At 57.5% G+C, this 56,569-nt stretch carries 49 protein-coding genes and 2 pseudogenes (1 of these 51 running past the window's edge); 16 read left to right on the top strand and 35 right to left on the bottom strand.

Annotated features, from left to right (window positions below):
* Nucleotides 1-422: 422 nt before the first annotated feature.
* From IDH41_RS18875 to IDH41_RS18860, 4 genes are all read right to left on the bottom strand, one after another.
* A complete protein-coding gene (locus IDH41_RS18875) occupies nucleotides 423-1,088 on the bottom strand; it encodes a PDDEXK family nuclease (protein WP_190863758.1) in 666 nt (221 codons plus the stop codon).
* Between the two features lie 195 nt (nucleotides 1,089-1,283).
* Complete coding sequence (locus IDH41_RS18870; RefSeq protein ID WP_190863756.1) at nucleotides 1,284-3,392, bottom strand: methyl-accepting chemotaxis protein; 2,109 nt, start codon at nucleotides 3,390-3,392, stop codon at nucleotides 1,284-1,286.
* Between the two features lie 125 nt (nucleotides 3,393-3,517).
* The gene (locus IDH41_RS18865; protein WP_190863754.1) at nucleotides 3,518-3,943 is read right to left on the bottom strand and encodes a DUF6157 family protein; all 426 of its coding nucleotides are present in this window, start codon (nucleotides 3,941-3,943) and stop codon (nucleotides 3,518-3,520) included.
* Between the two features lie 72 nt (nucleotides 3,944-4,015).
* The gene (locus tag IDH41_RS18860) at nucleotides 4,016-4,942 is read right to left on the bottom strand and encodes a phosphotransferase family protein (RefSeq protein ID WP_190863752.1); all 927 of its coding nucleotides are present in this window, start codon (nucleotides 4,940-4,942) and stop codon (nucleotides 4,016-4,018) included.
* A gap of 205 nt (nucleotides 4,943-5,147) precedes the next feature.
* On the opposite strand from IDH41_RS18860, the gene IDH41_RS18855 reads away from it, so the two are divergent.
* The 6 genes and pseudogenes from IDH41_RS18855 to IDH41_RS18830 all read left to right on the top strand — a co-directional run bounded on the left by IDH41_RS18855 (nucleotide 5,148) and on the right by IDH41_RS18830 (nucleotide 8,705).
* Nucleotides 5,148-5,642, top strand: a complete 495-nt coding sequence (locus IDH41_RS18855; RefSeq protein WP_190863749.1) for an NUDIX domain-containing protein — start codon at nucleotides 5,148-5,150, stop codon at nucleotides 5,640-5,642.
* Nucleotides 5,643-5,997: 355 nt separating this feature from the next.
* Nucleotides 5,998-6,777 (top strand): class I SAM-dependent methyltransferase, encoded by a 780-nt coding sequence (locus IDH41_RS18850; protein ID WP_190863748.1) that lies wholly within the window; start codon nucleotides 5,998-6,000, stop codon nucleotides 6,775-6,777.
* A 61-nt stretch (nucleotides 6,778-6,838) separates the two neighbouring features.
* Nucleotides 6,839-7,237 carry a nucleoside 2-deoxyribosyltransferase gene (locus IDH41_RS18845; protein WP_190863746.1) on the top strand — a complete coding sequence of 133 codons (399 nt, stop codon included), beginning with the start codon at nucleotides 6,839-6,841 and terminating at the stop codon, nucleotides 7,235-7,237.
* Nucleotides 7,218-7,445: pseudogene (locus tag IDH41_RS18840) on the top strand (shikimate kinase); the annotation flags it as partial. The gene IDH41_RS18845 and the pseudogene IDH41_RS18840, both read left to right, overlap by 20 nt.
* 58 nt (nucleotides 7,446-7,503) lie before the next feature.
* Nucleotides 7,504-8,220, top strand: a complete 717-nt coding sequence (locus tag IDH41_RS18835; RefSeq protein WP_190863744.1) for a M24 family metallopeptidase — start codon at nucleotides 7,504-7,506, stop codon at nucleotides 8,218-8,220.
* Between the two features lie 59 nt (nucleotides 8,221-8,279).
* Nucleotides 8,280-8,705, top strand: coding sequence for an HIT family protein (locus tag IDH41_RS18830; protein WP_190863742.1), 426 nt, complete (start codon nucleotides 8,280-8,282; stop codon nucleotides 8,703-8,705).
* 103 nt (nucleotides 8,706-8,808) lie between these two features.
* On the opposite strand, the gene IDH41_RS18825 is transcribed toward IDH41_RS18830, so the two are convergent.
* From IDH41_RS18825 to IDH41_RS18810, 4 genes are all read right to left on the bottom strand, one after another.
* Nucleotides 8,809-11,283, bottom strand: coding sequence for a putative bifunctional diguanylate cyclase/phosphodiesterase (locus IDH41_RS18825; protein WP_190863740.1), 2,475 nt, complete (start codon nucleotides 11,281-11,283; stop codon nucleotides 8,809-8,811).
* Between the two features lie 84 nt (nucleotides 11,284-11,367).
* On the bottom strand, nucleotides 11,368-12,741 hold the full coding sequence (locus IDH41_RS18820; protein ID WP_190863732.1) for a sugar ABC transporter substrate-binding protein: 1,374 nt from the start codon (nucleotides 12,739-12,741) through the stop codon (nucleotides 11,368-11,370).
* Between the two features lie 380 nt (nucleotides 12,742-13,121).
* Nucleotides 13,122-13,778 carry an SGNH/GDSL hydrolase family protein gene (locus tag IDH41_RS18815; protein WP_190863730.1) on the bottom strand — a complete coding sequence of 219 codons (657 nt, stop codon included), beginning with the start codon at nucleotides 13,776-13,778 and terminating at the stop codon, nucleotides 13,122-13,124.
* A gap of 132 nt (nucleotides 13,779-13,910) precedes the next feature.
* Nucleotides 13,911-14,312 (bottom strand): c-type cytochrome, encoded by a 402-nt coding sequence (locus tag IDH41_RS18810; protein WP_190863728.1) that lies wholly within the window; start codon nucleotides 14,310-14,312, stop codon nucleotides 13,911-13,913.
* A 174-nt stretch (nucleotides 14,313-14,486) separates the two neighbouring features.
* On the opposite strand from IDH41_RS18810, the gene tatC reads away from it, so the two are divergent.
* On the top strand, nucleotides 14,487-15,218 hold the full coding sequence (gene tatC / locus IDH41_RS18805) for a twin-arginine translocase subunit TatC (RefSeq protein ID WP_397328204.1): 732 nt from the start codon (nucleotides 14,487-14,489) through the stop codon (nucleotides 15,216-15,218).
* A 20-nt stretch (nucleotides 15,219-15,238) separates the two neighbouring features.
* Nucleotides 15,239-15,442: a twin-arginine translocase TatA/TatE family subunit gene (gene tatA, locus IDH41_RS18800; RefSeq protein WP_190863726.1), complete on the top strand. Its 204-nt coding sequence runs from the start codon at nucleotides 15,239-15,241 to the stop codon at nucleotides 15,440-15,442.
* Nucleotides 15,443-15,520: 78 nt separating this feature from the next.
* On the opposite strand, the gene IDH41_RS18795 is transcribed toward tatA, so the two are convergent.
* Both IDH41_RS18795 and IDH41_RS18790 read right to left on the bottom strand, forming a co-directional pair.
* Nucleotides 15,521-17,236: a GMC family oxidoreductase gene (locus IDH41_RS18795; RefSeq protein ID WP_190863724.1), complete on the bottom strand. Its 1,716-nt coding sequence runs from the start codon at nucleotides 17,234-17,236 to the stop codon at nucleotides 15,521-15,523.
* Nucleotides 17,237-17,253: 17 nt separating this feature from the next.
* Nucleotides 17,254-18,030, bottom strand: coding sequence for a gluconate 2-dehydrogenase subunit 3 family protein (locus tag IDH41_RS18790; protein WP_190863722.1), 777 nt, complete (start codon nucleotides 18,028-18,030; stop codon nucleotides 17,254-17,256).
* A 122-nt stretch (nucleotides 18,031-18,152) separates the two neighbouring features.
* Here IDH41_RS18790 and IDH41_RS18785 point away from each other — a divergent pair, with 122 nt between their 5' ends.
* Nucleotides 18,153-18,845 carry a hypothetical protein gene (locus IDH41_RS18785; protein ID WP_190863721.1) on the top strand — a complete coding sequence of 231 codons (693 nt, stop codon included), beginning with the start codon at nucleotides 18,153-18,155 and terminating at the stop codon, nucleotides 18,843-18,845.
* Nucleotides 18,846-18,861: 16 nt separating this feature from the next.
* Here IDH41_RS18785 and IDH41_RS18780 read toward each other — a convergent pair whose 3' ends face one another.
* The 5 genes from IDH41_RS18780 to IDH41_RS18760 all read right to left on the bottom strand — a co-directional run bounded on the left by IDH41_RS18780 (nucleotide 18,862) and on the right by IDH41_RS18760 (nucleotide 26,267).
* On the bottom strand, nucleotides 18,862-19,746 hold the full coding sequence (locus tag IDH41_RS18780) for an NAD-dependent epimerase/dehydratase family protein (RefSeq protein ID WP_190863719.1): 885 nt from the start codon (nucleotides 19,744-19,746) through the stop codon (nucleotides 18,862-18,864).
* Nucleotides 19,747-19,790: 44 nt separating this feature from the next.
* Nucleotides 19,791-20,651, bottom strand: a complete 861-nt coding sequence (locus tag IDH41_RS18775; RefSeq protein WP_190863717.1) for an aminoglycoside phosphotransferase family protein — start codon at nucleotides 20,649-20,651, stop codon at nucleotides 19,791-19,793.
* Nucleotides 20,652-20,779: 128 nt separating this feature from the next.
* Entirely contained in the window at nucleotides 20,780-22,669 is a 1,890-nt protein-coding gene (locus IDH41_RS18770; protein WP_190863715.1) for an LTA synthase family protein, read from the bottom strand.
* An 83-nt stretch (nucleotides 22,670-22,752) separates the two neighbouring features.
* The gene (locus tag IDH41_RS18765) at nucleotides 22,753-24,513 is read right to left on the bottom strand and encodes an ABC transporter ATP-binding protein (RefSeq protein ID WP_190863713.1); all 1,761 of its coding nucleotides are present in this window, start codon (nucleotides 24,511-24,513) and stop codon (nucleotides 22,753-22,755) included.
* The gene (locus IDH41_RS18760; RefSeq protein WP_190863711.1) at nucleotides 24,510-26,267 is read right to left on the bottom strand and encodes an ABC transporter ATP-binding protein; all 1,758 of its coding nucleotides are present in this window, start codon (nucleotides 26,265-26,267) and stop codon (nucleotides 24,510-24,512) included. The genes IDH41_RS18765 and IDH41_RS18760 overlap by 4 nt, the downstream gene beginning before the upstream one ends.
* A gap of 155 nt (nucleotides 26,268-26,422) precedes the next feature.
* Here IDH41_RS18760 and IDH41_RS18755 point away from each other — a divergent pair, with 155 nt between their 5' ends.
* On the top strand, nucleotides 26,423-27,199 hold the full coding sequence (locus IDH41_RS18755) for an exodeoxyribonuclease III (protein WP_190863709.1): 777 nt from the start codon (nucleotides 26,423-26,425) through the stop codon (nucleotides 27,197-27,199).
* A 330-nt stretch (nucleotides 27,200-27,529) separates the two neighbouring features.
* Here IDH41_RS18755 and IDH41_RS18750 read toward each other — a convergent pair whose 3' ends face one another.
* The 3 genes from IDH41_RS18750 to IDH41_RS18740 form a co-directional block, all read right to left on the bottom strand.
* The gene (locus IDH41_RS18750; RefSeq protein WP_190863707.1) at nucleotides 27,530-28,000 is read right to left on the bottom strand and encodes a GNAT family N-acetyltransferase; all 471 of its coding nucleotides are present in this window, start codon (nucleotides 27,998-28,000) and stop codon (nucleotides 27,530-27,532) included.
* Between the two features lie 138 nt (nucleotides 28,001-28,138).
* Nucleotides 28,139-28,699: an ATP-binding protein gene (locus IDH41_RS18745; protein ID WP_190863705.1), complete on the bottom strand. Its 561-nt coding sequence runs from the start codon at nucleotides 28,697-28,699 to the stop codon at nucleotides 28,139-28,141.
* Nucleotides 28,700-28,944: 245 nt separating this feature from the next.
* The gene (locus IDH41_RS18740; protein ID WP_190863703.1) at nucleotides 28,945-29,412 is read right to left on the bottom strand and encodes a GNAT family N-acetyltransferase; all 468 of its coding nucleotides are present in this window, start codon (nucleotides 29,410-29,412) and stop codon (nucleotides 28,945-28,947) included.
* 89 nt (nucleotides 29,413-29,501) lie between these two features.
* Here IDH41_RS18740 and IDH41_RS18735 point away from each other — a divergent pair.
* Nucleotides 29,502-30,351, top strand: a pseudogene (locus tag IDH41_RS18735) (MerR family transcriptional regulator).
* Nucleotides 30,352-30,370: 19 nt separating this feature from the next.
* Here IDH41_RS18735 and murI read toward each other — a convergent pair.
* The gene (gene murI, locus IDH41_RS18730) at nucleotides 30,371-31,156 is read right to left on the bottom strand and encodes a glutamate racemase (RefSeq protein ID WP_190863700.1); all 786 of its coding nucleotides are present in this window, start codon (nucleotides 31,154-31,156) and stop codon (nucleotides 30,371-30,373) included.
* Nucleotides 31,157-31,399: 243 nt separating this feature from the next.
* On the opposite strand from murI, the gene IDH41_RS18725 reads away from it, so the two are divergent.
* Nucleotides 31,400-31,687, top strand: coding sequence for a hypothetical protein (locus tag IDH41_RS18725; RefSeq protein WP_190863698.1), 288 nt, complete (start codon nucleotides 31,400-31,402; stop codon nucleotides 31,685-31,687).
* A gap of 9 nt (nucleotides 31,688-31,696) precedes the next feature.
* Here IDH41_RS18725 and IDH41_RS18720 read toward each other — a convergent pair whose 3' ends face one another.
* The 7 genes from IDH41_RS18720 to IDH41_RS18690 all read right to left on the bottom strand — a co-directional run bounded on the left by IDH41_RS18720 (nucleotide 31,697) and on the right by IDH41_RS18690 (nucleotide 40,308).
* Nucleotides 31,697-31,834, bottom strand: a complete 138-nt coding sequence (locus tag IDH41_RS18720; protein ID WP_190863696.1) for a hypothetical protein — start codon at nucleotides 31,832-31,834, stop codon at nucleotides 31,697-31,699.
* A 405-nt stretch (nucleotides 31,835-32,239) separates the two neighbouring features.
* Nucleotides 32,240-34,453, bottom strand: a complete 2,214-nt coding sequence (locus IDH41_RS18715) for a serine hydrolase (RefSeq protein WP_223829854.1) — start codon at nucleotides 34,451-34,453, stop codon at nucleotides 32,240-32,242.
* Between the two features lie 170 nt (nucleotides 34,454-34,623).
* A complete protein-coding gene (locus IDH41_RS18710; RefSeq protein WP_397328198.1) occupies nucleotides 34,624-36,468 on the bottom strand; it encodes an oligopeptide ABC transporter substrate-binding protein in 1,845 nt (614 codons plus the stop codon).
* A gap of 9 nt (nucleotides 36,469-36,477) precedes the next feature.
* Nucleotides 36,478-37,374, bottom strand: a complete 897-nt coding sequence (locus IDH41_RS18705; protein WP_190863690.1) for an ABC transporter permease — start codon at nucleotides 37,372-37,374, stop codon at nucleotides 36,478-36,480.
* A 26-nt stretch (nucleotides 37,375-37,400) separates the two neighbouring features.
* Nucleotides 37,401-38,363 (bottom strand): oligopeptide ABC transporter permease, encoded by a 963-nt coding sequence (opp4B, locus tag IDH41_RS18700; RefSeq protein WP_190863689.1) that lies wholly within the window; start codon nucleotides 38,361-38,363, stop codon nucleotides 37,401-37,403.
* A 15-nt stretch (nucleotides 38,364-38,378) separates the two neighbouring features.
* Nucleotides 38,379-39,305 (bottom strand): ABC transporter ATP-binding protein, encoded by a 927-nt coding sequence (locus IDH41_RS18695; protein WP_223829853.1) that lies wholly within the window; start codon nucleotides 39,303-39,305, stop codon nucleotides 38,379-38,381.
* A complete protein-coding gene (locus IDH41_RS18690; RefSeq protein ID WP_317890778.1) occupies nucleotides 39,292-40,308 on the bottom strand; it encodes an ABC transporter ATP-binding protein in 1,017 nt (338 codons plus the stop codon). The genes IDH41_RS18695 and IDH41_RS18690 overlap by 14 nt, the downstream gene beginning before the upstream one ends.
* A 483-nt stretch (nucleotides 40,309-40,791) precedes the next feature.
* On the opposite strand from IDH41_RS18690, the gene IDH41_RS18685 reads away from it, so the two are divergent.
* From IDH41_RS18685 to IDH41_RS18675, 3 genes are all read left to right on the top strand, one after another.
* Nucleotides 40,792-41,766 carry an aldo/keto reductase gene (locus IDH41_RS18685; protein ID WP_190863686.1) on the top strand — a complete coding sequence of 325 codons (975 nt, stop codon included), beginning with the start codon at nucleotides 40,792-40,794 and terminating at the stop codon, nucleotides 41,764-41,766.
* 54 nt (nucleotides 41,767-41,820) lie between these two features.
* Nucleotides 41,821-42,111 carry a hypothetical protein gene (locus IDH41_RS18680; RefSeq protein WP_190863684.1) on the top strand — a complete coding sequence of 97 codons (291 nt, stop codon included), beginning with the start codon at nucleotides 41,821-41,823 and terminating at the stop codon, nucleotides 42,109-42,111.
* 73 nt (nucleotides 42,112-42,184) lie between these two features.
* Complete coding sequence (locus IDH41_RS18675; RefSeq protein ID WP_190863681.1) at nucleotides 42,185-43,066, top strand: MBL fold metallo-hydrolase; 882 nt, start codon at nucleotides 42,185-42,187, stop codon at nucleotides 43,064-43,066.
* 206 nt (nucleotides 43,067-43,272) lie between these two features.
* On the opposite strand, the gene trpS is transcribed toward IDH41_RS18675, so the two are convergent.
* On the bottom strand, nucleotides 43,273-44,265 hold the full coding sequence (gene trpS / locus IDH41_RS18670; RefSeq protein WP_190863679.1) for a tryptophan--tRNA ligase: 993 nt from the start codon (nucleotides 44,263-44,265) through the stop codon (nucleotides 43,273-43,275).
* A 501-nt stretch (nucleotides 44,266-44,766) separates the two neighbouring features.
* On the opposite strand from trpS, the gene IDH41_RS18665 reads away from it, so the two are divergent.
* Nucleotides 44,767-45,183, top strand: a complete 417-nt coding sequence (locus IDH41_RS18665; protein ID WP_190863677.1) for a DUF488 domain-containing protein — start codon at nucleotides 44,767-44,769, stop codon at nucleotides 45,181-45,183.
* Here IDH41_RS18665 and IDH41_RS18660 read toward each other — a convergent pair.
* The 8 genes from IDH41_RS18660 to IDH41_RS18625 all read right to left on the bottom strand — a co-directional run.
* The gene (locus IDH41_RS18660) at nucleotides 45,147-47,591 is read right to left on the bottom strand and encodes a GH116 family glycosyl-hydrolase (RefSeq protein WP_223829852.1); all 2,445 of its coding nucleotides are present in this window, start codon (nucleotides 47,589-47,591) and stop codon (nucleotides 45,147-45,149) included. The two genes, IDH41_RS18665 and IDH41_RS18660, sit on opposite strands and share 37 nt — an antisense overlap.
* A gap of 38 nt (nucleotides 47,592-47,629) precedes the next feature.
* Entirely contained in the window at nucleotides 47,630-48,367 is a 738-nt protein-coding gene (locus IDH41_RS18655) for a cyclase family protein (protein WP_190863676.1), read from the bottom strand.
* A gap of 400 nt (nucleotides 48,368-48,767) precedes the next feature.
* Nucleotides 48,768-50,357, bottom strand: a complete 1,590-nt coding sequence (locus IDH41_RS18650; protein ID WP_190863674.1) for an extracellular solute-binding protein — start codon at nucleotides 50,355-50,357, stop codon at nucleotides 48,768-48,770.
* A 196-nt stretch (nucleotides 50,358-50,553) separates the two neighbouring features.
* The gene (locus IDH41_RS18645) at nucleotides 50,554-51,435 is read right to left on the bottom strand and encodes a carbohydrate ABC transporter permease (RefSeq protein ID WP_190863672.1); all 882 of its coding nucleotides are present in this window, start codon (nucleotides 51,433-51,435) and stop codon (nucleotides 50,554-50,556) included.
* 35 nt (nucleotides 51,436-51,470) lie between these two features.
* Complete coding sequence (locus tag IDH41_RS18640) at nucleotides 51,471-52,427, bottom strand: ABC transporter permease (protein WP_190863670.1); 957 nt, start codon at nucleotides 52,425-52,427, stop codon at nucleotides 51,471-51,473.
* A gap of 287 nt (nucleotides 52,428-52,714) precedes the next feature.
* Nucleotides 52,715-54,307: a response regulator gene (locus IDH41_RS18635; RefSeq protein ID WP_190863668.1), complete on the bottom strand. Its 1,593-nt coding sequence runs from the start codon at nucleotides 54,305-54,307 to the stop codon at nucleotides 52,715-52,717.
* Nucleotides 54,282-56,186 carry a sensor histidine kinase gene (locus IDH41_RS18630; RefSeq protein WP_190863666.1) on the bottom strand — a complete coding sequence of 635 codons (1,905 nt, stop codon included), beginning with the start codon at nucleotides 56,184-56,186 and terminating at the stop codon, nucleotides 54,282-54,284. Before IDH41_RS18630 ends, IDH41_RS18635 begins: the two co-directional genes overlap by 26 nt.
* A gap of 130 nt (nucleotides 56,187-56,316) precedes the next feature.
* A protein-coding gene (locus IDH41_RS18625) for an extracellular solute-binding protein (RefSeq protein ID WP_190863664.1) crosses the window boundary here: on the bottom strand, nucleotides 56,317-56,569 show its 3' portion. Its footprint extends 1,415 nt past the window's final position; the window shows 253 of its 1,668 coding nt (coding positions 1,416-1,668); its start codon lies off the right edge, out of view — the gene reads right to left on this strand; its stop codon occupies nucleotides 56,317-56,319.

Below are 56,569 nucleotides of genomic sequence, written 5' to 3'. Positions count from 1 at the left end.
ATGCCGTTAAACAAATTCAGTCCCCCTCTCCCATTCACATCCTTTAGTTACTTTAAACGATTACACCACCTCATTCAGCCGAGTATATATACATCTTTTGACTGTAGTTCATACAGTCAAAACGCCTCGCACCGTGCCGCTTCCCCGTTTGATTGGATTTTATCCAATCAAATCGGCCATTTCCCAGCCTTTTGGCCGGAAATGGCTATTTTGATTGGATTTTTTCCACCCAAACCTGCTCCTACCTCGACTAGCCAGCCATTTGACTGGATGAAATCCATTCAAACGGCGTTCTCCCGTCACGATCTCCCGTCTCCCTCCTCCGTCATATTAAACGGCAGGACCGACCAAGCCGCGAAGTCGCGTCAATGAGCATGAGCCGGTCCAGTTACACCAATGCCAGCCCGATCCCCTCCGAACCGCTACAACAAATAATCCAGCGTGCCCTCCTTCAGCTCGTAATACAGAACGCCCCTTCCGCTTGGTACAGGCTGAAGCCACCCTTTGCCGACCATAGCCTGCAGCCGTTTGCGGGCCGTGCGGAAGTCCATTCCGAGTCGCGCCGTCACATCGATGGGTCTGACCCTTCTGCCCAGCGACCAAGCCAGCCGCAGCACCTCCTTCTCCCCGGCCGATGCATCCGCGGCACCGGCGTTCTTCATCAGATGCGGACCGACGATCAGTTGCAGCATGGAGCGGCATATTTCCGGCCTGTTCTGCACGTCGTCGAACGAAAAATGCACCATCCGCCAGCCCATGCCCGTCAAAAAATTTTCCCGATTGAGCGAATAGCTGAACCGCTCCCTGTCCATATCCTTCACGTGGCTCTGATAGCCGTCGCATTCGATGCCGAATTTTCCGTATGCCGGCAGGAACGCGAAATCCAAAAACTGCGACTTCCGGTTCCAGTCGAAAATCTCGTATTCCGGGTGCAAATGGTCGAAGCTGCCGAACAGCGGCCACCATACGTTTCGCAAAAGCAGCTTCTCCGCGTATTGATGCCCTCTCAGCAGCCTGCCCTTCCGCTCGCCGCTCCTCCTGTCCGCATGCCGCCGAATAAACTCCTCGTGCGCGATCTCAAAGTCCAATCTCTCCAGCCTCCTTACCGTAAATGTAATGGTGTAATGTCTAACCTTCCGCCCGAGGCGTCGGCTACACAATTCGCAGCCCGTTCCCGTCAGTATGCGGCTACGCAAGCTTGTTTCGCGTTCCGCGATAAACAAAAAAACGCCCTTCGGCCGCATGGGCCAAAGGACGTTCTTCGTCATACCGATTATACCGTTTTACACTTTAAAATGCGACAGCCGCTCCAGCAGCTCCTGCACCATCTCGCTCAGCGCTTCGGCCGAGGAGGTGATCTCCTCCATGGAAGCGAGCTGCTCCTCCGAAGCCGCGGCGACGCTCTGAGCATCGGCGGATGCCTCCGACGCCAGCCCCGCGAGCTGCGCGACGCTCGCGGATATTTGCTCCGTGCCGGCCGTCATTTGCTGCGCGGCTGCGGACACCTCCTGGATCTGCCCGTTCACCTGCGTCATCTCCGTCAGGATCGCGGCGAACAAGAGCCCGCTGTCCGTCACGCTCTTCACGCCCTGCTCCACCTTCGCCTTGCCGGCAGCCATCGCCCGCGAGGCTTCACCCGTGTCGCTCTGCACGTGCTCGACAAGCTCCGTCACCTGGTCGGCGGCCTGCTTCGTCTGATCGGCCAGCTTGCGGATCTCGGCCGCGACGACGGCGAAGCCTTTGCCGTGCTCGCCGACTCTGGACGCTTCGATCGCCGCGTTCAAGGCGAGCAAATTCGTCTGCGTGCTGATGTTCGTAATCAGATCGATCATGCCGCCGATGGCGGCGGACCGCTCTCCAAGCCGGACAATCGCCGCGCCCGTCTCTTCGACCGAGCTTTGCAGCTCCTCCATCTGGCCGGCCGCCTCCCGCAGCCGGATGCCGCCCCGCTTCGTCTGTTCGGCGACTTCGTATGCCGATTCGGATACGGCGGACGAGGAGTCGGCAATTCGCTTCACGCCCGTCGCCATCTCGTTCATCGCCTGCGAGGACTCCGCCGCGTAATCGTTCTGATGCAGCGCCCCTTCGGCGACCCGGCTGATCGACTCCGCGATCGTCTCCGCCGCTTGGCCGGTCTGCTCCGCGCTTGCCGTCAACTGCCGGCTCGTCGCCCCGACCGCCGCGGAAAGCTCCGAGACGAGCTGCAGCATCGCGCGAAGCTTGACCGACATCGCGTTGAAATGCTCCGCCATTCGGCCAAATTCGTCGCCGGTCCGAACCTCGAGCCGCTGCGTGAGATCGCCTCCGGCCATCAACTGCAACTTCCCGGATAACGCGCGCAGCGGCGTTATGACCATCCGCCACACCAACAGGGCCAGTATCGCGCCCAGCACGAGAATCGCCGCGACGACCGCAAGGACCGAAGCCATTCTCGCCTCCGTATACGTTTCCATTATCGTCGCCTCTTCCACCGCCGCTTGCGTATACCACGTTTGATCGCTGCCCGGCATGCGGATCGGCTCGAACGTCCGCAGCACCTCTTGCCCCTTCGAGTTCATCGTGTAGCCCTTCAGGACGCCCTCGCTCGTCACCTGCCGCCATAACGCTTCCTTCTCCGGATTATCCCCGTACGGCTTCAGGACGGATTCCGGATCGTTCGGATTCGCCGCGTATATGCCGCTTGGGGCGATAAGCGAGACATATCCTCCGAGCGGCTCGTACTTCATTGCCTCCTCCTGCAGGTAGGTCAGCGACAGATCCACGCCGACGATGCCGAGGAAGGCGCCGGATTCATCCACGATAGGCTGGACCACGGACATCATTTCGATTTGCTGGCCGGCGGCTTCATACGTATACGGCTCCATGTAGGTCAGCTTCTTGCTCTCCTTCGCGAGCAAATAATAGTCGCCGGCGCCTTGCGTCTCGTAGTCCTTTAGCGGCTCCGCCGCAACCTTCCCGTTGTCCATGAACAGATAGGGAAGGAATCGTCCCGTACCGTCATCGTAGACGGCTTTGTTCCGGTTCGCCGCATCGTTGCCGTCGAACGCATTCGGCTCCCACAGCGTGTACAGTCCAAATGCCCCATGCCGTTTCTCCAGAACGCCCCTCAGCAGCGACACAACTTCCTCCCGGGAGAGGTCCCGCCGCTTTCTCGACTGTTCCAATACCGTACCCAGCGCCGCCAATGCGGATTCCCAGCTACGCATCTCGTCCATGAACTTCGCCGCGTACTCCTTGCCGGCCATTTCCGCCGACAGCTCCCCGTTCGCGACGCTGACCGTCTTCAATTGTCCCAGATTGACGAGCAACATCGAGCCGAACACCATCGCAATGACCAAACCGACGATCGAAATAAATTTGACCGTTAACGAAAGCTTCCGAAATACCCCCATGCCATCCACTCCACCTCATCGTGATAAGACATTAATCGACAAAATGCGACTATTTTTTCATAGTCCAAAATGCCTATAATTTCTTTCGGCGATAAAAGGATGGCATGCCGCCTATCCGGCGCCCGCTATTTTTTGCTGCTTCTCATTCCGGGCACGACCTTCAGCTTCCCTTCCTCGTTGCTCGCGAACCGGTGGTAGGCTTCCGACTCCATCGGGACGAGCGCCATTTTGCCCTCCTCGTTGAAATGGACGCCCCAGCCGTATTTCTTCGGCAGCATCGACGCCCGGAAGCACGCCTTCGGCTTCGAAAAAAATTCCGCCCGGATTTCCTCTCCCTTCTCAGCCAGAACTTCGGGCGAATAGCCTTTATGACGGACGTGAACCTCGTAGAGCATTTCCTCCTGCGTATAGCCGTACGGATGCCCGGCCGCAAGCTCGTACTCCAGTCCCGGCTTGGTCCGCCCGTCCTTCTTGTCCGGCGGCACCGTGCCGAACTCCGCCGGGCAATCCGGCGATACCGTAATGAATGTATTGTAGTAATTCCAATCCATACCGCTTACCTCCCCAGCGCTTTTTTATTACCATTATAACCCGCAGCACGTACCGTACTACACCACATAAAGCTAATTCGTCAAATACAGCAGTCGGTCGCGCGTATGCCGGTAAGCGTCCTGCCAGCCCATCTTCGCGTAGAAGCGCATCGCGTCGAGCCCTTTGTAGTAACGGGCGCCTAGCATTCTTTCCTTGAAATCGGGCACCGCGATCCCCTGCCGGTCATGGTATTCCCGAAAAGCCGCGATGACGTCATGCCCGGGCACCGCCGTCTCCGCAATCGACAGATCGATGAGAAAATCGCCGTACAGGCCGTTGGCGTCGATAATGCCGGTAATTGACCGGCCGTCCGTCAGCATATTCCAGGCATGGCAATCGTTATGGACAAAATGCCGGTGCGGCGCGTTATACGGCGCGAAAGCCATCAGCCGCGCGTAGCACTCGTCGAATACCTCCTTCTCCAGGCAGGTCGAACGGAACAGGTCCGTCCAATTTTCCCAGAAGGTTCCCGTCTGGTCTTCCTTGTAAAAGTCGGCAATATACTGCTGCCAAGTATCGTACGTTCCGTTCCCGTCGGCGTCCAGCCAGCCGAAGCCCCTCGTCCGGGCGACGTCGGCAAAGTTCATCTTCGTGACGACGCGGACCAGATCGGGCAGCAGCGAACCCTTTTGCGCATCCGGCAAATCCGCGAGCATGCCGCCCGGCAGGCGCTCCGAGACCGAATACGTCAAGCTTCCGTACCGCCCTTCTTCCAGCGCTTTCGGATACGGCACCCCTTGGGACGCCAGCAGGCGAGAAACGCAGCGTTCCCGCGCATACGCGCCTTCCAAATCGCTGAAACGAATGACGAAGGCATTACCGCCCTTTTGGAAAAAAAATACGCTGCTCAAATTGCCGCCCCCGACCGGGGATACGTCCTCTATCAGCATGCCGTACAATTCCTCCAGCAGCCGCGCTACATTTTCCTCGTTCAAGCTTGGTTTTTCGTAGGCCGTCATTGTCGTACCTCCCCGCAGGATTGTTAGGCGTACCTCTACGCTTTTCCTCCACATATTTTCCATTATTATAGACGGCTTGTGGGTTAAGGACAATCCGTTTTTACGCATTATAGCTTGCGCCTATGCCGATATTGGTTACCGATATTTCTATATTTTCCCTGATGGCGTTATAGTTGGGGAAAGTCTTGTTAAGGAGATGATGCCGATGCGTGAAAACGTATGGCAAGCGGCGGCTGGCGGAATTTATTTCGAGCATGGCCGCGTCCTGCTGGTCCGAATCGACTACGGACGGAACAAAGGCATGTGGATGCTGCCGGGAGGCTTCGTCGAAGCCGGCGAATCCATCGAGGAGGCTGCAGAGCGCGAGTTTAAGGAAGAGACCGGCCTTGCGGCGTCGGCCGGACGTTTGGCAGGCGTGCGGACCGGCGTGCAAGCAAGCGGCGACGGCGGTACCCTATCGAGCGTCTATTTCGTGTTTGAGATGCAGAACGTAAGCGGGACGCCCGCGAGGGATGAGCGCGAAATCTCCGAACTGAGGTTTTGGCCTCTCGAAGAGGTTGAAGCTTCCGATGCGGTAGTCGAGCTGAGCAATCAAATGATCACGCGGGCAGCATCGACCGCGAACGGACTTTTTCGCGGCACGCCGATTCGGACGAAGAACGCGTACAAATCGTACAGCTACTACGTGCCGAACGGGTAAAGCGGCAGGACGCGAGTGGCTGTCGCGCAACCGCGTCATTGCCAGCGCCAAGGTCCCCTATTGGCGATTTTGCAGGATAATTTAACCATTAAGCGAATACTCCATGATGTCGATCTAATACTGGGGTGTCAAAAATGAATCAAATAACAATTCGAATTTGCTCTGATAACGATTTGGACAATCTTGCTGTATTAAACAATCAACTTATTGAGGATGAACAACATGACAATCCAATGGAGCTCTTTTTCTTTTATTGAGGTATTTGGCAGTTTGACGCAATGGTCTATCCGCCAGGATTCCTAGTTTATAGTAATATGTTGTTAAACTAGCTGTAGAGAGAGGGTCTGATTCCCATATGGCGTTATACGATGTAATTGGAATAGAGTATGACACATCACGTAAAGCAGATTCAGAAATTACCCGACGGTTAATGAACCACCTGCAGGTTTTTGATGATTCAAAAATTGTTGATGTTGCTTGTGGGACCGGTAATTATACGGTCGCTCTATCAGAATTGGGGCTTAATATGACGGGGACGGATATATCGGAGGAAATGCTCAATAAAGCGCGCAGCAAATCAAATCATGTTGTTTGGGATCAAGCGGATGTTATTGATTTGCCGTATACAAACGGAGAGTTTTACGGGGCAACCTGTATTTTAGCGATACATCATTTTAAGGATTTATTGAATGCATTCCAACAAGTGCACAGAGTTTTAGATAAAGGGAGATTCGTTATTTTCACTTCTTCTCCAGACCAAATGGAACGGTATTGGTTAAAAGAATACTTTCCCAAGACGATGATTGATTCTTGCAATCAAATGCCAAGAGTTTCGGACGTAGTGGATTATCTAAAGAGAGCTGGGTTTAAAATCGAGGGGCTAGAAACATTCTTAATTCAACCGAGCTTACAGGACTTTTTCCTTTACAGCGGCAAACATGAACCAAACATGTACCTGAACCCGAAAGTACGTTCAGGAATATCAACCTTTGCTAATTTGGCATCAAAAGAAGAGATTAGCGTTGGCTGCACCCGACTAAAAAGTGATATTGAAAGTGGACGAATTCATGATATCCTAGATCGTTACAGTAGTGATCTTGGTGATTACCTTTTTGTGGTAGCTGATAAAAGGTAAATCTTTATTGAGCTACCTTGTTCTAACGGCGAACGATAGTATATCGGATTGGGGAAAGGACATGAAATTTTACATAGCATCCAGTCTCAGAAATGAAGATAATGTTCGGGTCGTTGCAGAGGTTTTGAAATCTCGTGACTTTATACAGACTTACGATTGGACAAAGCACTCAAAGGTGGATTCAATTTCGAAACTCCGCGAGATTGGCCAAGAAGAATTGGCAGGAGTCTTGGAGGCAGATATAGTAATTGTAATGATGCCTGCTGGGAAAGGCAGCCATGTGGAGTTAGGAATTGCTCTAGGAACTAAAAAGAAAATATACTTATACTCCCCAACACATGATATCAACGATTTTGGAACGACAAGTACATTTTATCATTTAGATGAAGTCGAACAGTGCATTGGTTCATTGGAGGATCTGATATCCACTGTTTCTAGAGATTTATTTCGTGGAGCTTGAGGCGGATTTAGATGTAAGACTTAACCGCAATAAAACTCCACTAAGACTGGAGCATAAGCCTACGAAGAGAAACATTGAATGGTCTGAACGGAATTTATTAACTTCGATGGAAAAACAAAGATTAAATTCAGAAGAAGGTGAGTTAACAAGGGAGAATTACATTAGAATAAACAACTCGATTTTGAGTGCAAATGAAGTTGCGGTGTGAATTAAAGAAAAGCTTCAATTATGAAAGTTACAAAGTTTAACCCAGGTGGAGGTAACTTGTGAAGCACTTCTCGGACTATCTTTATGTTCAATCGATTGCAAAAAGTTCGATGAAAGAACTAGGGACTTTCATTAAAGAGGGAATAACTGAACGTGAAATCGTAATGAAAGCGGAGGATATTTTAAGGCAAAAAGGGGTTGAGCGGTTTTGGTACTACAATATCGGGGCTTTCGTTCATGTGGGAACGAGAACAAACATTTCTGAATCAGGGAGGGATTACCGGCCGTCGGAGCAAAAAGTAGGCAAGAACGACATTGTGACGGTCGATCTGAGTCCGGAGATCAACGCATTCTGGGGAGACTATGCCCGTACCTTTATTGTGATCGAGGGTAGTGCGGTCGATGAAATTCAGCTTCAATGCCAACATAACTCTTTTGCAGACGAGTTTGGGCATGGGTTACATACAGAGAAGCAGCTTCGCCGTTTGTTTAAAGCGTATGTTGAGCCAGAAAAGACCTTTGAGGAAGTCTATCTCCATATGAACCGGGCGATCCAACAACTCGGTTACGTGAACCTCGATTTCGCTGGAAACCTCGGACATACCATTGAATTTCATAAAGAGGAAAGAAGTTATTTTGAACGAGGGAATACGAGGAAGATTGGAGAAGCGGCTTTCTTTACGTTTGAGCCGCACATTAAGCATGCGAACGGAGCGTACGGCTTCAAAAGAGAGGATATCTATTACTTCCGGAACGGCGAGTTAAAGGTCTTATAAACGAGAAACGGCAGTCCGGGCATTCGCTGCTTTAGCCGTCTTACTAAGGGGGAAGAAAGGTGCCCGAACGTACCTGTCTAGGTTGCCAGCTAGCCAATAAAGAGATTGAAACTAATATTATTTATGAAAATGATCGGGTCACTTGCATTCTTGATATCGCCCCATTAAATGAAGGTCACATACTGATCCTGCCTAAGAAGCATTTTCACGATGTCGATGACTTAGATGAGGTTACGGCAACAGTTATTATGCGTACATCTAGATTCCTCGCTAAGCTGCTAAAATCTCATTTTCAACCGGAAGGCATTACCATCCTTCAAAACAACGGAAAGTTCAATGATCTAACCCATTATCATATGCACGTCTTCCCACGCTACGAATCAGACGGTTTTGGTTGGTTAGAACCTATAGATGCAACAAATGCCAAAGGCCGCTTAAAAGAAACCGCGGCAGCTTTGGTTGCACTCATCCAGCCGTTACGCTAACGGTTACAAGAGCTCAATAAAACAGCGGCAGCTATGACTGTACTTTCTCGTTCCTGGCTGCCGCCGTGTGGATGATTGGGGTCGGTCTAAAACTTATAATACTTTATCCCACCAGCCGCCGCTTCGCCAGGATACTCCGTTCGTACGCATCCGCCGGAAGCGGCTTGCTGATGAAGTAGCCCTGCATCTCGTCGGAGCCGCGCTCCTGCAGGAAGCTGTACTCTTCCTTCGTCTCCACGCCCTCCGACACAACGGACATGCCAAGGTTGTGGGCGAGCGCGATTACCGCGGTGGCGATCGCCTGGTTGTCCTTGTTCCATAAAATGCCGTGCACGAAGGACTTGTCGAGCTTCAGCGTATCGACCTCGAATTTCATCAGGAAGGCGAGAGAGGAATACCCCGTGCCGAAATCGTCGATCGACAGATGGATGCCCTTCGCCTTCAGGCGCCTCAGCGTATCGTTAATAATCGCTTCGTTGTCGATGAGCACGCTTTCGGTAATTTCCACCTCGAGCCAGCGCTCCTCGAGCCCGGTATCGCGTATGACGCGCGACACGCATGCCATCAGCCCGCTCTCGAACTGCCGGCCGGACACGTTGACGGCCATGCGCATCGGCGGATAGCCCGCCTCCTGCCAAGCCTTGTTCTGCCTGCACGCTTCGCCGAGCACCCATTCGCCGATCGGGACGATAAGACCCGTCTCCTCCGCGATCGGAATGAACTTGTCCGGCGGGATAAGGCCCAGGGCGGCGTGATTCCAGCGCAGGAGCGCCTCGCTGCCGGCGATCCGCCCCGTCCTTGCATCGACTCTCGGCTGGTAGTGAAGCTCGAATTCGTTGTTTTCCAGCGCCCGGTGCAGGTCGTTCTCGATGCGCATCCGCTCGTGCGAGCGGGCCGTCATCTCGGGATGATAGAGCCGGTAGTTGTTTTTGCCCTTGGCCTTCGCCTCGTACATGGCCATATCCGCGCATTTGATCAACGTCTCGACATCCTCGTTGTCGTCCGGATAGTAGGCGATGCCGATGCTTGCCGAAATGTGAAGCTCTTGATCGAACACGGCAAACGGCTTGCGCAGCCCATCCAAAATACATTCCGCGACGGACGCCGACCGCTCCTTGTTCGCATTCAGCAGCAGCACGATGAATTCGTCCCCGGCGATGCGCGCTACCGTATCGTGCTCCCCGACGCAAGTCTGCAGCCGCTGCCCGACGAGCTGGATCAGCAGATCGCCCGCATGATGACCGAGCGAATCGTTGACGATTTTGAAGCGGTCCAAATCGACGAACAGGACGGCGTACTGCTGCCCGAGCAGCTGCGCCTTCGCCCGCGCCTCCTCCATCCGGTCGACGAGCAGGCGGCGGTTCGGAAGATTCGTCAAGGTGTCGTAGTACGCAAGCGTAATTTGATCCATCATCCGGTTAAACGCGCGGCCGAGCTCGCCGATTTCGTTAAACGCCTGGAAGTCGGTCCGCACCTTGAGATTGCCCTTCTCCCCTTCGAGCATAAGCTGCCGCAGCTTGCCGAGGGGCCTTCCGACGCCCCGCTGCACCAGAACGCCGACGAAGAACGCCGCCGCGACGCTGCACAGAAGCGCGATCCACGCGGAGCCCGCCAGCATGCGCCGCATCGGCGCCAGCAGCTCCTCCCGCGGATAATAGCCGATCAACGTCCAGCCCGATACGTCCGATCGCTGGTAGAAATAATTGTGCGCCACGCCGTCCCCGTCGCTTGCGACAAATTTGCCCGACGCGCCCGCCCGATCAAGCGCCGCGGCTGGCAGCGGTCCCGAATAAGCCGAACCGATCCGCTCTGCGTCTGCGGCATAAATAACGGTACGCAGCCGCTCGTCCACGATCGTATAGCCGCCTTTTTCGCCCAGCCTGAAGCTCGAGAACGCCTCGCTCATCTGCCAGGCCGGTATTTCGATCAGTATCGAACCGAGCAGCTTATCGTCGTGGAAGGGACTTCTGATCGTGTACGCAAGCGCCGCCATCGGCGCCGCGCCCAAGCTGACGAACGCGTCCTTGCGCGTATTCAGGAACACGCCGCCCGATTCCGTGGACTCAGGCCGCTTGAACCAATCCAGCGCCCGGATCCCGTCCCCGTTGCCGCTGCGGATTGCCGGAACGAGCGCCTCGCGGGGCAGCGTCGACAGCACCTTCGCCTGGTCGGGCGAGAAGAAGGTGATGGACGCGGCCGTCCGGTTGGCGTTCAAATAACCGTTCAGCATGCCGTGGACCCTGCCGGCCGCGAGCTCCCGATCCTCTCGCTCCCCGCCGAATACGAACATCATCAGCGTATTGAGCAGCTCCTGGTCGTGCGCCATCCGGACGGCCAGCTTGTCGTAATGCTGCAGCACGTTATCGAGATGACGGCTCGTCTGCACGACGGCTTGCAGCGATCCTTCCGCGGCTTCCTCCTCCAGAATGCCGACCGATTGCCGGTACGAAAAAACCGTTAACACGACGACGATCACAATAACGCTGATCAGCAAGGACACCGTCAGCCGGAAGGCCGTATATTTCGTCAGCCGCTTGATCGGCAGCGCGCTTATGCTGATTTTCGACGAACGGCGCATCGCCCAATCTCCTCCCCGCAAACGATTTGTGGCCCGAACGCCGGCAGCAGGCCCGATTCGGTTATCCGAACGGCCCGCATCCGCTTACGGGCTTTCCCGGCCTTGCGACAAGATGACATTGACTTCCCTCGCCGCCGCATCCAGCCTGCGCCGGATATCCTGCTCGCTGTTGCTGCCCGCGGCACCGGCGACCGTGTCCCATATTCCGCCAAAATGCTTGACGAGCGCCGTTTCGATCGGCCCCCACTGCGGAATGGACGGATACGACTTGCCGTGCTTGACCGATTCGGCGAAGGCGGCATACCCCGGCATTCCCGCAAGCTCCCTCGATTCGAGCCATTTCCGCTTGGCCGGAAGCATGCCCGTTCTGCTCGAATAGGCAAGCTGCGCTTCGTCGCCGGACAAGTAAACGATAAGCTCCCATGCTTCTTCCTTGTGCTTCGAAGCCCGCATGACCGCCAGATCGCTCCCGCCGACGAACGAATAGTTGCCCGACGGGCCTTTCGGCAGCGGGGACACGCCGATATCCTTCTCCCGGACGATGCCGCCGAGCCCGCCATCGTCGCGGGGGAGGATCAAGTCCTTGAACAGCCACGAGCCGGACATAATGACAGCCGTCTTGCCGTCGGCAAAATCGTTCTCGACCTGCGACGAGTTTTTGCCGAGCGAGACGCGGTCGATCAGGCCCTCGCTGGCAAGTCCCGTAAAATACGATACGCCGCGGGCCGCCTGATCGCTATGAAAGGCCGCGGATTTCCGGTCTTCCGTCAGGACGTCCGCCCCGGCTCCCCAAATCCAGGGGAAGAGGTTATGGGCCACGTTCCAATCGCCCCGGCCCGGCACTTCGAAGGCGGACAACGATTCCCCGCCGATGCGGACGCCGTCGACTTTGCTCAGCGCGTCCTTGAACGTCCCCCAGTCGCGGAAGGCCGCTTCCGGATCGACGCCGGCCGCCCGGAACGCGTCCTTGCGGTAATACAGAACGCGCGCTTCCACGAACCAGGGCACCGCGTATACTTCCGGCTCCCCTTCGATCATCGTCGAGCGCCAGCTTGCCGGCAAATAAGCCTCCGCGCCGCCGACGTCGCCGATCTTATCCGTCAGCTCATCCAGCCCGTCCATCGCTGCGACCGCAGGCACCCATGTCGTGCCGAGCTGCAAAATATCGGGCCCATCGCCGCCCGTCACCGCGCCCAGAATATCGGACCACGCGGTGTCCCAGCTTAGAACGTCAACCTCCACCGACAGATTCGGACGCTGCTCCATATACGGCTCGATCGTCGCTCGGAAATGCCGCTCCGCCAACGGCGTGTTGGCGATAATCCAAGCCCGCAGCGCAATCCGCTCCGCCGCCGGCGCTTCCGGAAGCCCCGGCGGTTCGGCCGCCTCCCGGCAGCCCGCGGAAAGCGCCAGCAGCGCAAGAACCCCGATATACGGCAGCTGCAGTGTTCTTCCCATTGTCCCGCGCCCCTCCTGATGTCTCTCTCTTTTGCAATCCCACAATATGTAAGCGCTTTAATTTTGAAAGACCGAAATGAATCTATAGAGGCCTTTCGTCGTTGAGCGACCGCGTTTAGAGGCAGGTTGTATCGCCGATAACAATTCCGGCTTCCGATACCATCGGAAATTTATCCATTCTTATGTGGTCATAAAAATATGTCGAATCCGCCAATTTACTGTAATTATATGTGCCGCTGGTAAAATGTTCAATACGCCTCGACAGTTATTTTTGCAGATTATTCAAGCTTTGCGGCCCGAACCGGCTTCCCGAGGAACGCGGAGAAGGGCCGCCTAAGCCTCGGAAGGCTCGGGCGGCCCTTCATCGCGTTCCTCGCCGATCAGCTGAAGCATGCCAATTTGCTTCTTAGCACCGTATCCAGCCATTGCTTCGCGATCAGCTCGTGGCCGGCCGCCGTCGGATGAACGCCGTCCCACAGCCAGTAACGCGCTTCGGCGCGTCCGCAAGCTTCGTCGAACGCTTCTTGGAGCGGGACGAATACGGCGCCGTATTGCTCCGCCAGCGCGCGGACGGTCCGCCGATAGGCCGCCATTTTCTCGGACCATGCCTCCCAATTCTGTCCGGGCGCGCCGGTATTCAGAACGAACGGCTCGCACAGCACGAGCGCCGCGTCCGGCAGCACCTCGCGCGTCTCTTCCAGCAGATGGCGGTAGGCGCGCTCGAACCGGTCGGTTACGCCGCTCGGATTCCCGCTCATCGTGCGCCAGGCGTCGTTGACGCCGATCAGGATGCTGATCAGGTCGGGGCTGAGGCTGATGGCATCCTCGTTCCAGCGCGCGTACAGATCCGAAGCCCGGTTCCCGCTGATGCCGCGGTTATAAAATACGGGCCGATGCTCCGCCCACTCGAAGCCGAGTCTCGCTCCGATCAAATAAGCGTAGCTGTGCCCGAGAATATGGTTCGGATCGTCCGTCCGCCCCCTCGCTCCGTCCGTAATGGAATCGCCTTGAAATAAAACAACCCGGTTTTTCTCCATGTTCGTCCTCCCTTCGTTTCCCCTATTATAGGCCAAGTCCGGTCGGAAGGTCATTCGAAAATCAACGACCCGGAAAATAAAAAACGCCGTCATCGGATGAACCGAATGACGGCGCCGCACGCTTCCTCATCGCTATTTATGACCCGCAAGCCATTCCGACAGCGCGGCGATCTGCTCCTCCGGCAGCTGTCCCTTGTACGCGGGCATGCCGTTGCCGCCGTTGCTGATTTGAGCGTGGATCTCCTCAACGGACATTTCCGCGCCGACGTGCTGCAAGTCCGGCCCCATGCCTCCCGACAGGTCCGCGGCATGGCAGCTTACGCAGTTTTGCGCATACAGGGACTCGGCTTCCGCCGCGTTGACCGCGTCTCCCCCGTCGCCCGCACCCGTATCGCCGTTCGTGCCGTTCGCCGCGCCATTCGTTCCGTTATTCGTTTCGTTCGTCTGATCATTGGCCGCATTGCCTCCGCAAGCGGTCAAGCCGATCGCGAGTACGATGACGGCGGTCCAAATGAACGTATGCTTTCTCTTCATCGTCATTACCTCCTGTATCAGGGAATATAAGGGTATCGTTCCCCAATCGGGACCCGCGTATCCGGGCGAGCCTTCTTGCGCCGTATCCGGCGGCGCCGCGCATAACGCGGCGTCTATGGGTTATTCTAAGGACAAGGTGGTTAATAGAAGCAATAATGGGAGCGAGGCGATAAGGTGGATATGCAGGAGGATCTCGTCAACCACTTGACCGAGCTGCGCAAAAGGCTTCTCATCGTCATGGGAAGCTTCATCGCCGCGATGAGCGGAGGGCTGTATTTGTCCCCGGCGATATTGCGGTATATCAAATCCGGCCCGACCACGGAAGCGGTCGAATGGAACGTTTTCTCGTTCACGGACGGCCTGTTCATCTATTTGCGCTGCGCCTTCCTGTTCGCCATTCTGTTCACGCTTCCCGTTCTTCTGTACCAGACATGGGCGTTCGTCCGCCCCGGTCTGACGGACAACGAAGCGCGAGGAACGCTGGGCTACGTCCCCGTATCCTTCCTGCTGTTTTTGTCGGGCGTATCCTTCGGCTATTTTCTCGTATTTCCGATGATGCTCGGGTTTATGATCGAGATGAACCATAACGTGGGCGCCGTCGAAACGTACGGGATCGACCGGTATTTCTCCTTCCTGTTCAGCGTCGTGTTCCCGCTCGGAGTCGCGTTCGAGATGCCGCTTATCATCCTCTTCCTGACGAAGATCGGACTGCTGACGCCCGAACGGCTGAAGGTAACGCGCAAATACGCCTATGTCGGTCTGGCCGTAGTCGGAGCGTGCATCTCTCCGCCGGACTTCGTCTCCCATCTGTCCGTCACGGTACCGCTGCTGCTGCTGTTCGAGATCAGCGTGCTCGTATCGCGGCGATATGCCAGACGGCCAGCCTCCATCCCTTCCCATACTTGAATCAAAAAGGAGACCTGCATATGTTCAACAACATCGGCGTTTCGGGGTTAATCATTATTTTGCTTATCGCGCTCATCGTGTTCGGGCCCGCCAAGCTGCCGCAGCTCGGCCGGGCGTTCGGCGATACGCTGCGCGAATTCAGAAGCTCGACCCGCGGCATCGTGGACGAGGAACAGGAGCAGCCGTCCCCGACCGCCAAGGATGACGTGAAGAAGCTGCTTTAAGCGCGTCGCCCGGGAGAGAAGAGGGCCGTATCCGAATCGTTCGGGTACGGCCCTCTTTCGCTGCTTTGCTTCCTTCGGCTAGACCAGCAGGCCGCCTTTATCCTTGTATTTCAATATGCCCTCGGCCGCGCGGTAAGCCAGCGCCCCTACCGTCGACGTCGGATTATAGCCGGCGTTCTGCGGGAAAGAGCTCGCCCCGACGACGAATACGTTATCCGCGTCCCACATCTGGCTGTAGGTATTGACCGCCGAAGCGTCCGGCTCTGATCCCATCATGACGCCTCCCGTGTTATGCGTCGACTGGTAGGTCATAATTTCGTACGGTCCGAGCTCCTTTAAATAATCGACCTTGTCCGCCCCCATCTCCTTCATGATCTCCGAGCACCGCTCCGCCAAAAATTTCGACATCTCGCGGTCCTGCTGCTCGAAATCGAACGTAATGCGCATGAGCGAATCGCCGTAGACGTCCTTGTAGACCGGGTCCAAATCGAGAAAATGGTGCTTGTACGCCATCGATGCTCCCTGCGTTCCGATCGAAAGCGCGCGATTGGCGTAATGCAGCGATTTCGTCTTGAATTCAGGCCCCCAGGCAGCCGTTCCCGAAGGAACGGGATTGTTCTGGATCGGGCGGGCGCCGGTCTGGCCCAGCGAGACGACGCCGCCGTGAATGAAATTCAGTTCGGAGTGGTCGAAATTGTCTCCGTTGTAGTCGTCGAGGGAAACGCCCAGCGCCCCCGCCCCCGCAAAGTTGTTGAACTGCTGCTTCTCGAAGAAGCCGATCGCGCTGCCTTTGATAACCTGATAGGCATAGTTTCTGCCGATGACGCCCCTTCCCGTCGCCGGGTCGTACGGCCTTCCGAGCTCCGACAACAGCAGCAGGCGCACGTTGTTGAACACGTAGCTCGTCACGACGACGATATCCGCCGGCTGAACGATTTCCTCGCCCGTCGTTACGTCCGTATACAGGACGCCGGTCGCCTTGCCGCCCTTGTGCATAATTCTCCGGACGTTCGAATGGGTGCGGATCTGAAAATTGCCCGTCTTGTTGGCGACCGGAATGACGGTCACGACCGGATCGGCCTTGGCTCCGTATTCGCAGCCGAACCGCTCGCAATAGCCGCAATACTGGCACGCCGCGCGGGAGATGCCGTCGGGGTTCGTGTAGTTTTCCGACAGGTTGGCCGATGGCACCATATACGGATTCAGCTTCAGGCGCCCGGCGGCTTCCGCGAACATCTGCATGGCGGGCGTCTTCTTCATCGGCGGGGTCGGATACGGATTGCTTCGTTTGCCGCCGAGCGGGTTCTCTTCGCCCGATATGCCGGCCATCGTCTCGAATTTGTCGTAATACGGCTCGAGCTCGTCATAAGTAATGCCCCAATCCTGTATCGTCATTTCGGCGGGAATCTTGCCCTTTCCGTACTTCTCGACCGTCTTGCTGCGGATTTCGAAGTCGTAAGGCAAGAAACGGTAGGTTTGCCCGTTCCAGTGCACGCCCGCGCCGCCGAGACCGTCTCCGATCAGAAACGAGCCGTACTGGCGCATCGGAAGCGCGCGGATCTTCTCGTTGCTCCGGAACGTGATCGTTTCCTTGGACAAATCCTGCATCAATTCGTAACGAAGCGCGTAGCGCAGCTCGTCGTGCACCATGAAGTAGTCCTCGGTCTTTCTTTCCTTGCCCCGCTCCAATCCGACGACGTTCAAGCCGCTCTTCGTCAGCTCGGAGGCGATGATGCCGCCGGCCCAGCCGACCCCTACGATGACGACGTCGGTTTTCGGTAATGTTTTGGCCATAGTATCCTCCCGCTCCGCTAATGAGAAACCAAATGATCTTGCAGGCTTGCCGGTTCGATTTCCGTGAATTCCTTATCGATGATGGCGGTGAAGCTCATCTGGTTGCCCGGATAACCGCGCATCCGCCACCCGTTCATATCGAGATTGCCCCCATACAGCGGGTCGCTGTATGCGCCTTCGAGCGTGCCGCTTCGCAGCATTTTGAAAAAACCGCCCGCGGAGATCGTCGTCAGCTTGACCTCGTCCGACTCGAAAGCCTTCAGCACCTCGTCCTGCTGCTCGCCCGTCAATTCTACGAAGCTCTTCTCGTACCGGGTCATGCTGAAATTGTCCATCTCGCGCAGCCCGATCTCGAATATTTCCCTCCGTTTCAGACGGCCCTGATAGCCTTGCTCCTTCTCGCCCGTATAGAACGGCGGCGACATATAGTCCCGTCCGTTGAAGCCCCATTCGCCGGCCAGCTGATGGTCGATGAAGAAAGCCACGCCCAGCGATTTCGCGCCCGGATTGTTCTCATCCTCGGGAAAAATGCGTTCCGTCGCGCTCTCGACGATCCGGAACTGCTCCTGGTTAAAAAACATAAGCGCGCGGTTATAGTTGGCGGGAGCGGCCTGCCCCGCTTCTCGCGGATTAGCGGGCGCGGGCTTCGCGGCCGGCTTTCTCCCGATGAGCGTGCCGAGCGCTCCCCCTACGACGATGCCGCCCAGGGCATAGCCCGTATTGACCAGAAACTTCCGCCGGGAACGATCGACCGCACGCTGCTCCGGGCTTTTCTTCTTGTCGCTCCGATCCATAGCCTGCACCTCCTGGAATGTTCAACTTTCCGTTTTATTATTTTCCAGGAAGTCATGAATATTCATTTTATGGTGCGGGTTAACCTAACAGCAAAATATAGGCTATGGAGGATGAGGAAACGATGGGATTCCGATCGAGAACACTGCTTGTATTGGCCGCGGCCGCTTGCGCGTTAACCGGCTGCGCGAACGCGCCCGCGCCCGCGCCGGAGTCGCGGCAGCAAACGGAACAACAAGTACAACAAGCGCAGGCGCTGCATGACCCGTCGGTCATTCCGAACGCGGCCGGGCCGAAGTTCCGTTCGACCAATGAGCACGGCAATACCACATACGGAATGGGCACGTCCGTCTACAGCATGATCGGCAGCTCCGGGTTGAACGCGAACGGCTTCTCGGCGCATCTGGAGTCGAGACTCAGCGGTGCCGGCATTCCCGACGTCCGCGTATTCGTCTTCGACGATACGGTCGTGCTCGCCGCGGAGAAGCGCGAGGCGTCCGCCTCGCAATACGACGACGTTCAGCGCAAGCTGCTTAATCGGAACGAAGGGCTATCGGGCAACGGGGTCTCGCCGGGCGGCGGCCTCGGCGGCATGAAGGGCGCGGATGCGGGCAGCCATGACAATTTAAGCATGGCCGCCAGCCGGATCAAAGCATTCATGGGAGGAGACGTCAAAGTTCTGACGGTTACGGGGAAGAAAGCGGTAAGAACGATCGAGCGGATTCGCGAGGACGCGCTTGCCGAGGAGATGTCCCCCGCTAAGATCGCGAGCGATATCCGGGTTTTGCTCGAGCTTGTGAAGGCCGGAGGAGGCTGAAGCTCGGGAAGCCGGCTTACGACTCCGTTTCGGCGACGATTTCCCGAATCAGCGGCGGCAGCCACTCGCCGAGCGGCCGGAACGAGTAGCCGGCGGCCTCCGCCTTGGCCGTGTCCATATGCCATGGCGCGGGGACGCCGAACGGCGACATGTCCGCGTCCTCCGTCTCCCGGAGGACGCGGGCCCGCTTGCCCGCCGCCTCTTCGATCATCGCAATGACGCGCCCCGGCGACGCCTCGCCGCCCGAGCAGGCGTTGACCGGCCCTTCGAGGCCGGACCCGCCCAGCCAGTCGAGGAACGAAGCCGCCTCCTCGGAGGAGATGAACGACATGACTGCGCCCTCGTTCGGCACGCCAATCGGCTGCCCCCGCAGGACGTGCTCGACGTGGAAATGCAGCCGGCGCGTATAATCGTCCGGACCGAGCACGATCGGGAACCGCACCGCCGCCGCGGGGAAGGCCGCCTTTTGGAACAGAACGGCTTCGACGAGCCGCTTCCCTTCCGCGTAATCGGCCTTCTCCGGATACGGTTCGGGAAGCGGATAGCGGTACGGATCGAAGTCCGCTTCCGTCAACCGGACTTCGCCGAACGGGTAGACGCTCAGCGACGAGGTGACGATATATTTGCCGACGCGCCCGTCGAACAGCCTCGCGGCCTCCTCCGCTTCCTGCGGCGTGTAGCAAATGTTGTCGTACACGACGTCGTAAGAAGAGGAGCCGATCGCGGCGCGCAGCGCGTCCGGATCGGTCCGGTCCGCGCGCAGCCGCTTCACCGCGCCGCCGAACGGATCGGGCGCATTCCCCCGCGTGACGATCGTGACGTCCTCCTGCCGTTCGACCAATCGCTCCACGAGCCTTTTGCCGAAGAAACGGGTACCGCCAAGTACGAGTATTTTTTTCATCCCGTTCAATCCCTTCTTCCGATTATTTTGCGGCAGCCTCCGGCTTACCTAACCAGCGCCTTCCAATAGCTCCAAGCTTCCTTGTACGCATCCAGGTCTTGCGGGTGATGCCGGCGGCAAATGCCGATGCGGCAATACAGCTGGAAGACGACCTCGTCGATAAGCCGCTCCTCCTCGGCTCGCCCATGCTGCAGCAAGGCGTGGGACGCGCGCAGCGTCTCGATCGTCAAATCGTCGGGCGAGGAGCAGAACGCGTACGTAAAGTCGTACAGCACCGGCCCCGCCATCGGCGAAGGGTCGATGACGCCCGCAAGCTTGTTCCCGCTATATACGAAGTTGTGAACGCCCGTATCGCCATGGAGCAAATACTTGGCTTCGGGTCCTTCGTCCTTCAATCGCTTAAACAGCGCCCTAGCGAGCCGCTGGTCCTCCTCTGACAGAAGCCCTGCCGTATCTTCCGCCGCATAGGCGAGGCTGCGCTCGTTGAATTCCCGCCAGGACGCGCACGGATACTCGATCCGCCCCCACCCGGCGGACGGCTCGGCCGGCTTGTACCGGTTAAGAAGCCGCTCGACCAGATCCGTCATCCAGTCCAGCTTGGAGCCGCGGTTGTCGTAAGTCGTGCCTTCGATATACGTGTACAGGATGAACGTTTTCGAAGGATCGGCGTACAGCAGCCTGGGCAATAGCTCGCTCTCCCGGTAGGCGGTCAGAAACATCTCGGCCAGCCTGATTTGCGTCGGGTCGTCCAGCTTCAGCACGTACTTCGTCTCCTCGCCGCAGGCGAGCGTATAGACGAGGCCGTCGGTCGTTCCCTTCCGGTTCCGAATCGTGAAGTCGGCGCTTTCGATGATCGCGCTCGCTTGGATTTGCCGCAAAATGCGGTTCACGTCAGATCGTTGCATATCCCTCTAATCCCCTTTACGGATCGGTCAAGCTCTATTCCTACTATTTCCCCGATGCCGGCGGATCTCCTTCTTTCCGGCTGACCAAGTGTAAGCGGCTGACGCCGTCCTTTGGCGGCATAAGCTCGTTACGGCTCCCGCTTCGGCAGCAGCCGGACGTAGTCGTCCGACAGCCGCATCAGCTCGAGAATATAGTCGTAATCGCCGCGATAGGCGCTGAAGTCGATAACGGGCTTCATCGACCGGATATCGATGGCCGTGCCGTCTTCGAACCCTTTGCCGGGGACGAACAAAATTTCGTTATTGAAGAACGAGCCCGTCGGCAAATAGTACCGCATCCCGATCACGTTGCGCTCGATATGAAGCAAATCCTGACCGAACGCCGCATAGCCGGCGTCCTTCAGCGAGAGGCCGAGCAAGCCGGCGACCGTCGGCATGATGTCGACCTGCCCGCCGACCTGCTCCACGACTTTGCCCGCCGTCCCGGGCACATGGATGAGCAGCGGGATGTTGAATCGGCTGACGAGCTCGTTGTACGCGATCCCGAGCTGCGCGCTTGCCCATGCCGCGTCGGTGTCCTGCGACTGCAGGCCGAAGTGGTCGCCGTATACGACGAGCAGCGTATCTTCCCACAGCCCGCTCGCTTTGAGCCCGTCGATGAATTGGCCGAGCGCGTAATCGGTATAGTTGACCGCCGTTAAATAGTCGCCCAGCTGCGTGCCCGCCAGCCGCTCCGGCACCGCGATCTTCCGGCGGTCGTGCGGCACCTTGAACGGATGGTGGCCCGAGGTCGTCACGATCTGCGTATAGAACGGCTTGCCCTGCGCCTGCAGCGCTTTCAGCTCCTCGAGGGCTACCCGGTACAGCTCCTCGTCGGACGCGCCGAAGGCGTTGAAATGATCGTTGTTGAAGCTCGGCTTGTCGTAATAACGGTCGAAGCCGAGCGCCGGGTACATCCGGTTGCGGTCCCAGAACGTCACCTCGTTAATATGGAACGTGCTCGTCTCGTACCGTTCCTGCCGAAGCAGCCGGGGCAGGCTTGGGATCTCCCGGTTTCCGTAGCCCGTCGACATCGCGATCTCGCCGGTCGGATAGATCGACGTGTTCGACATGAATTCGGCGTCCGACGTGTTGCCCTGGCCGATCTGCTGGAAGAAATGCGGGAAATAGAAGCTCTCGTCCGCCAGCTTGTTCAGCACCGGCGTCACCTCCGTTCCGTCCAGCTTCAGACGGATCGGAAAGTTCTGGAACGCCTCGAGCTGGACGACGATGACGTTCATTCCCTTAGCCGCGCCGAATAGATCCGGCTTCCCCGCAGGCGCACCGCCCTCGCCCGCGTAAGGATACGACGCCTGCAAGCTCGCCGCGGCGGCGGCGGTCTCCTCGGCGCTGCCGTCCTCCAGCGCTTTCTTCTCCTTGCCCGCCTGAAGGCCGGCCGCGATCTCGTAATTAATAAAGCCGAGGCTTTCCGCCTGCACGAGCTCGTTCGGAATGCCGCTTCCGGAGCGGATATAGAAGAACGAGACGGCCGCGCACAGTACGGCGATGCCCGCGAGAATCGCCGGTCTTGCGATCCGCTTGCGGCCTTCCTTGCGAACGCCCCTTATTCGGTTAACCGCATAAAAGATTAACCCGATGACAAGATCGAGAAAAAACAAATAGTTCGCGGCTTGGATCGTCGATCCGACGCTGTCCTTGATCTGCAGCACCTGATCGAGCCCGTGCAGCGCCGTATACGTGGGAACGGTGCCATAGTAGCTGAAGTAGAGCGTAGACGCGAACAGCAGCAGCGACAGCAGCGCGTTCAGCGCGCCGTGCGCCGCCGCCCTCCATCTGGCGGGAATAAACAGCTCGACAAGCGCCAGAGGCACAAGGACCGCGGCCGCGTCGGGCAGCAGCTTGTCCGCCTGAATGCCTTGGAACACGAAGTGGCGGAACAAGATCATTTTGAGCATAATCAATACAAAAACAAGAAGAACCGGGGACCGGCCGCCCCCGTTATCGGTGAATCGCAGCATATCTCTCTCTCCTTCCGGCGCCCCCCTCGGTGCGCCGCCAGATCGTACGGATGAATCTGTCGCGCTTCCTCGTCTACCGCTGGCTAACCTTCGTCGCCGTGCCACAGCTTGCGGAACGATTCGCTGCTTGCCAGCAGCTCCTCCGCCGTGCCTTCCGCCTCGATCCTGCCGTCTTTCAGCACGATAATGCGGTCGGCCTGCGCCAGCGCCGTCTTCCGGTGCGAGACGACCAGGCAGGTCGCGTCGCCGCGTTCGCGGAACAGGCGGGCCCACAGCTTCCGCTCCGTCTCGACGTCCAGCGCGCTCGACAGATCGTCGAACACGTACAGCTCGCTGTCGCGGACGAGCGTCCGCGCCGCCGCCGTCCGCTGCGCCTGGCCGCCGGACAGCTTGACGCCGCGCGGGCCGATGACGGTGTCGAGCCCGTCCTGCATGCGCCCGATGTCTTCCTCGAGCACCGCGGTATGAAGCGCCCTCTCCAGCCGGTCCTCCCGATCCGGGAGGCCGAGCAAAATATTTTCGCGCAGCGTGTCGCTGTACAGCCTCGGCACTTGGGCCGTATAGGCGCTTCTCGGCGGGATGAAGAACGCACCCGGGTCCTCCACCTTGCGCCCGTTCCATCGAACGGTGCCGCCGTCCTTCGGCAGCAAGCCGAGCAGCGTGCGGACGAGCGTCGTTTTGCCCGAGCCGATCGGCCCCGTCACGACGGTGAACGACCCTCGCGCGAGGCGCAGGTCGATCCCTTCGATCCCTCTTCCCGTCTCGGGGTAACGGTACGTCAGTCCCGTCGCCTCCAGCCGCTCGAGCCGCTCGTCCTTGGGCAGCGCCGCCGCTGCCGCATCCGCGTCTTCTCCGCTCAGATGCAAGGAATGGGCTTCCGTCAGCACCGCGGCCGGCGCGCCTTGCAGAATGCCGGTCAGCCGCAGAAGCGCGACCGCCATTTGCTTGAAATACGTCAGAAACTTGCCGAAGTTCGAAATGAACTGCGTCACGAACGTCAAATAGTAGACGAACAACGAGAAATCGCCGACCGTAAAGTCGCCGCCGCGCATTTTCTGCCCGGCAAGCAGCAGGATGAGACCGGTGCCCAGGTTGACCGAGTTGGAGAAGATCGAGTCCAGCGACTCGGTCATCAATTTGTCCTTCAGCATCGTTTTGCGGCGGTCGTCGTTCAGCTTTCGGAACCGGTCGATGACGCGCTTCTCCGCGCCCGCCACCTGGATCGCCTGCACGCTGCCGAACATTTCGCTGATCGCGCCGGTCACCTTCGCCGTCGATTCGCGGCTGTCGGAGCGGTATTTCTGCAGCCGGGTCGTTGCGAGCTGGGCGGCTACGACGACGATGACGAGCGGCAGGAAGACGAGCAGCGTCATCTGCGCGTCGATGCGGATCAGAATAAAGCAGGAAACCGCGGCGAAGCACGTCATGCCGAACACGTCGACGGACCAGCTGACCGCCTCCTCCGATTGATCGACGTCGTCGCGGAAGTGGCTGATCGCCTCGCCCGGCGAGCACGGAATCGCCCGCGCCCCCGGCTCCTTCAATACATGCTCCAGCAAATTCCGGCGCAGCAGCATGCCCATCCGGAACCGGAAGTTAACGTCGGTAATAAAGCCGATCACGATCGTCGCACAGCGCGCGAGCGCCGCGCCGAGCAGCAGCGCGATCAGCCCCCACGTGCCGAAGTCCGCGGCCTCGCTTGCCGTAAGCGAATCGAAGAACGCTTTCGTAATCAAGCCGGGAAAGATCGGCATCAAATAAATGACCGTCCACATGAAGGCGTTGGCGATGTACCAGCCCTGACGATAGCGGATCAGCCGCCACATATACGTGAACGTCGTCATGCCGTCACCTCCTCAAGGCCCGCCGCCAGCATCCGGCTGAAGCGCGAATCCGGATCGGAAGCGAGCTTCGTCCGCGATCCAGCCTCCACGATTCGTCCTTCTTCCATAATAACAATTTGGTCCGCCCGCTGCACCGTCGCCAGCCGATGGGCGATAATGATGCACGAGCGGTTCGTCAGCAGCTTGCCGACGGCCTGCTCGAGCCGGTATTCCGTAAGCGGATCGAGGCGCGACGACGCTTCGTCCAGGATGACGACGCCCGGATCGGTAAGAAAGACGCGCGCGAAGGCGAGCAGCTGCGCCTCGCCGGCCGACAAGCTGCCGCCGCCCGACGCGAGCGGCGTATCGAGCCCTTCCGGCAGCGACGCGTACCAGCCGCCAAGGCCGAGCTCGCGCAGGACCAAGGCGATCGCTTCGTCCGATATGCGCTCGTCGTAGAAGGTCAGATTATCCCGCACGCTTCCTTGCAAAATCTCGATGTTTTGCGTGACGAGCGCCACCTTGGAGCGAAGCTGCGGCAGCGTGCACGAGCGGATGTCGGTCCCGCCGAGCTTGATGCTGCCCTGCTGCGGATCGTAGAAGCGGAGCAGCAGGCGGGCAAGCGTCGTCTTGCCGCTGCCGGTGCGGCCGAGCAGCCCGAGCACTTTGCCCGGCTCGAGGCGAAGATCGATTTCCTTCAGCGTCGGGTCGTCGTCGTAGCCGAACGTTACGTTGTCCAGTTCGACGGACAACGGGCCTGCCGGAAGCTCCGCTCCCGGCCCGTCCTCGATGCGCGGCCGCGTGGCGAGCAGCTCCCGGATGCGAAGCAGACTGGCGTCCGCCTTTTGCAAATCCTCGATTTGGGTGCGGATCTTCTCGATCGGCTTCGCCAGCAGCTCCGTGTAGTAGAAAATCAGGTAGACCGTGCCGATGGATATGCTGCCCGCCTTCCACAAATAAGCGCTGATGGCGAACGCCATCGCGTTGCCGAGCGCGAACACGACGATCGTCGTGATCCACATCGACGAGAAGCCGAGAAACGCCTTGCGGCGGAGCGGCAGCATGCGGCGCAGCAGCGAATAGAAGCGGTTCATGACGAAGCCGGTCGCTCCGTTCGCCCGCGTATCCTCCGTGCCTTCGAGATGCTCGCCGATAAAGCCGTAGAATTCGGCGTTCACCTGCCGCCATTTGGCCCATACCGGAACCGCGAACTTGCGGATCCATTGAATGACGTATACGGCGAACGCGACGAACAGCAGCATCCCGGCGCCGACCAGGACGTTCTCGCGGAACAGCAGGATAATGATCCCGAGCATGAGCAGCAGATTGCCCGCCAGATGGATGATGAAGCTGGAGAAAAAGTTCGCAAGCGCGTTCACGTCGCCGTCCACGCGCTCGATGATCGAGCCCGACGTGTTCGATTTGTGAAACGACATATCGAGCTTCAGGCAATGCTCCGCCAAATCGCCGCGCAGCCGGTTCGTCGTGCGCCAGGCGAGATTCTCGCCGGCATAGGTCGCGATGACCGACACGAGCTGCTGGATGAGCGAGAAGCCGATGAAGACGGCGGCCGCGTAATAGAGCGGCTCGAGCGCCTTGTCCGATTGCGCCGTATCGATAAAGTAGCGAATGATTTGAGGATTAACGAGCTGCAGCCCGATGGTCGTGAACAGAAGGAGCGCGAGCCCGATCAGCGGCTTCTTCTGCGGGAGCAAATAACGGCTCAGCATCGCGTAATAGTCCCGGGTGGCGTTCAAGCCTTTCTTCTTGCCCATGTCCGTCTCCTTTCGTGAAGAGCAGCGGTAAATATAGCTACTCTATCCGAATCGGCCGTCGCCGTCAATCCATAATTGCCGTTAATATGTTACACTATCAAGTAAATTCTTATATTTTAAAAAAATGATAGAACTCATCGAGGAGATCATAAGTCATGAAGCTGGTAAGCTGGAACGTAAACGGCCTGCGGGCCTGCGTCACGAAAGGGTTTATGGATTATTTTAATGAGATGGACGCCGATATATTCTGCATCCAGGAGTCGAAGCTGCAGGAAGGTCAGATCGACCTGGCGCTCGGCGAAGGTTACTTTCAGTTTTGGAATTACGCGCTGAAGAAAGGGTACTCGGGCACGGCCGTCTTTGCGAAGAAGAAGCCGCTCTCGGTGCGGTACGGGCTCGAGGAGGATTCGGAGCCGGAGGGCCGCGTCATTACGCTGGAGTTCGACCGCTTCTATTTCGTCACCGTCTACACGCCGAACGCGAAGCGCGACCTGTCGCGCCTGGACTACCGGCTGGAGTGGGAGGACCGGTTCCGCGCCTACCTGCTTGGGCTCGACGCGGTCAAGCCCGTCATCGTGTGCGGCGATTTGAACGTGGCGCATCAGGAGATCGACCTGAAGCATCCGAAGCCGAACATGGGCAATTCCGGCTTCACGCCCGAGGAACGCGGCAAAATGACCGAGCTGCTCGGAGCGGGCTTCGTCGATACGTTCCGCCACTTCTACCCCGACCGGACGGACGTCTACTCGTGGTGGTCCTTCATGCCGAAGGTGCGCGAGCGGAACGTAGGGTGGCGCATCGACTACTTCCTCGCCTCCGAGCGGCTGCGCCCGTGGCTGACGGATACCCGCATCGATACGGAGATCATGGGCAGCGACCATTGCCCGGTCATCCTCGAGCTCGCCGACCCCGATACGATTGAGAACAGTTAGCGACGGCTTACGGGCGGGCTTTTTTAAGCCTGCCCTTCATCGCGTTCTTCGCTAGCCCGCTCCGTTGGCCGCTCTCCGACCCGCATCTGCTTTCCTGCCGCTCCGTTTCGCCTTGCTCCTGATCCATTCCGACTTGCTTTGCGCCGCCCATCACGGTTGCCGCGCGATATTCCGCGCGGATTTTCGAATTGTCGTACCGTCAGACTCCATAAGATTAGTTTTAGACTGATCCTTGAAATTGAAACAGCGACTGCCATGGACGAGAAAATAATGTCCTGGACTGTCGCTGTTTTCATTAGGCTAACGTTTCCAGTTAGTTGAGGAACGTGGTTATGAAATCACTTTCTTCATAACTACAGTCTTTACTGGGAAACCATTTGGATTAGTTACAACTTCTTCTTTTGCAACAATAAATCCAACTGATTTATATAACTGTATGTTTTGGGGTATAGACATCCGAACCCTGCATATAATCTCTGATTTTCCGTTCTTTTTAGCGTAATCTTCGAGCCAACTTAGAATGGATTTAGCAATACCTCTTCCTCTTGCTTCTGGAGAAACGGATAGGCGTGAGAAATACAGTGAATCATCTTCAGTTTTAAATCTTACAGAGCCCAAAGGGATCTCATCGCTAAAATAAAGCAAGGCATTTTCATATCCTTTTTTTATTGACGCTTCGATTGAATCAATCGTCTCATTGAGAGCACTAGAAGGAACATCAATATTTCTATATTCCTCGAAAGCAAGTAGCATTATTTTATGAACCAAGTAAGCATCTTTCGCGTCCGCCAGTCGAATCATCAATTATCCCCCAAAATTAATATTGCATAATTATTCCATTGTCACTTCCGAAATTCCTCTTTAACTCTCCTTACCCGATAGCGGAATCGCGCGTTAATCGTGGAAAGGCCGAGACAGGCCGCTCCCGAACCATTCCGCTCATAAACGTTCTGCGATGCCAATAATCTTTCCAATAACGGCCGGAACATCTTCGCTACGGCTGATCATGAAGAAATGGTCTGCTTCGTCTGCCTTCGGTGCCGCCATTTCACTCCTACACGCCGCCGACTGTTGTCGGGCAAGCACTTCCACGAATGTCGAGGCGCTCCGGAAAATCTCCTTGCTTCGTCGACTTTCTGCCACGCGGGCTTGAAGCACTTCATCCGGAATGTCGAAATAAATGAGGATGCTCATAAATCCTTTTCCGCGAACATAATCCAGCACGTCCGTACGGCCTTTCCGAGCGAGATTGGAATTACAAAGAATCAAATTAAATTCGGTCTGATTCACTGCATAATCGACAATCGTTTGAGTGACGGCATATTTGAGAGTATTCGGACCTTCTTTTGGACGCAGCGATTTGTAATGAGCGTTGATGAACGCAGCGTGGTTGTCTTGATCGATGACAACCGAGTTATGCAGTTGCGCTTCCAATGACCTCGCGAATGTGGTTTTACCGCTTTGAGTCTTACCTACCGTTACAACCACCAGTCTGTTCATAAACGCCTCCGTTTCTTGTTCGTCTCCTAACCAGACCTGCCGTGTGAAATGGTAATATAGCTCATTCTTTCGCCAAGTAAATCTTGCCACACTTCGCCCCGGCTGACTAGCGAATTCTGTCCGTTACTTCAATGAAGAACGGCAACTGTTCGTATGGCTGGCTGCCGTGATCTGTGATTGAACTATAGTCTTCATTAGCGTAATAAAAAAAAACGTTACCCGAGCAACCGTTTTTCTTCTTCGTATTACCTTGCCCTTCCAATGACATAGCACTTATCAGTACCAGTGAATCCGATTTTGGAATAAAAATCTACAGATTCTGGGGATGACAATAAAACTAAGGACACTTCCTCACCAAGCTTCTGCCTAAGAAGATCAACTATCGCCTTGCCAATCCCAAGCTTTTGATATTCTCTATCTACGGCTAGATCTGATAGGTAACAGCAGTACGAGAAGTCGGTAATAGCTCGTGCGATTCCAACCATCTTATCTCCATCCCACGCACTAAGAACAATATCTGAGTTCTCAAGCATTCTCTGTATTCTTTCCAAGTCTTGAAAGGGACGCCTTATTCCCGAATTTTGAAATACCCTTGAAACATCTTCAGCACTTAACGCTTTTTTGTCTTCATAACGAATCACGCTTTTGCCCCAGTTAGTCTGACACTCTGGCAGGGAAAGTCCACTTGCCGATACCAGCCACAGTTGCGCCATAATATTTTTCCATCCTTTTTCCTGGCGAATGAACTTGACTCTCCCCTTGGAGGAGCCTTTATGCTTGGAACAGGAAAGGAGCGAACCGAATGCTTTATACCGTTAAGGAAGTGTCGAACCTATCCGGCACGACGATCAAGACGTTGCATCACTATCACAAAATCGGCCTGCTGCCGCCGAGCGAAATTAGCGAGGCCGGGTATCGGCTGTACGGGACTAAGGAATTGGAGCGGCTGCAGCACATTTTGTTCTACCGGGAGCTCGACCTGCCGCTCGAGCAAATTAAACGGCTGCTCGAAGGCGAGTCGGACCGGTTAGCCGTGCTAGCGAGCCAGGAGGAGTTGCTTCTCCGCCGGAAGGAGCGTCTGGAGACGGTCATTCGGACATTGCGTCAATCCAAAATCTATGCGAGGAGCGGTGAAACGATGAATCAACGGGAAATGTTCAAGGGCTTCGAAAACGAGGAAGCATGGAAGGAAGCTTTGGAGGAGCATAATCGGCATATTCGGGAAAATTACGGGCACGAGCTGGGGAACGACGCAATCGACGTTCCGGAGATGAACGAGCAGGCGGCCGAAGCCGCCGCCTTCATGAACGGGATGGCCGAAGCGCTAAGAGAAGGACTCAAGCATAGGGACGATCAGGTGCGCGAGCTCGTTCATAACCATCTGCTCTTCCTGAACGGGCATGGCCACGCGCTGTCCGCGGCGGATTTTGCCGCGCAGACCGAATTTTTCTTAAAATATAAGAATCTATAAGTTTTGCACTTATAAATGAGCTTATATTTCATCGCGAAACGAGCTTATGCCGCCAATTGACGGCGTCAGCCGTTTACGCTTGAGCTACGACTTTCATTTGCAAATGCTTGAAGCCCAGCAGACGGGGCTCTCCTACTATCTGGCCGCGGCGGCGAACGACTACGCCAGGCGGCAAGCCTAAGGGCAGCCGCAGCTGCGCCTTATTCCGGCACGCCCTGCTTTCGCTGCAGGAGCGCGAGCGCGGTCTGCATCTTGTCGATGTAGGCCGGGTCGCCGCCGGTGCACATGAACTTGACGTCGCCGCTTCCTCCGCCGCCCGGAATGCCGTACCGGCTGATGAGCGCGGACAGCCGCTTCACCGTGCCGAGGTTGCCGTCGACGATTTCGATATGCGGCGGCAGCACCTCGCGCAGGATGTCCGTATAGAACGGATAATGCGTGCAGCCTAGCACGATAATGCCGTAGTTGTCCAATTCGTAAGCCGACAATTTCGAGCGGAAGTAATCGTTCATGACCTTACGGTCGAATTGCAGCGATTCGCAATATTGAACCAGCTCCGGCAGCGGCAGCGAGTCCACCATCCCCTTCTCGTCGACGCGGGAGACGAGCGCGTAATACTTCGGCAGCTGAAGCGTCAGCGGCGTCGCGAACACGAGCACCCGCTTGCCGGTAGCCCGGATCATCTCCACCGCCGGCTTCACCGCCGGCTCCATGCCGACGATCGGCAGGGCGTACGTCTCCCTCAGTTCGTTGATCGCGATCGAGGTCGCCGTGTTGCACGCGACGACGAGCGCGTCGATGCCTTCCTTCATCATGTCTCCGACAGCTTCGAAAATATACGATTTCACTTCATCCTGCGGCTTCGTGCCGTACGGAACGTGGAGCCTGTCCGCCATATATAAAAAATCCTTGTCGGGCATCATGCGAAGCGCCTCCGCCAGCACGGTCAGCCCGCCGATCCCCGAGTCGAAAAAACCAATTCTCATCTGTCACCGATTCCTCTCTGCCATGCAAAAAAACCGCTATTCCTATATTAACGCATTCCGCGCATTCTTCCCAGCCTTAAGACGAATCGATCGAAAAATCGTGCGGACATGCCAGCGGACGCGCGCGCATGAATGGACTTTCTGACGGTACCATGGAAACATGGTACTATGGCGACGCATCGACCTGCTGTATAGTTAAGTCATCCGGATGCTAATCGCAGATTGCCGAGGTGAAGACGCGCGGTGCAGGTTATGACGGAGAAGAGACAGGAGCTCCGAAGAAGAGCGGACGTCCTGAAGCAATACGAGGTTTACGGTTATCAAGTCGCTTACTACTTGCTCGACAACGAAACGCTGGCCGCCGAGGCCGTCAGCCAAGCGTTTATCGAACTGCTGCGCGACGGACGATTTTTCGATCAGCCCAACCCTCTTCAGAAGCAGCAATTGAAGCAAATTCTCATGAAACAATCGGTCACCATCAAAATAGCGGCTATGCAGGAAGCCGTCTCAAAAGGTCATGAAGCGACCTGAGAGACGGCTCTATTTTCTATTAAAGTCACCTTCCCGCTCCTCATGCCCCTCTTTTTTGCACGCTTCCCCAATGCGCTCCCCTTCTTCGACGTCAATTAGCCCCAAGGGAGAGATAATACTATCAAATATTGAAACAAAATCGAACATAGCCCCCTCCCCTCTCAAATTCATTTCAATATTTGATATTAAACGGTACCTTTCGGGCTTATGATTTCGACATTCACTGGTATAATTTCAAAATTTGAAAATAAATCCCACTATTGCCTCCTGCTTTCGCTTTTAATTTCAAAATTTGATACTAAATCCCCTGCGGAGGAGCCAATAACCAGAGGAGCCCGTAACGATCGACTGCCCGGAAACGGCGGATATGAGCTCATGCTGCGGTTAGCTGGACAGATCCGATCTAAAAATGAGAGCTGATGCGCAAATTTGAGTCGACTTTAGGCGAATTCGATCTAGAAATTAGACCGGCGATCGGCCATCGTCCGAACGCAAACAATGGCGGCGCAGGGATCGTCCCTGGCACCGCCATTGTGTCGATTGCGTTACTCGTTAAGCCGCATCTGCATCTGCATCTGCATCTGCATCTGCATCTGCATCTGCATCCGCATCGGCCTCCGTACCCGCGTCGTCCGCATCTGCCGGCGCCTCTTCGGCGCCGTCTGCGGCGGCGTCTGCCGCCTGCTTCTGCGAAAGCTCGGCGACGATCTTATCCGTCGGCTTGGTGAGCAGCGCGTACAAAATCGCCGCTTCCTCTTGCCGGTTCAGCGTCTTCTTGGACAAGTAATCGACCGCTCCGTCTTCCGCGGCCTGAACCTCCGGTCCGTGAATGCCGAGCGCGGCGAGCATTTGAACGGCCGGAACCGCCCAAGGGCTCGTCTCCCCGGCAAGCTTAACGCCGCTGAAGAGCTCCGCCGGGTAAGTCTTGCTGTATAAACGCCACAGCATAACGGCGACTTCCTGGCGCGCAATGCCGCGGTCCGGCTCGAACTTGCCGGCTCCGTCGCCGTTCACCATGCCGAGCTCGTACGCCATCTGCACGTAAGCGGCGTCCGGATGCCCGGCAATGTCGGAGAAGGCCGGCTCCGTCGTTTTGCTGCCTTTGATGCCGCTTGCTTCGAGGACGTTCCGAACGAACTCCCCTCTCGTCACTTCCCGCTCAGGCACGAACGCTTCGTCCGCGTCGTTCGGGTAATGGCCGAGCGATTGAAGCGCCAGAATATACCGGGCGTACGCGTCGTCCTCGCTCACGTCCGCGAAGCCGGCAGGCTCCGCGCCTTTGGCCGCGTATCCGAGCGGATTGATGTAAGGCTCCTTCAAATAAGCGACGTTGCCGCTCGCGTCCAGCTTGAACGCCGTGAACTGTCCCGCCAACTCGTCGACGAACAGGTTGTCGTCCACCTGCTTGAGCACGCGAGGCCCAAGGAAGGCGTCGGAGACGACCAGCCCGCTCTCCGCCTCGGCATTCAGCGAGTGAACGAGGCTGCTGATCCGCAGATCGGCGTAGTAGCCGTCGAACTTCGCCAGCTCTTCGGCCGATTGCGGCACGAAGGGATCGAGCTTGGCCGGCGCCGCGTACTGCGGGAAAAACTTCGCGATGAATTGCGGATAGAACAAGTTGCGCAGCGCGCCTAGCTTATTGTAAGTAAGGAAAACGCCCGTGTTCTGCTCCGGGATCAGGAATAAATAAGAGCTGAAGCCGTTCAGGTCGCCGGCTTTCGTAATGATCTTGTCGCTTGCCCCCGCGCCCTGAAGCTGGAAGGGCGCTTCGAAGCCGTAGGTCGTATCCGGCAGCAGCGGATGGATCGACGAGCGGTACTGCTCCATCTGGCTGACGGAGTTGTCCGACAGGATGCGGCCGGAGCCGGCGGCCCCGCCATTCAGGAACGCGATCATGAACTTGCCGATATCCTCCGCCGTGGTCAGCATGCCGCCATGCGGCATAACGGTAGGCGTGACGGCGTACACGTCCAGCGGCTTGCCCGTCGGATCGTAGCCGACGGCCAGCTTCTCCTTCAGCCCGCCCTCCGGCTTGTATCCGCTGCTCGCCATGCCGAGCGGCTGGAATACGTTGCTGTCCATGTACGAAGCAAACGGCTCGCCGCTCGCCTTCTCCACGATCAAGCCAAGCAGCAAGGATCCGAAGTTATCGTACATGTACGAGCTGCCCGGCTCCCGGACGACCGGAGGCATGTGCGCCCGGACGTAATCTTCGATCTCGACGATCTTGTCCAGATCGTAGTGGATGTCCTCCGGCTGCGGGTCGCGAATTTCGAAGCCCGTCGTATGCGTCAGCAGATGCTCAATCGTGACCGGCTTGCCGAACGGGTTGTCGAAGCTGAGATCGGGCACGTACTTGCGGAAGTCGTCCTGCAGGTTGATCTTGCCTTGCTCGACCAGCTGCATGGCCGCCACCGCCGTAAAGGTCTTCGATACGGAGGCGACGCGGAACACGGTGGATGCAGGGTCTACGACCGCTTCCTTCTCTCGATCGGCATAGCCGTACCCTTTCTGGGCGACGACCTGACCGTCCTTGACGATCACGACGGAAGCGCCGACGTACTGCGCCTTGGCAGGCTCCGAAGCAAAAAACTCATCCAAAAATGCCGTCGCGTTCTCTCCGTTAAGCGGAAGCGCCTGCCCGGCGCTGCCGTTATCCGAATCGGCGGCATGAATCGTGGAAGCAAACATAGACAAGGCCAAAATGCCGGCAGCGAAAGCTTTTGTCCATAAAGACGGCTTCGTTAATTGCGTTAATCGGTTCAAAATAACGCTCACTCCATTTCTTCGTTTGTTTTCCCTTCCCTTGATAGTGATGGCAGACATTCCCACCTCCTTCTCTCATTCTATCAAATACTGGGCAAATGTGGATATCGTTTCAAAAAGATAGAAATAAAGCCTCCCACCTAAGTGAGAGGCTCTTCGCCCGTCGCCATTTATTTTTCCGCCACGAACGGTTTATCCTGCGAGACGGCCAGCTGGTGCAGATAGATGCCCGTTCCGTCGCCGATCGCGTAATTGAGCACCCGCTTGTTGACCGGAGCGAGAACGGCCCGGTACAGCGTCGGGAAGACCGGAATTTCCTCTACCATCAGCTGCTGCCACTGTTTGTAAATGTCCTGGCGCTTCTTCACGTCGAACGCCTCCGCCGATATCCCCGCCGCCAGCAATTTGTCCTGCTCCTCGCTCGCGTACCGCGGGAAGTTGTAGATGGCGTCGCGCCCGTACAGGCCGGCCGGATCGACGTCGATCCCGACGCCCCATGCGCCCTGATACACGTCCACCTTCGGATCGTCTTCGCCGTTCGCGCCGACCCGGTCGTAGAATGTGTTGAATTCGACCATCTCCAGCTGAACGTTCAAGCCGATCGCCTGCCACGACTGCACGTAGTAACGCGCCAGCGGCTCGGCGATGTCGCCGCCGGTCATCGAGATAAAATGAATGACGAGCTCGCTGCCGTCCGGCTTGGTCCGGTAGTCGCCGTTCAACTTATACCCGGCTTCGTCCAAAATTTTCTTCGCGAGTTCCGGATCGTACGCGAGGCCCGGATTCGAAGCGTCGTGGTACTCCGGATGGGACGGCGGGATGAGCGTTGTCGCGTTCCAGCGCAGGCCGTGGTAGAACCGCTTGCCGACCTGATCGTTGTCGACCGCGTGCCACATCGCCTTCCGAAGGTTGACGTCGCCCATCTTCGCGTTCGGATCGGGAGCGACCTTACCGGCCTCCGCATCCCATTTGCCGAGCTTAAAGCCGATATACGTGTACGCCCTGTCGATATTGCCCAGAAACTCGACGTTCGACATGTCCGCGTTGTCCGGATACTGATCGACCGGGAAGGAATCGACCAGATCGACGCTGCCGCTCTCGAGCTGCTGGATGACGGTCGTCGGATTGATGACCTTCAGTACGACCTCGTCGAGCGCGGGCTCCCCGCGCCAGTAATCCGTATTTTTGGAGTAGACGACCGACTCGCCCGGCACGATGCTCTCCACTTTGAACGGCCCGAAGCCGATCGGCTTCTCGCGCACCTCCGGCGACGAGGAAATTTTATCGACGGGCATATTGCCGAAAATATGCTTGGCGAGCGGATAGCTCCACACGCCACCCGTCAGCAGGGACGGCGTCGATTGAACATACGTGATTTTCAACTGCTTCTCGTTCAGCACCTCGATGCCGGATATCGTATCCGCCTTGCCCTCGTGGTATTCCGTCATCCCTACGATGTTGGTGAAGTTCGAGTCGTACCGCGGGCCGTCGTATTTCGGATCGCCGATCACCTCGTGGGCGAACAGCCAATCCTCGGCGGTGACCGGCTTGCCGTCGTGCCAGTTGACGTTGTCCCTGATCGTGAACGTGAACGTGCGTCCGTCCTCGGACACTTCGTACGTCGCCGCTCCGTCGTTCGTGTACACGTAGTTTTTGTCCCAGGTCAGCAGCCCTTCGTCGAACCAGCCGAGCACCTGGGAATCGGGATCGCCGGAATAGAAGTTGAAGTTCAGCGTCCCTTCGAACGGAGTGTCCGAGACAAGACCGAACGTGAGCGATCCGCCCTCGATCGGCTCTCCCTCGTTTTTCTTCACGTTGCTGAAATCTTCGATGGAATACAGGCCGTCGTCTTCGGGCGGCTTGGCGCTTTCGGTCGGCGCCGGACTATTCTCTCCTTCCGACGGCGCCGGATCGTTCCCCCCGTTGCCGTTGCCTCCCCCGGACGTGCATGCCGCGAGCATGACCATCAAAGCTAGAATGAGCGGCAGGAACAACCTTTTTCTCTTCATACGCATCCTCCTCTTTTATCCTCTTCTTTGCCTTGCGTCGGCCGCGCGCTTCAGCGCCTGGCCGACGTTGTTTATGCAAAGCATCAATACCAGAATCAGTACCGATGCGGGCAACCAGATCCACCATCTGAACTCCAGCGTCTGCGGGTTCCGGGCATAGCTGACGAGCGTGCCGAGGCTCGGCGTGCTCTCGGGAAAGCCGAACCCGAGGAAGGAGAGGCCGGATTCGAGGCCGATGTTCGCCGCCAAGTTGAGCGTCATCGTCACGATAATAATGGAGCTTAAATTCGGCAGCACCTGCGCGAACATGATTTTGAAATGGGAGGAGCCGACCGTCCTCGACGCCTGCACGTAATCCAGCTCCCTCTCCTGCAGCGCCTTGGAACGGATTAAGCGGGCGATGCCCATCCACAGAAAAGCGGTCATAATTAGCGAGAACGACACGACGCCGTACTTCGGCACGGCCGTCACGAACGCGATGACGACCATTAGCGTAGGCAGGATCATGAAGAAATCGACGAACCGCATAAAGACGTTGTCGACCGTCCCCCCGAAGTAGCCCGACACGAGTCCGACCAGGACGCCGATCAGTCCGGTAAGCAGCGTGACGATAATGCCGATGGAGAGCGAGTTGCGCGTTCCGATGATCAATTGGCCGAACACGTCGCGGCCGCCGTAGTCGGTGCCCAGCCAGAAGTCCGCGGACGGCGGCTGATTCAGCGCGAACAGGTCGACGGTGACGATCTGCTTCTGATCCAGCACGAGCGAGACGCCGTATACGGCCAAGAAGACGAGGCCCAAAAAAATGAAGGAGGCGAGCGCTACCTTGTCCCGGACGATCTCGCGCCACAATATGCGCCAGCCGGACGGGCTCCGGTCCGCCTCCGGCCGCTTGCCGTACGTGTTTCCCATACCGTTCACCTCAACGTCCCGAGTGTTTATTTGATCCGAATACGGGGATCGACGATGCCAAGAATAAGGTCCGAGATTAACGCGCCGAGAATGGAGGCCGCGCCGTACAGCAGCACGAGCGCCGTCACCACGCTGAAATCGCGCAGGGAGATCGAGCTCAGAAACAGCTCGCCCATTCCCGGGTAGCTGAAGATGCTCTCGATGAACACCGTGCCCCCGATCAGCCCCGTAATTTCATAGCCGAAGAAAGCGGCGATCGGCAGCATGGAATTCCGCAAAATATGCCGGTTGTACACGCGGGACTCGGATGCGCCCTTCGCTCTCGCGGTCGTAATGAAATCCTTCTGCTTCGTGTCGATGATCTCGCTCCGCAGCAGCTGCACGGTCGTGACCGTCGTAATGAGCGCCATCGACAGAGCCGGCAGCAGGATATGATAGATTTTGCTGGCGGCGTATGCCCAAGTCCCTGGCTTCGTGCCCGGCGTGACGCTCCCTTCGGTCGGGAACCACCCAAAGTGAAAGCCGAACACCCACAGCATCAACAGGGCGAAAATAAACAGCGGGGCCGCGAAGCCGAGGTACGTATAGCCCGTAATAAACCGGTCGGCCCACGTGTCATGGTAGCGTCCGCTAATAATGCCGAGCGGGATCGCGATCAGATACGTCAGCACGAGCGTGGCCAAGGAAAGCCAGATCGTATTCATCATCCGCTGGCCGATCAATTCGGCGACCGGCAGCTTAAAGCGGAAGGACTGTCCGAAATCGCCCTGCACCGCCTTCGTAATCCAATCCCAGTACTGCACGTACCAAGGATTATTGAGACCGAGCCTCTCCCGCTGCGCCTCGATCGCCGCCGGATCGATGCTCGGATCGAGCAGCCCGGTGAGCGCGTCTCCCGGCATCGCCTTGGCCAATAAAAAAACGAGAATGCTAAGCAAAAAGATTTGAGGAATCATTATGACCGTTCTTCGCGCAACCGTCTTCCACATCGTCCTCAACCTCTCTTAAGGCAAAGCCGCCGAATGGGTCTTCGTAATCGCTTTTAAGGGGTGTGCGAGGCCCTCGTCGTCGAAATAGCTTCCGTGGAATTGTTCGTATTCCGCGTTTACGGCGCCCCGGAGCTTCGCCAGCTTCTCCCGCTTCGAAGGATCCAAATCCGGAATCGCCGACAGGAGCCGCTTCGTATAGATGTGCTGCGGGTTTTCAAAAATGTCCGCGGTCGTGCCTTGTTCGACGTAACGTCCCTTGTACATTATTCCAATAAAATTACACATATGCTTAATAATTCCAAGGTCGTGGCTGATCAGCAAATACGTAAGCTGCAGCTCCTTCTGAATGTCCTTCATGAAGTTCAGCACCTGGGCTTGTACCGATACGTCCAGCGCCGAGACCGGCTCGTCGGCGATGATCAGCTTCGGCTTCAGCGCGATGGCTCTGGCGATGCCGATCCGCTGGCGCTGGCCGCCCGAGAATTCGTGCGGGTATTTGTAGATCGACTCCGCGCTGAGGCCGACCTGCTCCAGCAGCTGCCGGACCCGGCGCTTCTCCTCCTGCGCGGACAGCTTCTCGAAATTGCGCAGCGGCTCGGCGACGATATCGAGCACGCGTTTTTTCGGATTCAAGGAGGAGTAGGGGTCCTGGAAAATCATTTGAATGTCGCGGCGGACAGCCGGCGGCATGCGGGTTCCGCTCCGGGCGATGTCCCGCCCCTGGAAGAGGACGCTGCCCGACGTTATCGGACTTAGCCCGATAATCGCCCGTCCGGTCGTCGTTTTGCCCGAGCCGGATTCGCCTACGAGGCCGTAGGTCTGCCCCTGCTCGATCGCCAGATGGACGCCATCTACCGCTTTGACTACCCGTTGCTTCCGGTTGAATATCCCGCCGCGGACCGGATAGTGCACCAACAAATCGTTCACTTCAAGAAATGGCATGATGGCGATCGTCCTCCTTGTGAACGGGGAAGTGAAAATCGCTGTGGCACGTGCATCTCACGAAATGCCCCGGCGCGACCTCGTGCAGCTTGGGCTCCGCCTCGTGCGCGGACTCGTCGATCCACGGAATTCTGGAGCGGAAGCGGCAGCCCTCGCGCGGAAGGTGCTGCAGGGAGGGCACGATCCCTTGAATGACGTGCAGCCTCGACTGCGCTTCGCCGGCTGCCGGTATGGACTGCAGCAGCGACCGCGTGTACGGATGACGGGCACCGGCCAGCAGCGTGTAAATATCGGCGATCTCCACGATCTGCCCGGCATACATAACCGCCACGCGGTCCGCCATTTCGGCAACGACGCCTAGATCGTGCGTAATGAGGATGATGCCGGCGCCCGATTCGTTCTTCAGCTTCCGGATCAAGTCCAGAATTTGCAGCTGAATCGTAACGTCCAGCGCCGTGGTCGGCTCGTCGGCAATGAGCAGCTTCGGCTCGTTCGCGACCGCGATCGCGATGACGACCCGCTGCCTCATCCCGCCGGACAATTCATGGGGGAACAGCCCGGTCGCATGCTCCGGCCGCGGGATGCCGACCTTCGTGAGCAGCTCGATCACCCGCCGGCGTCTCTCCTTCCTCGCGAGCTCCGGCCGGTGAAGGAGAAGCACTTCCTCGATCTGATCCCCGACCGTCATTAGCGGATTCAACGCCGATTGCGGATCCTGAAAGATCATGCCGATTTCCTTGCCCCTCAGCTTGTTCAGCTTGGATAAGGGAAGGCTGGCGATATCTTGTCCTTTATAGTAGATGCTCCCTTCGATTCTCGCCCTCGTATGCAGACCCATGATCGAATACGCCAGCGCGCTCTTGCCCGAGCCCGACTCTCCTACGATCGCCACGATTTCGTTCGTTCCCACGCTCAGCGTCACCTCGTCCACGGCCGCGTAATAATCGTCGGCTATGCGGAAGGAGGTCGTCAGTCTATCGATTCGCAGCAGCTCCTCATTCAATTGAATCCTCCTAACCATTAGAGAGTAATAGGTTTAATTATCCAAAAATTCTGAAAACTATTAATGGAACGAAGCCTTCATTTCCGGCTGGAAACGGCCTTTACGGTTCGATTTAACTTATGCCATATCTTAATACTAGATTAATATACTGTCAAGTATTAACAAATATAGTGGTTTTCTTGTTAATTCGAGCTTTTTCTACACGAAAATCATCCTTTTGCACGACAAAAAATAGATCTCAAGCTGCATGCAGGAAGCCGAAAGCGCTAGGATCGACAATCAAAAATGCGATAGATTTTCCCATTAAATCCAGTGCTCCTTGTATTTTTCACCGGCTGTCCTTATCCCGACCTGGTTCGATATGCTCACAATCGGGCCGGGAAAATTTCGGCCTACTGCGCATGCCGAATTTGCCGTATAATTCGTCTTGTACATGCTCCTGCTTAGCTTTTTTTAAAGACGAAATGCGGAAGGATGATAACAATGGAATACCGCGTATTGGGACGATCCGGCTTAAAGGTCAGCGAAGTTAGCTTGGGGTGCTGGGCCATCGGCGGCCCTTCCTGGAGAGACGGGGAAGCCGTCGGCTGGTCGGGCAACGATGACGGCGCTTCTCTTGAGGGCCTTCGCCGGGCTTACGAGCTCGGCATCAATCATTTGGACACGGCCGACGTATACGGCGACGGCCACTCCGAGCGGGTCATCGGCGAATTTCTGCGGGAAGTTCCGCGCGACAAGATGATCATCGCCACCAAGGTCGGCTGGTTCCGGGGCACGGCGCCTAACGCCATGCAGCCGATCCATATCCGGCACCAGCTGGAACAGTCGCTCATGAATCTGGGCACGGACTACGTCGACCTCTATTATTTCCACAACGCGAACTTCGGTCCGGACGACCGGTATCTCGAAGAAGCGGCGGACACGGTGCGACAGCTGCAGAAGGAAGGCAAGGTGCGCGTGATCGGCCAATCCGCATACAGCTACGCCGATTTCATGCGGGTATGCCCCGTTACGCGCCCGGACGTGCTGCAGTTCCATTACAACGCGTTCGGCAATTTATTCGACCGGCCGGAGACGGATCTGTTCCGCTGGGCCGGCGAGCAGAACCTCGGCTTGGTGCTGTTCGGGCCGCTCGCGCAAGGGCTGCTGCTCGACAAGTTCGACCCCGAGAACCCGCCGCGGTTCGGCGAAGGGGACGTAAGGGCGAGCAACCAGGCCTACACGAGGGAGCGTCTGCTGGACATCCGCCGCAAGCTTCAGCCGGTCAAGGAGCGCTTCGGCGCGGACGTACAGGACCTCGTTCGCGTGGCGATCCAATACCCGCTCGCGAAGTCGGCGAACGCCTGCGTCATTCCGGGTTTCAAGAACGCCAGACAGGTCGAGTCGAACGCTTCGGGCGCGGGACGTCCGCTAAGCGCGGAGGACGTCCGGTTCGTCGCGGAAGCGCTTCAAGAGTAATATCATAATGGGCTGTCTCAGCTGGTCGTGAAACGACCGAAGAGGCAGCTCTGTTTGGCTTCAACGACGCTTAGCTGCGAGATGGCGATTCTCATTTTGAAAAATGAAACTAAATCGCTCTATATCTCGCTCACGCCCTATTTCGTTTCAATATTGAGTTTAAACGGTACCATTCGCGCTGCTCAATCTCCTATTCGACGCTATTTCGGCCGCTCCTCCTCCCCCTCCGCCATGAACCGCAGCATGCCGCTGATCAGCGGCGGAATGACCGACACATGGCCTTCGCCCTCGAACACGCCTGCAGATTTTCCAGCGACCCAAGTTGTACGAATTCAATCTATATAACTGCCATACTGCTGTCAGTAATTCTCCGTTATTCTTTTTTTAGATGAACCAATACTGACGGGAGGCGAATCGATTGAGTGAAAGGATTCGATTAAACGCAAATGTCGAGGGTAATTTTTTTGTTACATCCGCGTGTATCGATTGCGACAGCTGCCGGCAAATCGCGCCGAACGTGTTCTCGGCCATAGACGGTTATTCGGCTGTGACCAGCCAGCCTGTCCTGCAGGAGGACTCGCACCGGTCCTACCAAGCCTTGCTCGCGTGCCCGACCGCGGCCATCGGCTGCAGCGAGAAGAGCGGGATCGGCCAAGCGATGGCGGACTTTCCGCTAGCGATCGCGGACAATGTTTACTATTGCGGGTTTACTTCGGCTAAATCGTACGGAGGCAGCAGCTATTTCATCGAGCGTCCCGAGGGCAACTGGCTCATCGATTCCCCGCGGTTCGTTCCGGCGCTTGCCAAGAAGCTCGCCGCGCTTGGCGGGGTAGACTCATTATTTCTCACACACAACGACGATGACGAATACGCCGACGCCGAGCTGTACGCGAAGCATTTCGGAGCGAAGCGCGTCGTTCATATCGACGAGCGAACGGGCGATGGGCAAACGCTGGCCGCCGAGCATGCGATCGAAGGCGCGGGTCCGGTAGATATTGCCCCCGACCTCAAGATCATTGTTGTGCCGGGACACTCCAAGGGACACGCGGTGCTTCTTTATAAAGGGAAATATTTGTTCTCGGGGGACCACCTGTTTTGGGACCGAAGCCAGCAAAGACTCGGCGTCAATCGCGAATACTGTTTTTATTCCTGGTCCGAGCTGGTGAAATCGATGGAGCGGCTTGCGCGGGAGCCTTTCGAATGGGTGCTCCCTCGACATGGAGACCGGGTTCGGCTGGAGCCCGATGCCATGAAGCAAGAGGTGGAGCGGTTGCTGAACAAAATGAAGGAGACTCCCTAACCTCCCGAGAGTCTCCCCCTGCCTTCCTTCATCCGGCGTCTGAAACGGCCTGACCAGTCGGACCGGCTCCCCTATCGCGATAAGCTCCTTCATCACCGACATCTAATTTTTAGATCTGATTTCTTAAACTCGTCCGCAGACGGCCAGTTGGCGCGATCATCGTCGGCAGCAGGGGCTGGGGCTGCCTCTCGGGCAACCCTCCTTTTTCACCCAAAATAGTCCAGGCACATCGCCTCGCGGACTTCCTTCATCGTCTCCCCGGCGACGGCGCGGGCGCGCAGAGTCCCGGCCATTAAAAGGTCATCGACGTCCTTCGGCCTCGCCGCATAGGTAGCGCGCCGTTCCCGCATCGGCTCGAGCAGCCGCTCCAGGGCCCCCGCGATCAGCTGCTTGCACGCCGAGCAGCCCAGCGTCCCCTTCTCGCAGCCTTCGCGGATCTCGGCGGATTCCCCGGGACGAAACGCCTGGTGGTACGCGTAGATCGGGCAAATATCCGGATGCCCCGGATCATTTTTATGCACGCGCGCGGGGTCGGTCTTCGCCCGTCTTATTTTGTAGGCGATCTCCTCGGCCGTCGAATCCAGCTCGATCGCGTTGCCGAGGCTTTTGCTCATCTTCGCGCTGCCGTCCGTTCCGACCAGCCTCGGCATATCGCCGACGAGCGGCCGCGGCTCCACGAGCACGGGCTTATACAGCTCGTTGAAGCGGCGCACGATTTTGCGGGCCAGTTCTAAGTGCGGCAGCTGGTCGTCGCCGACCGGAACGATCGTCGCCTTGCAAAACGCAATATCGGCCGCCTGGCTGACCGGATAGCCCAGAAAACCGTAATACATATCGCCGAGGCCCGCTGATTTCGATTCCGCCTTGACCGTCGGGTTGTGCCGCAGCGCGTTCACCGTGACGAACATCGAGAAAAACACCGTCAACTCCGCGATTTCGGGCACCATGGACTGTACGAAAATCGTCGCCCGCTCCGGGTCGATCCCCGCGGACAAATAATCAAGCGTAATTTCGCGCAAATGGCGCGGGATGACATCCGGTCTGTCAAAATGCGTGGTAAGCGCCTGCACGTCCGCGAGCAAAATGAACGTATCGTATTGCTCCTGCAGCGCCACCCGGTTTTTCAAGCTGCCGGCGTAATGGCCGAGGTGCAGCTTTCCGGTAACCCGGTCTCCCGTCAGAACCCGTTCTTGCAACATGGAACATCCTCCTCAGATTTGGTTGAACATTGGGCCGTCGCCGCCATCGCCACCAGCCGTCATCCATGGCCATCACCCCCTTAAAAAATAAAAAAACTCCGTCCAATAAGGACGAAGTTGTCGTGGTACCACCTTAAATAACCGTTCCGCCGGGGCATGAAGCTTGGGCAATCCGATTGTCTCCAAACGGTGCGGAGATCCGGCAAGCCGTCCCGATCTCGATACCGCTCCCTTGATAACGGCGGGATACCCGGCATTCGCCTACTGCGCCGGATCGGCGGTTCGGCCAAGCAACTCCGAAGTCCATTCGGTCATGCGCCGGACGCCGGTTCGCAGCTACCACCGGCTCTCTGCAGGTCCACCCTCGCATGCCTACTTACCCTTCTTCCGCGTTGTTTCGAATATGTGACAAATCTTACTATACCTTTTCATTGCGGTCAATACGCTTATTTCCTGTATAATGTGGGTGAACCGCAAACAAACGAGAAAGAAGACTGCGCCATGGATAAGATCCGAAACGGCATTCAAATCAAACGCATTTATGAGCCCGCCGAGCCCGAAGACGGCCTGCGCGTACTCGTTGACCGGCTGTGGCCGCGCGGCATGACGAAAGAAAGGGCGCGGCTGACGGTCTGGATGAAAGAGGTCACGCCCAGCCCGGAGCTAAGAACCTGGTTCGGACACGAGCCCGCAAGGCTGGAGGAATTCGCCCGGCGCTATGAGGCCGAGCTGGCGGATGCCGCCGTAGAGCCGTTTCTGGACCGGCTGCGCGCTTGGGCCGAGGAGCAGGTCGTCACCTTGCTGTACGGGGCGAAGGACGGACATTGCAACCATGCCCTCGTACTGAAGCGATATTTGGAGAAGGGCAGCGGCAACGGGTTCTACCCGTTCACCCGGACGCCGTCCAGGCTGCCGTAGAGCACTTCGACTTCCCGCTCAAGCTGTCCCGTTACCGGATCCCTTTGCTGCTTGTAAATTCCCCATGCCTTCCCGTTGCTCCAGAAAGCGGAGAAACGGTCTTCGCTGATCGCCGGCCGGAAGCTCATCGTCCCCTCGCCCATGTCGAGCTTGAACCCGGACAGCGCGAGCAGCAGCGCCCAGCTGGCCATGGAACGGGCGTAATGATGGCCGCATTCGACCTCGTCCCATGGATTTCTGCGGTAGCCGTCGTAGCGCTCTCGAACCGCTCGCGCAATCGTCAGCCCTTCCTCCACGAAGCCTTCGTAGATGAGATGGGCCGCGACCTGGTATTCGATGCCGGACCATACTTCCTGCGCGTAGACGAACGGAAGCTTGGGACGTCCGCCCTCCGGCCAGGAGCACAGCACGAGCCCTTTTTCGTCGTTCAGGGCATACGTCCGCTGCGTATTTTGATCCTCATAGAAATTGGTTCTGAAATTGTATTTATAGATGGAAGCGACCGCCTGCTTCACATGCGCTTCGGGCAAAATGTACCCGAGTCCGGCGACATGCGCCAGCATCTGACCGAACAGCTGGTCGGACAGGCAGCCCTTGCCGTATTGGTAGCGATGCTTATCGACGTCATCGAGCGATTGGACGTAATATTCCCCGCCCCACAGCATCGCGTCCATCTTCTTGCTTCCGAGCTCGAATGCGTTCCGGTATTTGGCCGCATGCGCTTCGTCGCCCATGAACTCGGCCATCTCCGCCCCCGCCTTCAGCGCGGCGTAGAACATCGAATTCGTCAGCGAGCTCGGGCCGTAGAACTCGATATCGTACGTATTGTGCTGCCTGCTGTCGAGCACGAAATCGCCGTCGGAATCCCAATGGCCGAACGCGAAATCGAGCGCTCTGCTCGCCTTGTCCCACAGCCGTCTCAGAAACGCGTGATCGCCGCTGATCTTCCACTCGCGGTACAGCCGGATAATCGCGCCCAGCTGGCCGTCCGTCGCGGGCAGCATCTTGAATTTCGGCTTGCCGAACACTTGCCACGACCGGAAAGCCATCTCCCCGTGCTCGTCGGTCTCCAGCTCGAACTCCACGATCCTTGCGCTCCGCTCCAGCTTCGGGAACAAATAGGCGAGCGTCTGGGCGTAATTCCATACATGCGTGCAGGTCCCTTCGCAGCTGCCCTTCTTGTCGTGCGAGCCTTCGAAGCCGAGGAAGGTGCCGTCCCGGATTCGGAAGCAGGTCGGGCTGCGCAGCACCGTAATATTGCTCGCGATCGCGTCCAGCACGTAATCGGGCAGCGTGCTCGTGAAGAGCGCGCGATGGAAGTCGCGGCTTCCCTTCAACAGCCTTTCTTTATGCTCAAGCAAATACGCGCCCGCCTCCCAGGCGTCGCGGAATAGATTGGCGTAGTAGTTGCGCTCGAGCGCGTCCCCTTCCCGGACCGGCGCGTCTTCGTCCCAGCTGCGCACCCGATTCGGAAAATGCCAGGCGAGCGTAAATTCGAAGTCCGCCTCTTCGCCGGGCTGCAGCATGCGGCGAATGCCTAACGATCCGACCCGCAGCTTGCCTTGGGGGCCGAAGGCGCTCTCCGTCGCGTCGGTTGCCGATTCCGGCTCCAGCAGCCCGTCTTCCGAGAAATCGTCCCAGAAATCCTGAATGCCGTCCCACCAGCCTCCGGTCAGCCAGGTCGCCTTGTGGGTAACGAGCTCCGGTGCAGCGCCCGTTATAAGCGCCATGCTGCCGCTGCGCAGATGGTCGGCCGGAAGATGGGGAGCGGAATAATAAATCCCTTGCAGCCCGCTTCCCTGCCGATATTCATTGACGCCCGCTTCCGCATACTTCATGTTCTCGAACACGTCGTATCCTTCGAAGCCGGCAAGGTTCGCGAACGATCCCGCGATTGTCACCCGGACCGGCTTGACGCCCCGGTTCGCCGCTTTGTAACGGAACAAGACGGCCGGGATGCCCGAGTCGTCCTCATTCAGCGGGATGAACGGCGTAACCGCTTCCAATTCGACCGTTACGGGTAGCTGCGAATCCTCGAACGCGAGGAGGGCGAACGGATACTCGCCCTTCAGCCGGGACTTCTCCATGCGCGGCAGTCCGGCGACGGCTCCCGAATGGTAGCCGCGAGCCTGCGTATAGGGCGGAACGAACCGGGATTCCAGCACCTTGGCCACAGGCTCGCCGCCCTCCTCCCGCGCCCATACGGAGAAGAAGCTGTAATGAACGAAATCCCCCTTGCCGGGCCGATTGAAAATTTCCCAGTCCTTCAGCTCGCCGCGGGAGCTTAACGTAATATTCCCCGTGCCGATGCCGCCGAGCAGGAAGCCCGCTTCCTTCGCCTCCCCGGGGTACCGCTTCTGGGGCTGCATGGAGTAGAGCTCCTCTTGCGTATAAACGTTTTTGGCCAATCGAACCATCCTCTCCCTTTGGTTCCTGCGGACCGCCTTTACGGGACAAGCGCGATCGCGCGGATCGGCGAGCCGCTTCCGCCGGCGATCTTGAGCGGCAGCGCGATGAAGAAGCAGACGGGCGGCAGCTGATCGAGCTGGCGCAGGCATTCGATTAAGTAAATTTCGTTTCTTAACACCTTTTTGTGGAAATAGCACACTTCCGACATCCCGTCCTTCACCGGCGTCCCGACGGCCGCGGTATCCGTTCCGACCGCCCTGACCTTGCGCGAGATGAAGAAATCCGCCGCGTCCTCCGTCATCCCTGGCTGGTTGTCGGCGTAACGGCTCCACTCCCTGGAGGTTGTCCAGTAACGCATCCATCCGAAATGGATAAGGACGATATCGCCTTCCCGGATGGCCGTATTCGTCCGCGCCAGCACGGCTTCGATCTGCTCGAGCGTCGCTCGCTCGCCGGGCTGCCATTCCCTGAAGGTCAGATCGATCACGACGCATCTGCCGATTACGGCGTCCGGCGCCACATGCTCGATCGTCCGCCCGGGCATATCCCCGTGAATGTGGTACGGGGCGTCCATATGCGTGCCGGTATGCTCGCTGATGCCGAGCAGCTGATTGGCGTAGCCGTCATGCTCGTGCGTGGCCGCCGGGCCGATCATTAGCGGCGGATGGGACGGCCACCGCGGGATGCCCGTTTCAAGAAGAACCGACAGGTCGACCGTCCTGGACGAGCGGACCAAGTCGTGCAGCGCGTCGGCCGCGCTGTTCTCGCTATTCATGCTTGCTGCTCCTTTCGCGTCAACTTTAACAGTAAAGTACATGTACATCTCTGTCATCATAGCATCCCTTGTGCGATCCTGCCAGCTTGACGGCGGCTTTTGAAAGAATCGCGGCAAGTCATGCGGTTCGTGCAAAAAGTACAGGCTTTGCAAGCCTTAATGACTGGTTACCCGATAATACCTGCAAAGGTGCATGAAAAGCTCGGTTGTGACGGCTCGAGTGACTTTCAATTGAAGAAAAAGATGCACTTTCGCATGTATTCGCATATTCGGATTCATAGCACGGAAAAAAGCTGCACAACCGCAGGTCATTTCGCCCCGTCCTCGCGATCGCGATCAACGCTTCCAAAAAGAAAGGGAAGCCGCTTACAGGCCTCCCTCTCCCTTGCCGATCATCGCCTCACTTCGGCGCGAACAGCCCTTTGTACTTCTCGTTAATGGCGTCCGTAAGCGCCTGGCCGCCCATCGTTTTCCAGTCGGAGACGAATTTGTCGAAGTCCTCATCCAGGTCGAGCTCGCCCGTGATGAACTTGATGTAGCTTTCCGTCTCCAGCGTGCCGAGGTCCGGATATTGCTCCGCCACTTCAGGCACCGACCACGGCACGGCGTAATGCTTCCGTCCTTCCATCCCCTCGTCCATGGCCGCGGCGAATTCCAGCGACGACTTCGGATAATCGTGCTTCTCCATCAAGGTAGACTTCTGCGTGAAGATTCCGTAGAACAGCCCTGCACCGATGCTCAGCTTGTTGGCTTCGGAGGCAAATTCCGGCTTGCTCGCCGCAACGCCGTCGACGAGATCGTAATGCTCGCCCTCGATACCGAAGGAAGCTAGCAGGAACGTCTCCTCGTCGGTAGCGAGCGCGTTCAGCAGCTCGTATATTTTTTTCTTCTTGGCCTCGTCCTCCGCCACTGGCTTGCCCATCGCGATAAAGCCGTTCTTCGAGCCGTAGGAGAGCGCGGTCCCCGGTCCGTCCGGACCTTCAAGCGGCTTGCCGACGACGATTTCGTTATCCGGGTTGCTCGCTTTGAAGGCAACGCCGAGAATGCCGACCGTCGGGTCGAACTGGAACGACATCCAATCCCGAATGCCGACCTTGCGGTTATAGAAATCGTTATGCGCGTCCTGCGCGTTCTTCGTAATAAATTCCTTATCGATCAAGTCCTCTTTGTACCACTTCTGAAGCAAGCGGAACGCTTCTCTCGCCTGATCCGTAATCAGGCCGTTGTACACGACGCCGTTCTCGTCGACCATCCACTCCGGCTTGATCCCGAAGGCGCCGAATACGCTCGTAAAGTTGCGGCGGTCGGCGCCGGCGGCCGAAATGCCGTACGTATCCTTCGCGCCGTTGCCGTCGGGATCGTCGTTGCGGAATTTCCGCAGCACGTCCTCGAACTCCTCCAAGTTTGTCGGCGGCTCGGCATAGCCGATCTTGTTCAGCCATTCGGCGTTGTAGCCGGACAGGAACGGCAGATTGCCGATCGGCCAGGCAAGCGGAACGCCGTAGCTCTTGCCGTCATAGAGCCCGTACGTCCACAGCGACGGGTCCAGCTCGTCGAGCGTAGGCGCGTATTCCGCCATCTCGCTTCGGATCTCCGCCTCCGGCAGCTCGGCGAGCACGCCCTGCTGCGCAAGCTCGGCAAGCTGGCCCGGGCTTTCGGTGTAGATGACGTCCGGAATTTCGCCGGCGCTGATTTTCAGAAACAGCTGCTCGTTGTACTTCTGCCGCTCGACGCGGATGTTCTTGAACTTGACGCCAAACTTCTCCTCCAGCGCCTTCTGCACCTCCGTCCCGTCCTTATCCGGCGGATTGAAGCTCAGCCACGATATTTCGATCGGCGCGGCCGCGCCGCCCGGGCCGCCGCCCTCTCCGGCGCCGTTCGTGCCGCCGCCCTCTCCGCCGCCGTTGTTGCCCGAGCATGCCGCGAGCAGCAGGCTGCCGAGAAGCACGGCGCTGATGCCGGAAGCCCATCTGTTGAATCCTCTCTTCATTTGCGAACCCCTCCATATTTATGTTGAATCGCCAAGCGTAAACGGCTTTCGCCGTCCTTTGGCGGCATAAGCTCGTTTCGCGATGAAATATAAGCTAATTTATAAGTGCAAAACTTATAAATTCTTATATTTCAAGGAGCGGCGGCCGGCGCCGCCCCTCGGCGGTGAAGCCCTTATTCGCGGCGAAGCCTTAAGCTTAGCCTTTCAGCGAGCCTACCATGATCCCCTTGACGAAGTACTTCTGGATGAAAGGATAAACGATGAGGATCGGCAGGGTGGCCACCATCAACGTAGCCGCTTTGATCGTCTCCGGAGTGACGATCTCGACGCCGGGCGCCTGGTTCATAATGGCGTTCATCTCCTGCTCCTCGCCGGATACGATCAGCTTGCGCAGGAACATTTGCAGCACCATTTTGCTCGGGTCCTGAATGTACAGCATTCCGTCGAACCAGGCGTTCCAATGATTGACGGCCTGCCACAAGCCGACCGTCGCCATGATCGGCTTGGATAGCGGCAGGATGATCGATAGCAGAATGCGGAAGTCGCCCGCCCCGTCCATCTTGGCGGAATCCTCGAGCTCGCTCGGAATTTCCATGAAGAAGTTGCGCATGACGAGCAAGGAGAACGTTTGGATCATGACCGGGATCACGTACACCCATACGGAGTTGATGAGCCCGATCCCTTTGATCAGCAGGTAGCTCGGAATCAGTCCGCCGCTGAAAAACATCGTGAAGACGATGAACAGCGTGTAGAAGGAGCGGTGCGGCAAATATTTTTTGGAAAGCGGGTAGGCGGTCAGCGCCATCATGAACAGGGCGAGAAACGTGCCCGCGACCGTCCGGAAAATCGTATTTTTGAAGCCGATCCATATTTGGCTCGAAGCGAATGTCTTGTTGTACGCCTCCAAGGAAAACTCCAAGGGGTACACATGCAGGCCGGGCCGGATCGCTTCGGCGGGCGTGCTTAACGATACCGACAATAGGTGGATAAAGGGATACAGCATCGCGACGCTCATTAGCGTGATGAACAGGATCAAAAAAAACTGGAATACCTTCTCTCCCGCCGTCATGTGCAGCATGGCTTAACCTCCTGATTTCGTCTGTTGACCCGTCGCTAGAACAGCCCTTCCTGCCCCATCTTCTTGATGGCGTAGTTCGCGAACAGAATCATCATAAAGCCGACGACGTTCTTGAACAGGCCGACCGCCGTCGTCAGGCCGTACTGGAACTGTCCGATGCCGACCCGGTACACGTACGTGTCGAGAATGTCCGATACCTTCAGAACGGCCGGATTGTACAGGTTGAGAATCTGATCGAAGCCCGCGTCCAGAATGCCCCCGATGCGAAGGAGCAGCATGATCGATATGACGGGAAGCAGGCAAGGAATCGTAATGCTGAGCGTCTGCCGCCAGCGGTTCGCGCCGTCCACGACGGCCGCCTCGTACAGATGCGGGTCGACGCTTGCAAGCGCTGCCAAATAAATGATCGTGCCCCAGCCGATTTCCTTCCAAATGCCGGATACGACGAGCGTGAAGCGGAAGTAATTCGGATCGCCCAGGAAATAGATCGGCTCGAAGCCCAGCGACGCGATAAGCTGGTTCACGATGCCCGTCGACGGGGACAGAATCGTCGTCAGCAGGCCCGCCAGAATGATCCAGGACAGGAAATGCGGCAAATACGAGATCGATTGCGTCACCCGCTTGAATACCTTCAGGCGGATTTCGTTGAACAGGAGCGCCAATACGATCGGCGCCGGAAACCCGAACACGATATGCAGGAAGCTGATGATCAGCGTGTTCTTCAATATCGTGCCGAACTGGTTGGAGACGAAGAACATCGTGTTGAAGTGCTTGAAGCCGACCCACGGACTGCCGGCGATGCCGTCCATGATGCGGAATTCCTTGAAGGCCAGCTGGATGCCGTACAACGGCGCGTAGTGAAAGACGCTGTAGAACACGATGCCGGGCAGCAGCAGCAGCAGCAAGCCCCTGTATTTCTTATACTCGCGCCAGACGGAATGCTTGGAACGCTTCGAGCTGTCGCGAAGCTTCTCGTGAACGGCCTGTTCCATAAACGGGCGCCCCCCCCCCTTTTCAATAAGCGATATGGCAGGACAGCAGAAAATGAAGACGGCGCCAGACCAAGCAAGCGCTTTCTTTCTTGTCAAAAGAAAAGATATCTTCTCGCGCAGCTGCATCGGCGATATCCGTCCCTTGCTCGTGATGTAACTACGTTATAACATCATGATGTTTAGTTAAAGGTTAATATGGCGTCCGCCTTTTGTCAAGCAGTAAATTTCGGCGTCATTTCGATTTTCATACACGCAAAAAAGAGGGACCTCTATCGTCCCTCCGCCGTTTACTCGCTGACGCTCCCCGGGTCCAGACCGGCGTCCGACCTGACCTTGATCCGGTATTCCTGCGGCGACACGCCCTCCAGCTCCTTGAACACGCGGGAGAACTGCTTGCTGTTCTCGAAGCCGACGGCGCTGCCGATCTCGTGCAGCTTGCGGTCGTCCCCCCGCAGCAGCTCCTTCCCTTTGCCGATCCGCACCTTCTTCAAATACGGCACGAAGCTCTCGCCCGTATGGGCTTTGAACGCTTCGCTGAAGTAGGAATAATTCAGCCCCACGTAATTGCTGACGACGGCCATGTTCAGCGGCTTGAAATAGTTTTCCTCGATATACTTCACGGCCGCCTTCATCTCGGCATGCTCGCTGTAGGCGCTGCGGATCCCTCTGACGTATTCGTTCACGCTCAGCAGCAGGTGCTCCAGGCAGCGGTAATAATCGTGAAAGCTCCGGAAATTGTCCATGTTGCCTACCTTGCGGTACAGCTTCAGCACTTCGATCGATTCCTCGCCGTAGACGCGGAACACCTCGTCGAGCACCTGCTCGTTGATCCGCTTGCCGACCAGCTTCAAGTACCCGATATCGACGTCCGGGATGTCTTCGGTATGGAAAATTTGCTTCAGCAGCTCCAGTGCTTCCCGCTCCCGGTCGGTGCCCAGCATGTTGCCGAGCCTCCGGATGTCCTCGTCCGGCACCTTGTACATGCGCCGCTCCGCCTTGATATCCTCATACCGCAGCATGCGCCGGTTCGAATACAGGAACGAATACCGGAGCGCCTCCGCCGCCTGCTTGTAGCAGCGGTGCAGCTCAACCGGCCGTTCCCCTTCCCCGCTGACGCCCATGCGCAGGCCGTCCAGCTCGACGCCGCCGGTCTGTCCGCACAGCTCCCGGAACCGCTCCACCGGGCTCCCGATCAGGACCAGCTTGTTCTCGAGGTCGTGGAAGGCGAGCTCGAGCGCCCCTTGCATCGGCAGCAGCTTCTTCTCGACGAGCAGCTTGAATTCTTCCTTGCTCATCGACTCGCCGCCCTCCGGCTTGTAGCTCAGCACGGCGACGGTGAACGGCCGCGCGAATTGCCCGAAGCCGACAGCGGCCGCGATCTCCTCCGCGTCTCCCTCCCGCGGATCGTCCTGCGCGAACCACTCCCGCAGCCGGGTAATCCGCAGCTGCTCGCGGTAAGAATCGCCGACGGCCGCCCGCTCGGCCAGCTCGGCCTGCGCCAGCAGCGTACGCTCGCTCTTGCGCAGCGACTCGAACAGCTCCTCCCTGCGTATCGGCTTCAGCAGGTAATCCTTAACCTGGTACTCGATGGCCGCCTTGGCATAAGCGAAGTCGTCGTAGCCGCTCAGGATGATGAAGACGGGCGGCGGCCCGCTCCCCGGTTCCTCCGTCAGCCGCTTGATCAGCTCGATGCCGTCCATGACCGGCATGCGGATATCGGTAATGACGACATCGGCCCTCTCGCTCCGATATTGCGCGAGGGCGTCTTCGCCGTGGACGGCCGTCCGGATTCGATAAAAGTCCGGAAATTCCCGCTCGATCATCGTCCTCAGGCCGAAGCGGATATTTTTCTCGTCATCCGCGATCAGAATGCTTCTCATTGCCCGCACTTCCCCCCATTAACAGTACCTTCGGAAGGGTAATGACCGCCTCGGTGTATCGCCCTTCCTCGCTGTACACCTGTAGTCCGTATGGCTTGCCGTAATAGAGCCGGATTCGCTGATGGACGTTGCGAAGGCCGATGCCGAACGTCTGCTTCCCGCTTCGCTCCTGCTCTACAGAGCCCGCGCTCTCCCGCTGCATGCTCGCGTTCAGCCGCTCCAGTCGCCCCGCCTCGATGCCTGCCCCGTTATCCCTCAATCGAATAACGATCCGCTCGTCCGGAGCCTCGGCCGCGTCTATCCGGATGCGCCGCTCGCCCTCCTCCGTTCCGTTCCACGCGTGCTTCACCGCATTTTCGACGATCGGCTGCAAGGACATCTTGAGCACCTCGATCTCGAGCAGCCCAGGACCGAGCTGCAGCTCAAGCCGGATCGGCTCGTCGAACCGGATGTTCATGACGGCGACGTAGTTCTCGATGTGGCGAATTTCGTCCCGCAGACTCACGTATTCGCCCGACCACTTGAAGTTGTAGCGCATCATGCCGCCAAGCGAAGTGAGCGAATCGGAGATCGTCCGCTGGTTCTCCATCTCCGCCAGCATTTTAATATTCTCAAGCGTATTGTATAGAAAATGGGAGTCGATCTGGCTGTGCAGCGTGCGCAGCTCGGCTTCCTTCGTCAGCGCCTGCTTCTTCACGCCCTGCGCGATCAGCTCGTTAATGGTATGAATCAATTTATTGAAATGGAAGGCCAATTCCCCGATCTCCCCGCCTCCGGTCAGCGGCAGTCCGGCAGGCTTCTCCCCTCTCCGCACTTTCTTCATTGCGTCCGTCAGGCGGCGCAGGTTTTTGAGAATGAACGAATTGAGCATATACGTAATGACGGACAGCAGGCCGATCAATAGGAAGTTGGCGGCAACGATCTGCTTCTCCGCCTTGGATACCCGCGCATGCACGGCCTCGAGCGATACGGCGTTCAGCAGATGGGCGCCGACCTGTTCGACGGGCGTCCCGACGAGCAGATACGGATGCTTGTTCACGCTAAAGCGCCTCTCCGGCGTCCCGAGCCGCCGCATCTCGGCGAACTCCGCCGCGATCGCTTCGCGCAGCCCCGGATTGCCCCCTACGAATGGCTGCTCTTCATCCAGGAAGATCGCCCCGCCGCCGTCCGCGACCATCATCTGCGAGCCTTCGTCCACGACGCTCGCGAACGCCTTCGGCGAGAACTGCTTCAGCAGCATCTCCACCTGGATCAGGCCGATGCGCTTGCCCCCGGCGTGCACGGCGCGCACGAGGGACACCTTCGGCATCCGGTCGTTCGCGTCCGTCACGTTCCGGTGCAATATATCCGGGTCCCGGTCCTTGAACAGCCACAGCTCTTCCCCTTCCCGCAGATCCAGCCCGGCGAACCAGGGCTCCTGCCGAATGCGGCGCTCGTGGAAAATAACGGGCCATATTTCCGATATCTTGTCATTGTCCGCGAACAGGCGGAGATGGGCGATGTTCGGATTGTTCGTCTGGATATTGATCATGTCGGTGAACGGCCCCCGGGACAGCTCGAGCAGCTCCTCGGTCGGCAGCTCTTCCTTCGTCGACACGTAATCGAGAATATCGGATTCCGCTATCGTCAACTGAACCGCCAGCTCCATCGCTTCGATCTGATTGATCATATTGACCTTCTCCAATTCGAGCAAATACTGGCCCTGCTTGACCGTATCGCTAATATAACTGTCCCGGATCTGGTCGAACAAATAGTTCGACACGACGATGCTCGGGATAAGCAAGATGACGATATACGCCGCCACCAGGCGGCTCTGCATCGATCGGCGGCCAAGCCAATGCGACATCGATTGAAGGTGAAACCGGATTTTTCCGCCCATGCTGCTCCCACTTCCGCTTCGCGTTTAATTCCCTATTATAGCCGAAATGCGACAAAAAGCACTCCGGGCCGATAACGGCTCCGGAGTACCTTTCGCTGCGTGGACATGCCCGCCGTGCTGCTTCGATCGCTTATTTCAAAAATTCCGCCAGTTTCGCGACGTTCTCTTCGTATTTCTTCTGTTTGTACGCCTGAACCGTCTCGAAGCCGAGGGAGTCGCGCTTCGCCAGATAATCTTCCCAAATCTTGTCGAACTCGGCTTCCGACTTGGCGAGCACGAGCTTCGGAAGCACTTTGCCGATCTCCTGGCTGATCTTCGTATTCATGATGCCTTCTTCGGAATTGCCCGTCGGATTAAGCTGGTCGAACTGGGACAAGCTCTTC

Source organism: Paenibacillus arenilitoris, from assembly GCF_014705655.1.
Lineage (GTDB): Bacteria > Bacillota > Bacilli > Paenibacillales > Paenibacillaceae > Pristimantibacillus > Pristimantibacillus arenilitoris.
The sequence above is the reverse complement of the archived record's forward strand: the minus strand, read 5'-3'. Positions and strand labels throughout refer to the sequence as shown.

Excerpts from the sequence above, each read along its gene's own strand:
- IDH41_RS18870 (WP_190863756.1), bottom strand. The coding sequence starts at position 3,392 with ATGGGGGTATTTCGGAAGCTTTCGTTAACGGTCAAATTTATTTCGATC.
- IDH41_RS18865 (WP_190863754.1), bottom strand. The coding sequence starts at position 3,943 with ATGGATTGGAATTACTACAATACATTCATTACGGTATCGCCGGATTGC.
- IDH41_RS18860 (WP_190863752.1), bottom strand. The coding sequence starts at position 4,942 with ATGACGGCCTACGAAAAACCAAGCTTGAACGAGGAAAATGTAGCGCGG.
- IDH41_RS18855 (WP_190863749.1), top strand. The coding sequence starts at position 5,148 with ATGCGTGAAAACGTATGGCAAGCGGCGGCTGGCGGAATTTATTTCGAG.
- IDH41_RS18850 (WP_190863748.1), top strand. The coding sequence starts at position 5,998 with ATGGCGTTATACGATGTAATTGGAATAGAGTATGACACATCACGTAAA.
- IDH41_RS18845 (WP_190863746.1), top strand. The coding sequence starts at position 6,839 with ATGAAATTTTACATAGCATCCAGTCTCAGAAATGAAGATAATGTTCGG.
- IDH41_RS18825 (WP_190863740.1), bottom strand. The coding sequence starts at position 11,283 with ATGCGCCGTTCGTCGAAAATCAGCATAAGCGCGCTGCCGATCAAGCGG.
- IDH41_RS18820 (WP_190863732.1), bottom strand. The coding sequence starts at position 12,741 with ATGGGAAGAACACTGCAGCTGCCGTATATCGGGGTTCTTGCGCTGCTG.
- IDH41_RS18815 (WP_190863730.1), bottom strand. The coding sequence starts at position 13,778 with ATGGAGAAAAACCGGGTTGTTTTATTTCAAGGCGATTCCATTACGGAC.
- IDH41_RS18810 (WP_190863728.1), bottom strand. The coding sequence starts at position 14,312 with ATGAAGAGAAAGCATACGTTCATTTGGACCGCCGTCATCGTACTCGCG.
- tatA (WP_190863726.1), top strand. The coding sequence starts at position 15,239 with ATGTTCAACAACATCGGCGTTTCGGGGTTAATCATTATTTTGCTTATC.
- IDH41_RS18795 (WP_190863724.1), bottom strand. The coding sequence starts at position 17,236 with ATGGCCAAAACATTACCGAAAACCGACGTCGTCATCGTAGGGGTCGGC.
- IDH41_RS18790 (WP_190863722.1), bottom strand. The coding sequence starts at position 18,030 with ATGGATCGGAGCGACAAGAAGAAAAGCCCGGAGCAGCGTGCGGTCGAT.
- IDH41_RS18785 (WP_190863721.1), top strand. The coding sequence starts at position 18,153 with ATGGGATTCCGATCGAGAACACTGCTTGTATTGGCCGCGGCCGCTTGC.
- IDH41_RS18780 (WP_190863719.1), bottom strand. The coding sequence starts at position 19,746 with ATGAAAAAAATACTCGTACTTGGCGGTACCCGTTTCTTCGGCAAAAGG.
- IDH41_RS18775 (WP_190863717.1), bottom strand. The coding sequence starts at position 20,651 with ATGCAACGATCTGACGTGAACCGCATTTTGCGGCAAATCCAAGCGAGC.
- IDH41_RS18770 (WP_190863715.1), bottom strand. The coding sequence starts at position 22,669 with ATGCTGCGATTCACCGATAACGGGGGCGGCCGGTCCCCGGTTCTTCTT.
- IDH41_RS18765 (WP_190863713.1), bottom strand. The coding sequence starts at position 24,513 with ATGACGACGTTCACGTATATGTGGCGGCTGATCCGCTATCGTCAGGGC.
- IDH41_RS18760 (WP_190863711.1), bottom strand. The coding sequence starts at position 26,267 with ATGGGCAAGAAGAAAGGCTTGAACGCCACCCGGGACTATTACGCGATG.
- IDH41_RS18755 (WP_190863709.1), top strand. The coding sequence starts at position 26,423 with ATGAAGCTGGTAAGCTGGAACGTAAACGGCCTGCGGGCCTGCGTCACG.
- IDH41_RS18750 (WP_190863707.1), bottom strand. The coding sequence starts at position 28,000 with ATGATTCGACTGGCGGACGCGAAAGATGCTTACTTGGTTCATAAAATA.
- IDH41_RS18745 (WP_190863705.1), bottom strand. The coding sequence starts at position 28,699 with ATGAACAGACTGGTGGTTGTAACGGTAGGTAAGACTCAAAGCGGTAAA.
- IDH41_RS18740 (WP_190863703.1), bottom strand. The coding sequence starts at position 29,412 with ATGGCGCAACTGTGGCTGGTATCGGCAAGTGGACTTTCCCTGCCAGAG.
- murI (WP_190863700.1), bottom strand. The coding sequence starts at position 31,156 with ATGAGAATTGGTTTTTTCGACTCGGGGATCGGCGGGCTGACCGTGCTG.
- IDH41_RS18720 (WP_190863696.1), bottom strand. The coding sequence starts at position 31,834 with ATGTTCGATTTTGTTTCAATATTTGATAGTATTATCTCTCCCTTGGGG.
- IDH41_RS18710 (WP_397328198.1), bottom strand. The coding sequence starts at position 36,468 with ATGCGTATGAAGAGAAAAAGGTTGTTCCTGCCGCTCATTCTAGCTTTG.
- IDH41_RS18705 (WP_190863690.1), bottom strand. The coding sequence starts at position 37,374 with ATGGGAAACACGTACGGCAAGCGGCCGGAGGCGGACCGGAGCCCGTCC.
- opp4B (WP_190863689.1), bottom strand. The coding sequence starts at position 38,363 with ATGTGGAAGACGGTTGCGCGAAGAACGGTCATAATGATTCCTCAAATC.
- IDH41_RS18695 (WP_223829853.1), bottom strand. The coding sequence starts at position 39,305 with ATGCCATTTCTTGAAGTGAACGATTTGTTGGTGCACTATCCGGTCCGC.
- IDH41_RS18685 (WP_190863686.1), top strand. The coding sequence starts at position 40,792 with ATGGAATACCGCGTATTGGGACGATCCGGCTTAAAGGTCAGCGAAGTT.
- trpS (WP_190863679.1), bottom strand. The coding sequence starts at position 44,265 with ATGTTGCAAGAACGGGTTCTGACGGGAGACCGGGTTACCGGAAAGCTG.
- IDH41_RS18665 (WP_190863677.1), top strand. The coding sequence starts at position 44,767 with ATGGATAAGATCCGAAACGGCATTCAAATCAAACGCATTTATGAGCCC.
- IDH41_RS18655 (WP_190863676.1), bottom strand. The coding sequence starts at position 48,367 with ATGAATAGCGAGAACAGCGCGGCCGACGCGCTGCACGACTTGGTCCGC.
- IDH41_RS18650 (WP_190863674.1), bottom strand. The coding sequence starts at position 50,357 with ATGAAGAGAGGATTCAACAGATGGGCTTCCGGCATCAGCGCCGTGCTT.
- IDH41_RS18645 (WP_190863672.1), bottom strand. The coding sequence starts at position 51,435 with ATGCTGCACATGACGGCGGGAGAGAAGGTATTCCAGTTTTTTTTGATC.
- IDH41_RS18640 (WP_190863670.1), bottom strand. The coding sequence starts at position 52,427 with ATGGAACAGGCCGTTCACGAGAAGCTTCGCGACAGCTCGAAGCGTTCC.
- IDH41_RS18635 (WP_190863668.1), bottom strand. The coding sequence starts at position 54,307 with ATGAGAAGCATTCTGATCGCGGATGACGAGAAAAATATCCGCTTCGGC.
- IDH41_RS18630 (WP_190863666.1), bottom strand. The coding sequence starts at position 56,186 with ATGGGCGGAAAAATCCGGTTTCACCTTCAATCGATGTCGCATTGGCTT.